The organism is Paenibacillus sp. J31R34 (assembly GCF_059383715.1).
The window spans coordinates 1-57,671 of the sequence record NZ_JBXENU010000005.1; the positions used below are offsets into that span (position 1 = coordinate 1).

56 protein-coding genes and 1 pseudogene (1 of these 57 running past the window's edge) are annotated in these 57,671 nt (G+C 45.1%); 48 read left to right on the forward strand and 9 right to left on the reverse strand.

What is annotated here, in order from left to right; genetic code table 11:
* The first annotated feature begins 659 nt into the window (after positions 1–659).
* The 34 genes from AC50YG_RS15035 to AC50YG_RS15200 all read left to right on the forward strand — a co-directional run bounded on the left by AC50YG_RS15035 (position 660) and on the right by AC50YG_RS15200 (position 29,541).
* On the forward strand, positions 660–1,124 hold the full coding sequence (locus AC50YG_RS15035) for a hypothetical protein (RefSeq protein WP_494827809.1): 465 nt from the start codon (positions 660–662) through the stop codon (positions 1,122–1,124).
* A 24-nt stretch (positions 1,125–1,148) separates the two neighbouring features.
* On the forward strand, positions 1,149–1,502 hold the full coding sequence (locus AC50YG_RS15040) for a pentapeptide repeat-containing protein (RefSeq protein WP_494827810.1): 354 nt from the start codon (positions 1,149–1,151) through the stop codon (positions 1,500–1,502).
* 21 nt (positions 1,503–1,523) lie between these two features.
* Entirely contained in the window at positions 1,524–1,925 is a 402-nt protein-coding gene (locus AC50YG_RS15045; protein ID WP_494827814.1) for a hypothetical protein, read from the forward strand.
* 96 nt (positions 1,926–2,021) lie between these two features.
* Positions 2,022–2,594, forward strand: a complete 573-nt coding sequence (locus AC50YG_RS15050; protein ID WP_494827817.1) for a hypothetical protein — start codon at positions 2,022–2,024, stop codon at positions 2,592–2,594.
* Positions 2,595–2,661: 67 nt separating this feature from the next.
* On the forward strand, positions 2,662–3,168 hold the full coding sequence (locus AC50YG_RS15055) for a hypothetical protein (protein WP_494827818.1): 507 nt from the start codon (positions 2,662–2,664) through the stop codon (positions 3,166–3,168).
* 22 nt (positions 3,169–3,190) lie between these two features.
* Positions 3,191–3,556: a hypothetical protein gene (locus tag AC50YG_RS15060; protein WP_494827820.1), complete on the forward strand. Its 366-nt coding sequence runs from the start codon at positions 3,191–3,193 to the stop codon at positions 3,554–3,556.
* Positions 3,557–4,059: 503 nt separating this feature from the next.
* Positions 4,060–4,926 carry a helix-turn-helix domain-containing protein gene (locus tag AC50YG_RS15065; protein ID WP_494828185.1) on the forward strand — a complete coding sequence of 289 codons (867 nt, stop codon included), beginning with the start codon at positions 4,060–4,062 and terminating at the stop codon, positions 4,924–4,926.
* Between the two features lie 37 nt (positions 4,927–4,963).
* Positions 4,964–6,256: an ABC transporter substrate-binding protein gene (locus AC50YG_RS15070; RefSeq protein ID WP_494827822.1), complete on the forward strand. Its 1,293-nt coding sequence runs from the start codon at positions 4,964–4,966 to the stop codon at positions 6,254–6,256.
* A 96-nt stretch (positions 6,257–6,352) separates the two neighbouring features.
* On the forward strand, positions 6,353–7,258 hold the full coding sequence (locus AC50YG_RS15075) for a carbohydrate ABC transporter permease (RefSeq protein ID WP_494827824.1): 906 nt from the start codon (positions 6,353–6,355) through the stop codon (positions 7,256–7,258).
* The gene (locus AC50YG_RS15080) at positions 7,258–8,082 is read left to right on the forward strand and encodes a carbohydrate ABC transporter permease (RefSeq protein WP_494827826.1); all 825 of its coding nucleotides are present in this window, start codon (positions 7,258–7,260) and stop codon (positions 8,080–8,082) included. The genes AC50YG_RS15075 and AC50YG_RS15080 overlap by 1 nt, the downstream gene beginning before the upstream one ends.
* A 5-nt stretch (positions 8,083–8,087) precedes the next feature.
* Entirely contained in the window at positions 8,088–10,637 is a 2,550-nt protein-coding gene (locus tag AC50YG_RS15085) for a hypothetical protein (RefSeq protein WP_494827827.1), read from the forward strand.
* Positions 10,638–10,678: 41 nt separating this feature from the next.
* Positions 10,679–11,749 (forward strand): beta-galactosidase BglB, encoded by a 1,071-nt coding sequence (gene bglB / locus AC50YG_RS15090; protein ID WP_494827828.1) that lies wholly within the window; start codon positions 10,679–10,681, stop codon positions 11,747–11,749.
* 422 nt (positions 11,750–12,171) lie between these two features.
* Positions 12,172–13,071, forward strand: a complete 900-nt coding sequence (locus AC50YG_RS15095; RefSeq protein ID WP_494827829.1) for a hypothetical protein — start codon at positions 12,172–12,174, stop codon at positions 13,069–13,071.
* Between the two features lie 28 nt (positions 13,072–13,099).
* Positions 13,100–13,645, forward strand: a complete 546-nt coding sequence (locus tag AC50YG_RS15100; RefSeq protein WP_494827830.1) for an O-acetyl-ADP-ribose deacetylase — start codon at positions 13,100–13,102, stop codon at positions 13,643–13,645.
* Between the two features lie 108 nt (positions 13,646–13,753).
* Positions 13,754–13,987 (forward strand): DUF7336 domain-containing protein, encoded by a 234-nt coding sequence (locus AC50YG_RS15105; protein ID WP_494827832.1) that lies wholly within the window; start codon positions 13,754–13,756, stop codon positions 13,985–13,987.
* Positions 13,988–14,562: 575 nt separating this feature from the next.
* A complete protein-coding gene (locus AC50YG_RS15110; protein WP_494827833.1) occupies positions 14,563–15,327 on the forward strand; it encodes an ATP-grasp domain-containing protein in 765 nt (254 codons plus the stop codon).
* Positions 15,328–15,525: 198 nt separating this feature from the next.
* Entirely contained in the window at positions 15,526–16,080 is a 555-nt protein-coding gene (locus AC50YG_RS15115) for a GNAT family N-acetyltransferase (protein ID WP_494827835.1), read from the forward strand.
* Positions 16,081–16,425: 345 nt separating this feature from the next.
* Positions 16,426–16,800 carry a GntR family transcriptional regulator gene (locus tag AC50YG_RS15120; protein WP_494827837.1) on the forward strand — a complete coding sequence of 125 codons (375 nt, stop codon included), beginning with the start codon at positions 16,426–16,428 and terminating at the stop codon, positions 16,798–16,800.
* Positions 16,801–16,803: 3 nt separating this feature from the next.
* Positions 16,804–17,667 carry an ABC transporter ATP-binding protein gene (locus AC50YG_RS15125; RefSeq protein WP_494827838.1) on the forward strand — a complete coding sequence of 288 codons (864 nt, stop codon included), beginning with the start codon at positions 16,804–16,806 and terminating at the stop codon, positions 17,665–17,667.
* Positions 17,668–18,309, forward strand: coding sequence for an ABC-2 transporter permease (locus tag AC50YG_RS15130; RefSeq protein ID WP_494827840.1), 642 nt, complete (start codon positions 17,668–17,670; stop codon positions 18,307–18,309). It abuts the gene before it with no gap.
* A gap of 539 nt (positions 18,310–18,848) precedes the next feature.
* On the forward strand, positions 18,849–19,259 hold the full coding sequence (locus AC50YG_RS15135) for a hypothetical protein (RefSeq protein WP_494827841.1): 411 nt from the start codon (positions 18,849–18,851) through the stop codon (positions 19,257–19,259).
* A gap of 698 nt (positions 19,260–19,957) precedes the next feature.
* Entirely contained in the window at positions 19,958–20,293 is a 336-nt protein-coding gene (locus tag AC50YG_RS15140; RefSeq protein WP_494827842.1) for a hypothetical protein, read from the forward strand.
* Positions 20,294–20,329: 36 nt separating this feature from the next.
* Entirely contained in the window at positions 20,330–20,896 is a 567-nt protein-coding gene (locus AC50YG_RS15145; protein ID WP_494827844.1) for a hypothetical protein, read from the forward strand.
* 277 nt (positions 20,897–21,173) lie between these two features.
* On the forward strand, positions 21,174–21,341 hold the full coding sequence (locus AC50YG_RS15150; protein WP_494827845.1) for a hypothetical protein: 168 nt from the start codon (positions 21,174–21,176) through the stop codon (positions 21,339–21,341).
* A gap of 30 nt (positions 21,342–21,371) precedes the next feature.
* Positions 21,372–22,118, forward strand: a complete 747-nt coding sequence (locus AC50YG_RS15155; RefSeq protein WP_494827847.1) for a sulfite exporter TauE/SafE family protein — start codon at positions 21,372–21,374, stop codon at positions 22,116–22,118.
* Positions 22,119–22,207: 89 nt separating this feature from the next.
* Positions 22,208–23,248: a YfiT family bacillithiol transferase gene (locus AC50YG_RS15160; protein ID WP_494827849.1), complete on the forward strand. Its 1,041-nt coding sequence runs from the start codon at positions 22,208–22,210 to the stop codon at positions 23,246–23,248.
* A 44-nt stretch (positions 23,249–23,292) separates the two neighbouring features.
* The gene (locus tag AC50YG_RS15165) at positions 23,293–23,787 is read left to right on the forward strand and encodes an NUDIX hydrolase (RefSeq protein WP_494827850.1); all 495 of its coding nucleotides are present in this window, start codon (positions 23,293–23,295) and stop codon (positions 23,785–23,787) included.
* A gap of 101 nt (positions 23,788–23,888) precedes the next feature.
* Positions 23,889–24,269, forward strand: coding sequence for a VOC family protein (locus tag AC50YG_RS15170; RefSeq protein ID WP_494827851.1), 381 nt, complete (start codon positions 23,889–23,891; stop codon positions 24,267–24,269).
* Between the two features lie 10 nt (positions 24,270–24,279).
* Positions 24,280–24,711: a DUF1801 domain-containing protein gene (locus tag AC50YG_RS15175; protein WP_494827853.1), complete on the forward strand. Its 432-nt coding sequence runs from the start codon at positions 24,280–24,282 to the stop codon at positions 24,709–24,711.
* A 29-nt stretch (positions 24,712–24,740) separates the two neighbouring features.
* Positions 24,741–25,076, forward strand: coding sequence for an SRPBCC family protein (locus tag AC50YG_RS15180; RefSeq protein ID WP_494827855.1), 336 nt, complete (start codon positions 24,741–24,743; stop codon positions 25,074–25,076).
* Between the two features lie 358 nt (positions 25,077–25,434).
* A complete protein-coding gene (locus tag AC50YG_RS15185) occupies positions 25,435–25,806 on the forward strand; it encodes a hypothetical protein (RefSeq protein WP_494827857.1) in 372 nt (123 codons plus the stop codon).
* A 28-nt stretch (positions 25,807–25,834) separates the two neighbouring features.
* Positions 25,835–26,179, forward strand: a complete 345-nt coding sequence (locus tag AC50YG_RS15190; RefSeq protein ID WP_494827859.1) for a hypothetical protein — start codon at positions 25,835–25,837, stop codon at positions 26,177–26,179.
* Between the two features lie 365 nt (positions 26,180–26,544).
* Positions 26,545–27,762 (forward strand): glycoside hydrolase family 5 protein, encoded by a 1,218-nt coding sequence (locus AC50YG_RS15195; RefSeq protein ID WP_494827860.1) that lies wholly within the window; start codon positions 26,545–26,547, stop codon positions 27,760–27,762.
* Between the two features lie 288 nt (positions 27,763–28,050).
* A complete protein-coding gene (locus AC50YG_RS15200) occupies positions 28,051–29,541 on the forward strand; it encodes an RtcB family protein (RefSeq protein ID WP_494827862.1) in 1,491 nt (496 codons plus the stop codon).
* Between the two features lie 120 nt (positions 29,542–29,661).
* On the opposite strand, the gene AC50YG_RS15205 is transcribed toward AC50YG_RS15200, so the two are convergent.
* Positions 29,662–31,671 carry an acyltransferase family protein gene (locus AC50YG_RS15205; RefSeq protein ID WP_494827863.1) on the reverse strand — a complete coding sequence of 670 codons (2,010 nt, stop codon included), beginning with the start codon at positions 31,669–31,671 and terminating at the stop codon, positions 29,662–29,664.
* A gap of 248 nt (positions 31,672–31,919) precedes the next feature.
* Here AC50YG_RS15205 and AC50YG_RS15210 point away from each other — a divergent pair, with 248 nt between their 5' ends.
* From AC50YG_RS15210 to AC50YG_RS15220, 3 genes and pseudogenes are all read left to right on the forward strand, one after another.
* Positions 31,920–33,065 carry a WD40/YVTN/BNR-like repeat-containing protein gene (locus tag AC50YG_RS15210; RefSeq protein ID WP_494827865.1) on the forward strand — a complete coding sequence of 382 codons (1,146 nt, stop codon included), beginning with the start codon at positions 31,920–31,922 and terminating at the stop codon, positions 33,063–33,065.
* Between the two features lie 679 nt (positions 33,066–33,744).
* Positions 33,745–38,015: pseudogene (locus tag AC50YG_RS15215) on the forward strand (LamG-like jellyroll fold domain-containing protein); the annotation flags it as partial.
* Between the two features lie 21 nt (positions 38,016–38,036).
* A complete protein-coding gene (locus AC50YG_RS15220; protein WP_494828186.1) occupies positions 38,037–38,441 on the forward strand; it encodes an S-layer homology domain-containing protein in 405 nt (134 codons plus the stop codon).
* Positions 38,442–38,528: 87 nt separating this feature from the next.
* Here the strand turns inward: AC50YG_RS15220 and AC50YG_RS15225 are convergent, their stop codons facing one another.
* Positions 38,529–38,948 (reverse strand): DUF4395 domain-containing protein, encoded by a 420-nt coding sequence (locus tag AC50YG_RS15225; RefSeq protein WP_494827866.1) that lies wholly within the window; start codon positions 38,946–38,948, stop codon positions 38,529–38,531.
* Positions 38,949–39,115: 167 nt separating this feature from the next.
* Between AC50YG_RS15225 and AC50YG_RS15230 the strand changes: the two genes are divergently transcribed.
* From AC50YG_RS15230 to AC50YG_RS15245, 4 genes are all read left to right on the forward strand, one after another.
* Entirely contained in the window at positions 39,116–39,583 is a 468-nt protein-coding gene (locus AC50YG_RS15230; RefSeq protein ID WP_494827868.1) for an SRPBCC family protein, read from the forward strand.
* Between the two features lie 202 nt (positions 39,584–39,785).
* Positions 39,786–40,370 carry a TetR/AcrR family transcriptional regulator gene (locus AC50YG_RS15235; RefSeq protein ID WP_494827870.1) on the forward strand — a complete coding sequence of 195 codons (585 nt, stop codon included), beginning with the start codon at positions 39,786–39,788 and terminating at the stop codon, positions 40,368–40,370.
* A 126-nt stretch (positions 40,371–40,496) separates the two neighbouring features.
* Positions 40,497–42,599, forward strand: coding sequence for a YhgE/Pip family protein (locus tag AC50YG_RS15240; RefSeq protein ID WP_494827872.1), 2,103 nt, complete (start codon positions 40,497–40,499; stop codon positions 42,597–42,599).
* Between the two features lie 202 nt (positions 42,600–42,801).
* Complete coding sequence (locus AC50YG_RS15245; protein WP_494827874.1) at positions 42,802–44,727, forward strand: LTA synthase family protein; 1,926 nt, start codon at positions 42,802–42,804, stop codon at positions 44,725–44,727.
* 51 nt (positions 44,728–44,778) lie between these two features.
* Here the strand turns inward: AC50YG_RS15245 and AC50YG_RS15250 are convergent, their stop codons facing one another.
* The 4 genes from AC50YG_RS15250 to AC50YG_RS15265 all read right to left on the reverse strand — a co-directional run bounded on the left by AC50YG_RS15250 (position 44,779) and on the right by AC50YG_RS15265 (position 46,233).
* On the reverse strand, positions 44,779–44,967 hold the full coding sequence (locus AC50YG_RS15250; protein ID WP_494827876.1) for a hypothetical protein: 189 nt from the start codon (positions 44,965–44,967) through the stop codon (positions 44,779–44,781).
* A gap of 21 nt (positions 44,968–44,988) precedes the next feature.
* Positions 44,989–45,249 carry a hypothetical protein gene (locus tag AC50YG_RS15255; RefSeq protein WP_494827878.1) on the reverse strand — a complete coding sequence of 87 codons (261 nt, stop codon included), beginning with the start codon at positions 45,247–45,249 and terminating at the stop codon, positions 44,989–44,991.
* Between the two features lie 260 nt (positions 45,250–45,509).
* A complete protein-coding gene (locus tag AC50YG_RS15260; protein WP_473761005.1) occupies positions 45,510–45,995 on the reverse strand; it encodes a hypothetical protein in 486 nt (161 codons plus the stop codon).
* Positions 45,996–46,044: 49 nt separating this feature from the next.
* Positions 46,045–46,233 carry a hypothetical protein gene (locus tag AC50YG_RS15265; protein WP_156182362.1) on the reverse strand — a complete coding sequence of 63 codons (189 nt, stop codon included), beginning with the start codon at positions 46,231–46,233 and terminating at the stop codon, positions 46,045–46,047.
* 175 nt (positions 46,234–46,408) lie between these two features.
* On the opposite strand from AC50YG_RS15265, the gene yunB reads away from it, so the two are divergent.
* Positions 46,409–47,653: a sporulation protein YunB gene (yunB, locus tag AC50YG_RS15270; RefSeq protein WP_494827881.1), complete on the forward strand. Its 1,245-nt coding sequence runs from the start codon at positions 46,409–46,411 to the stop codon at positions 47,651–47,653.
* Positions 47,654–47,748: 95 nt separating this feature from the next.
* On the opposite strand, the gene AC50YG_RS15275 is transcribed toward yunB, so the two are convergent.
* From AC50YG_RS15275 to AC50YG_RS15285, 3 genes are all read right to left on the reverse strand, one after another.
* Entirely contained in the window at positions 47,749–48,237 is a 489-nt protein-coding gene (locus tag AC50YG_RS15275) for a DinB family protein (RefSeq protein ID WP_494828187.1), read from the reverse strand.
* A 30-nt stretch (positions 48,238–48,267) separates the two neighbouring features.
* Complete coding sequence (locus AC50YG_RS15280) at positions 48,268–49,209, reverse strand: helix-turn-helix transcriptional regulator (protein WP_494827883.1); 942 nt, start codon at positions 49,207–49,209, stop codon at positions 48,268–48,270.
* 222 nt (positions 49,210–49,431) lie between these two features.
* Complete coding sequence (locus AC50YG_RS15285) at positions 49,432–50,493, reverse strand: M23 family metallopeptidase (RefSeq protein ID WP_473761001.1); 1,062 nt, start codon at positions 50,491–50,493, stop codon at positions 49,432–49,434.
* Between the two features lie 261 nt (positions 50,494–50,754).
* Between AC50YG_RS15285 and lipA the strand changes: the two genes are divergently transcribed.
* The 6 genes from lipA to sbnB all read left to right on the forward strand — a co-directional run.
* Positions 50,755–51,663 (forward strand): lipoyl synthase, encoded by a 909-nt coding sequence (lipA, locus tag AC50YG_RS15290; protein WP_099519069.1) that lies wholly within the window; start codon positions 50,755–50,757, stop codon positions 51,661–51,663.
* 36 nt (positions 51,664–51,699) lie between these two features.
* Entirely contained in the window at positions 51,700–52,479 is a 780-nt protein-coding gene (locus tag AC50YG_RS15295) for a YutD family protein (RefSeq protein WP_494827886.1), read from the forward strand.
* 291 nt (positions 52,480–52,770) lie between these two features.
* Positions 52,771–54,621, forward strand: coding sequence for an IucA/IucC family protein (locus tag AC50YG_RS15300; RefSeq protein WP_494827887.1), 1,851 nt, complete (start codon positions 52,771–52,773; stop codon positions 54,619–54,621).
* Positions 54,618–56,459, forward strand: coding sequence for an IucA/IucC family protein (locus tag AC50YG_RS15305; protein ID WP_494827889.1), 1,842 nt, complete (start codon positions 54,618–54,620; stop codon positions 56,457–56,459). The genes AC50YG_RS15300 and AC50YG_RS15305 overlap by 4 nt, the downstream gene beginning before the upstream one ends.
* 5 nt (positions 56,460–56,464) lie before the next feature.
* Positions 56,465–57,460, forward strand: coding sequence for a 2,3-diaminopropionate biosynthesis protein SbnA (gene sbnA, locus AC50YG_RS15310; RefSeq protein WP_341279124.1), 996 nt, complete (start codon positions 56,465–56,467; stop codon positions 57,458–57,460).
* Positions 57,457–57,671: the 5' portion of a 2,3-diaminopropionate biosynthesis protein SbnB gene (sbnB, locus tag AC50YG_RS15315; protein ID WP_473760991.1), read on the forward strand. The gene runs 823 nt beyond the window's last position; only the first 215 of its 1,038 coding nucleotides appear in the window; the start codon lies at positions 57,457–57,459; the stop codon falls past the right edge of the window. The genes sbnA and sbnB overlap by 4 nt, the downstream gene beginning before the upstream one ends.

Consider the following 57,671-nt stretch of genomic DNA (forward strand, 5'->3'; position numbering starts at 1 on the left):
TGCCTTCACTTGTTCCTTATTGAATCTCGCCATCGGTGCCATCCTCTCAAACCAGCCTTTCTTCTATTGTAATCGGGTTTGAGAGTTTACACAGAATATTTTACAGACTCTTAATGTCAAACAAACAAGCTCTATTCTGACTAGACTCTTACTATCCACTTACATGTTCTTAGCTTATTATTTTTTTACAGGTGATATAGGTTATGGGGCGTTGTTTATGCTGGTGCCTCTTTTTATTCCTTATACGTATATTTGCACAAACTGTGAAACCTCATTTTTCAGATTACCCAAAGTCAATAATTATAAGAACTTTGGGGTGAGAAGTAAACTTGATAAATACTTTGTAGCACTAGTACCTTCAATACTTACAATTACTTCTCTAATAGTTAACTTCCCAAATACAGGTTTAGGCCGAATTTTGTATTTACCGAGTATTTTTTTCATAAACAGCCTGATAATTATTTTTGGTTTATTTATATATAGTAAACTAAATAAAACTTTTGAAATTATTTTATTGTGGTTAATAATTTTAATAACAACAGTAATACTATCTGTACTGTCTTACCCTCAAGAATCTGGAGATGGAATATTGGAAATAATTTTTACTAAATAAAAACCAATGCACATCATAATGATCAGTTAATTTAGAGAGGAATTATATGAAAAAATTCCGTGGTATACGACGGCATTATCGAAAAATAGAAAAATTAATTTTTAGCCATCAATTTCATTTTGATGATGAATCGTGGTATAACCACTGGCATATGCACCTTGACTGGAAAGGAATAACGGATGAAAGTATTGGGCATAGAAGAAGTCATCTTCAATATTACCTAAATATCTTAGATCGAATTGAAGAGCAATCAAACGGAAGTAGAAATGATTTTCAAACTTGGATATATATTGACCCTGAATTTGGTTCAGGTGATGCAGTATTTATTCATACAAAAAATCCGTATAGTAAGTTTCCTGTCCAAATTTCAGAAATTGAATGGAATATTGGAGTACCTGATTTTCTAAAGGAATTGATCAAGAATAATGATTATGTAATAGGAAGAACGAAGCATGAAGCTTCTTATTGTTTTTATATTTATAAAGTAGGAATTGGAATCCCACTGAAGTAAGTCAGGAAGGCGTTGACTGTTTAAATGGAACTGACTATCGATCAATTTAAAGAATTACTTGAAGCCGGTCAAAAGACTTTTTCAGGGATAGAGGTAGAAGAAGGTAGTCTTCAAAACTATAATCTGAGTGGATGCACATTTGTAGAATGTTTTTTTGCCCTTGATTTTTCAAAAGCAAATTTAAAAGACAGCAAATTTATAAATTCGAATCTGAAGACCTGTAATTTTACGGAAGCGGATTTGACAGAATCGGAATGGATAGGAAATATGTTATGTTCGGCTGTGTTTAATGGGGCACAGAGAGATAACATGCATTTCGTTGGAAATTACTATCATTCCGTAATTCTTGAAATAAAAGATTTAGAAAAAATGATATAGGCTAAATTCGAGGTGGTTATGATGGACAGAGAAGATATTTTATTAGAACGCTTTGGGTTAGAACCAGAGCTAAAATATTTACAAGAAATTCGGTCGTTACTAATCGAAGAAACGAATGCTCCCAATACAGAAGAACATGAGTATTTAAAAACGCTCTGTATCTTGCTATTTACCTTCGGCTATCCCGAGGATACTCTCCTAATCTGGGATGCTAAGATGAAAGATTTTGATGCAGACTGCTATATTGATGGAGAATTGCTAATGGGCGCAGGACTTAATGAGACTATTCATTTTTTGCAAGAATTAAATACGACAAAAGCTAAAGAGATATTGGAATACATAGAGCCATATAAAACAAATGATGATTACATGACTAGAGAAAAGGTGATTGATTTTTACAATAAGTATTACAGATTAACATAAAAGAAAGATGTGTAAGTTGGTGAATCTTAGGAGTGGGTAACATTAAACTGTTTAACAAAGTGATGCCAAAATATATAACCTATTGAGGAGCACGGTATGGAATTTTTTAATAGACCCCCACAAGAGATAAGAACTAAATTTGAAGTGGATTTGTTATATAAAGCACAATCAATGAAACCAACCAAGCCACCGCACCCTTGGGAAACGGAAGTTATCATTCCCGCAGCTGGATGTATCGCTTGTGGATGGAATATGGATGAAGACCTTGTACTAATTAGCAGCTCAGGCTATAGCCTTATTCAAGCTAGAACTGGGGTTTTAATACTTAGAGATCGGGATTCTGATTTAACTTACGAAAGAATGAGTAATAACGATTTAACTTTTCAATTGCCATTAAATAATGAGTATATAAGTATCTTTGGTTTTGAATCAGGGGATGGGATTCATACAACAAACGATGGCTGGATTGTTGATGTTATTTACCCTTGGTGGCCAAGAGCATCTGTAATCATAGATAATGCTTTTAAAGCAGCTTATACATACCTAAACGATGCTACTATGCTAGATATAAACCGATTAGATGGAAACATTAAATGTGGATTTTCACCATCGGGCAAAAAACTAGTCGTTATGGGCTCAGGCGGAGCAGTGATTTATTCAAGAGAGTGATGCCTTATAGTAAACTTGAAAATAGCATCAAACGTAAGAAGAACTTCTATAGAACATGGAGAAAAGCATGAAGACTATAAGGCAAATATGTGGATACCATTATATTGGATTAGTTATCGGATACCTTAGTAAACAAGACATCATAAAATGGGTAGATACTGTGATTGCGGATATGGAAGATTTCCCGTATGAATTAATTGACGTCTCATTATCCAATAATAAGTCGCTTAAAGAAACCATTTCCATGCTGAAAAAAGTCTGTTGTGAGAATACAATTATTGAACCGCTATATAAAATAATAGGTGAATTAGTAACTGAACTTGAAGAGCGGCGGATAACAAACGATGATTTTTTTAGATATATGAATAGTGTCCTTGATCATGGAAGTGCTTTATTAATCGATGATAAGTTATCGAACACACTGGATCGATTGGTTGATGGATATTACTTGGCGACACAAGGAATCTATGGAGATATAGAAACTGTTCGAGAAGAAGCAATAGATGAATTAAAACCGTTTAAAAACGATATGAACATTTTTGATGAAGTAGATTTAGCAGATAACCCTGCATAAGAACTTAAGAAAGGAATTTAATATGGCCATTAATCATGTCATTTTAGAATTGTATTGTGGATTTGATAAAGAAAAGAACGGAAAGACTCCTCTATATTGCAAATATGGATCGTATCATCCTGGTTACCATTGCTTAGAAAACGCTTGTGAATCTTTATTTTATACAAAGGCTCCAAATGAAATTGCTTATTCTAATAGTGAGGGTGAGTCAGAATTCGAAAAGAATGCTTGGATTGGTTTTGGTGGAGATATGAATCCTGAATTATTTGATGATGAAAATAACTATGAAAGCTTAAAAAATATATGGGAAGAAATATGTAAGAGAAAAATTCAAGAATCATATAACGAGTACATGGAAAGAACTGAAGGAAGGCGTAATAATAAATAATTATTGTTTTAAATGTAGGATCTGAAAAAACAATCATTAATAATGGAGGAATACCAGACACAGATTTCATCGAGGAGGATGGGAATATAATTAAAAGGTATTGGATAAAGAATAACTACCTTCATATTTAAATTTAGACGGAACAATTAGCGTATCATTGGATCATTTCTTTATAGACCGCATGATCAGCCTCCAGGCTGTACATGCGGTCTTCTTTTTATTTATGAAGCTAAGTCTGCATCTAGGAATTGGGACTAGCGTAACGTTCAATCCTAGGAAACAGCGCTGCCGACTTCACTATTTAACCAGTGTCTGGAAGGCACACGGAGATTTATGATCTTGTGAGATCAGTTATTATCATTTTCAACAATTTTGATCAACAACACAGCAATATAGTCCTGATTTTATTTGAATTACTATGTTACAATTCATTATAAAGCGCTATCATTTTTAATTGTTGATCAATATTGCTGATTCTATGCATAGAAGGGAGATCGTTATTGGTGCTATCCATCCATACCCCGACGAATGTTGCTTTGGAGGAAAATGAAGTTTATGTGCGATCAGAAGCGGATAATTTTCAGGATGAATGGCCTATTCATACTCATGACGGTTATGAAATTCATTATTTTATACAGGGGGATGCGACCTTCTTAATCGGTGATCGAATCTATAAGCCTTCGCCCGGTGATATGTTTGTATTCAGAGGGGCGGTGCCGCACCGGATTAATCCTTCAAGAGAAATCGTATACAAGCGAAGCTTCGTCAATTTTACAGAATCGTTGCTGTTGGACATGCTCAGCGTTAGCCAACTCGAAAATCTGATGACTATCTTTCGTCATCCTAATGGATTGTTGGTGCATTGGTCCTTGGAGGAGCGTGAACAAATTAAAAGCATATTCAAGGGAATCAAGGAGGAGATGGAAGCCAATCATATAGGATATAAAACGATGGTCAAGATGAGCCTGACTCAATTGCTGCTGCGCATCTACCGGAAAATGAAAATTGAGCAGTCTGTGAATGATCTTTCATCTCCATCCCAGAAGCAAACAAGTGTGAGCCGGGTTCTTAATTATTTGAACCAAAATTACACGGAGAATGTTACTTTGGATGAGTTGTCCAAGATGCTCCATTTGAATAAGTATTACATTTGCCATTCTTTTAAAGAGACGACGGGCTACACCGTGAGTAATTACGTGATACGGAAACGGGTCGCCGAAGCCAAAAAGCTGCTGCTGTCTACGAATGAGCCGATTTTGTCCATATCAGAAACACTGGGCTTCAACACACCTGAATATTTTAGTAGAGCTTTCAAACAATATGTAGGTGCATCGCCACAGCTATTCCGTAAAAATAAAGTGCTTAACTAAAGCGAAATTCATTAATCATTTCAAAGGGGATGTTTGTATGAAAAGAAGAATGAACCTCAAGCTCAGCGTTAGCCTGGTTTTAATTATGGCGCTCATTATGATAACTGCTTGCGGCAATGCGGATACTGGCAAGGGCAATTCCGGCAACACCGGTGGTGCCAAGCAGGCTACTCTAGATTTCTTATGGTTCTCTGATGGGAATGAAGGAGAAGTGATCAAGGGAATTATTAAAGATTACGAGCAGTCCAATGCAAATGTCAAAATCAATCTGATTGAAGTCGGCTTTAAGGATCTCCAAACAAAATTGAAAACGATGATTTCTGGCGGTAAGCCGCCTGCTCTGAGCCGTATCACGGATACAGGATCATTCGCTAATCAGGCAGTGGATCTTACTCCTTACGTTGACAGTGCAGAGCAATTCGAGGGTCAATTTATCGATTCGCTGAAGCCTTATTATGTCATTAATGACAAGCTGGTCGCAGCCCCTATGGATGTAACAGCGAATGGACTGATTTATAACAAAACCTTGTTTGATAAAGCGGGCGTCAAAGTGCCGACTTCACCAGATGATGTGTGGACGTGGGATGAGTATACGGCTGCGCTGAAAGAGGTTATGGCGAAAGGCGGAGCAAGATACGGCATGGTTTGGGATGTCACTCCGCATAGATGGTCTACCCTTCTGTATCAGAACGGTGGAAGCATCTTAACGGAAGACGGCAAAGCAGCAGCGATTAACAGCGAAGCTGGAATCCGCACTATGGATATGTTCAAGCAGCTTCATAAAGATGGAATTATGCCTGAATCCGTATGGCTTGGCGGCGAGAATCCTAATAATCTATTCCGTTCAGGCACAGTAGCTGCTCACTGGGCAGGCAACTGGATGATCAGCAACTACAAGGACATCACTGATTTTGAATGGGGAGTTACCTATATGCCGAAAGGAACACAACGTTCCTCGGTACCAGGTGGAAAATTCCTTATGGCTTTCAAAGATAGCGGCAATGAGAAAGAGGCTGCGGAATTTATTAAATATTTAACGTCCAAAGAAGTGAACTCTAAATATAATCAAGAGTCACTGTTCATGAGTCCGCGCCAGGACAGCGCCGTGCTGGATTATTCATTTGGCAAGGAAATGTATCAGGTCTTCTCGGATGAGCTGAAAAATACTTCGCCGCTTGCAGCAAATGACTGGTCCAGACAGACCATCATTTCTAAAATTTCGACTGATTTGAAAAATAATATCATTGAGGTTCTATCGGATAAGGCGACCTCTCAGGAGGCAATGGACAAGACAGCCAAGCTGATTAACGAGGCTATTGCAAACCAATAGGCCAGCCTAAGAAGGAAATAATTAACAATAAAGAGGCGGCGGACCTATATCTGTCAAGCCGCCTCTTTATTGAATCTATTTGAAAGGGGTAAGCAGATGAGCGGAGGTCAAAGTTTAAACCGTAAAAAACAGACAGGACAAACGAGGAAGCTCGCCATTGCTCCTTATCTGTTCATTCTTCCCAACCTCCTGATATTTGGTGTTTTTATCGTAATTCCCTCTTTATTGGGCTTGTTTTATTCTTTCCATGTTTATGATGGCTTGAATCCAATGAAGTTCAATGGACTCGGCAACTATATCAAGATTATTGGGGATAAGGAATTTTGGTCGACGATTGGACGAACAGTTATTTATGCGGCGATTGTTGTTCCGCTAATTTTTGCAGTAGCATTAGGCATTGCTATGCTGCTTGCACGTGAGATTAAAATGCGGGGCTTTTTCAGGGCCATATTTTACTGGCCGACGATGATTTCTTTTATCATTGTAGGCTTGACCTGGAAGTGGATTTTTGGAGATTCATTTGGCATTTTGAACCACATGCTATCGTTGGTAGGAGTGGAGCCGGTCGGCTTCCTAACCTCGCCATTCTGGGCAAATGCGGCTGTTATTATTGCGACGGTATGGTCACGGGCCGGCTTTTTCATGGTCATTTTTATAGCGGGCTTGCAGGCGATACCTACAGATTACTACGAGGCTGCCCGTTTGGACGGAGCAACGGGAATAAAGGTGTTCCGCCATATTACACTCCCGCTCTTGAAGCCAACCAGCTTGCTCGTATTCATGCTCTCTCTCATTGATGCGTTCAAAGCGTTTCCACTTATGTTTGCGCTTACGGGAGGCGGACCGGGCAAGGAAACGACCTATATTGTGCAATATATTTATGAGATTGGCTTTACGAAGCAGGAGCTTGGCTTGGCCAGTGCGATGTCCGTGATGTTATTTGTCATTATTGGCGGGTTTTCTGCCCTGCAATTCCGTATGTCCAAAGGGGGTGCTGTTTAATGGAGCTTAGGCCGCTAACCAAAGTCGCCATCTACAGTCTGTTAAGTGTAGCAGCATTATTTTGGCTGCTGCCGGTATTATGGGTCGTCATTTCTGCTCTAAAAACGAATAGCGATCTGTACAGCTATCCTCCCAAGCTATGGCCGCAGCCTGTAACCTTCGAGCATTTCAAGGATGCGTTCAGCAAAGGCGATTTTGGCTTGTATTTCAAAAATAGTACAATCGTGACGCTGACTTCCACGGTGCTGCTGCTGCTGATCAATTCCATGGCAGGCTTTGCACTGGCAAAGTATCGCTTTCGCGGGAGCTCAATCATTTTGATCGGTTTTATATCCACACTGATGATTCCGATCGAGGTCATTATGATTCCGATATTCAAGGTGCTGAGCGCACTTGGCATGTATAACAGCATGCTTGCGATCATTATCCCGCCTGCAGCTACTCCGACCGGGGTGTTCCTGATGCGTCAGTATTTGCTGACGGTACCGGATGAGCTGTTGGAGGCTGCAAGGATGGATGGAGCAGGCGAGTGGAAAATTTATTGGAGTATTATTCTTCCCATTGCCAAGCCTATTCTTGCTGTACTGGCGATCTTCTCCTTCATGTGGAGATGGGATGATTTCCTATGGCCATTAATTGCAATTAGTGATCCAGCTAAATATACGATTCAGCTTGCATTGTCTAATTTTATTGGAGAATACAGCGTAGATTGGGGAAGCTTGCTTGCCATGTCCGTAATCACGATGATTCCAGTGCTTATCGTTTTTATCATTTTCCAGCGATATTTTGTTAACGGCATGATTACTTCAGGTATGAAAGGATGACTCGAATGTCTGACACCATAAGTGGCGGAATGGACGCTCTGCATTATAAGCCAATGAAATTAGGCCAAGTTCAAATGATTAATCATTGGATGATTAGCGGAATCTATACGCAGCCTGTTAAATTTGTTCCAACAACGATGGAGGGGGATATTAATGATTGGCTTATTGAGGGTTTTGCCATTCATGAAAATCCCTGCCGCAAAGAATTTGTAGACAATCGGAGAATGCAGCCCCCGGCTCGCTTCTTCGAACAATGGAGTGAGTTTCCAAAGCCAGGAGACAAACCGCAGGGAATAGAGGATGGAATGTCTTGGGAGCTGTATTCGCCCTGGAACAATCCGCGGGTAGAGAAATCAGGATTTTGGTTCGTACCGACCCATCTTCGCAGCTATGCGGCGACACGGCTTGTATCGCCTACTAGCCATACGGCATCATTACGAGTGAGAACCTATGGCAGCTTGGCACTGTGGATTAATGGACAGCAAGTAACAGACTTTGCCCCGCTCACCCGAAACAAGGAGCAGGAAATCGTCATCGAAGCTCAGCTTACAGCCGGATATAATGAAATTTATGCGTGCTGGGAGGATCTTGCCGAACGGGATACGATGTATGCTTTCGCAGTGGAATATTTAGGCGGCGAGGAATTGGAGATTTCATTGCCTATCGCTCCTGATTTGGTTCAGCTCGTGCAAGCGGCAGAGCAGGCACTTGAACAGGCTTATTTTCCTTCGGATCTTTTTAAAGGGGAGGAGATTAAGCTGCGGCTTCCGCTCCCCTTTCCTGACATCGTTACTGAGGCTAATATTCAGTATGGCAATTTTTTTGATGGGACAGAAAATAAAACGATACGCATAGCTGAGGGTGAAGCTGATTTGACCTTGGCACATACCAATGAAATCGGCCATCATTACGTTTATTTCACATTAACCATCTCCGTTTCAAACGTTGTACTGACGAAGAAGTTTGGTTGTCAATCCTATGATACGGCCTATGATGAGGCTGCTCAGAAAGCCGCGGATATAGAAGCTCGCAAATCCCTCGCCCTTCTTTGTATTGCCGAGAAGGGGAGTCCTAATATACACAAGGCCATCGCCATGCTGAAAACAGGAGGCGATCCCCAGGCAGCGGAGAAGATATTGCTTGATGGGGTGGAAGGGATAGAACAACGGAAGGATTGCAGTGACTTCTACCTGGTCGGGCTATTCCGCCTCTGGAGAGATGAGCGAAATAGCGGATTGTTTACGGAATCGTTCTGGGATCGAGTGAAAGCAAGTATTTTGGGCTATCGCTATTGGATTGATGAGCCTGGCGATGATGTAATGTGGTTTTTCAGTGAAAACCATGCCCTGTTGTTTCATACCAATGAGCTGCTGGCTGGCCAGCTGTTCGGGGAAGAAACGTTCGGCAACAGCGGGGAATCCGGTGAAGTACACCTGCAAAAAGCAGAGCAGAGGCTTGCGTTATGGTTCGAGCGCTTTTTTGATGAAGGACTGGCAGAATGGAATTCCAGCGCCTATATCCCTATTGATGCGGTAGGGCTGCTGCATATTTATGAATTTGCCCATAGTGACGAGCTCAGGGAGCAAGCCAAAAAGGCAATGGACCTATTATTTTATTATATTACCGTCCAAATGCATCAAGGAGTCATGACTACGACATTCGGCCGCAGCTATGAGAAGGAATTGTTGGGCCATTATGCAGCGGGAACGACATCAATGTGCTGGATTGGATATGGAGTCGGCAATGTAAACAATTATTCCATAAGCAACGTCGCATTGTGTTTATCAGATTATGCGCCTCCAGCAGCGTACCAGGAGCATTTGCTCCTCGGGGAAAAACAGCAATTATTGTTCATCAATCAGCAGGGCAAGGGAGGTTACGCCCAGCTCTATCATAATCGGACTGCGGAATTCACCTTGTCTTCCATTATTCGGTTCCGCCCAGGCAAGCAAGGCTATCAGGAGCATGTCAATCATTTATCGCTGTCTCCTGAGGCGCAAATTTGGGTGAATCATCCGGCAGAAATATATAAGCATGGAGATGGCAGGCCTTGTTTTTGGGCAGGCAATGGCATATTGCCCGATGTGGTTCAGCATGAGGGGATAGCGTTAATGATTTTTGATATTCCCGCTACTCATAGCTCAGATTGGACACATGCTTATTTTCCTTCCTATTCCTTCACGGAATGGACAAGGGAGGATAACTGGTATTTTGCTCGTCTGGATAAAGGATATGCGGCCATTTATGCGGCCAATGGGGCAGCTATGGAGACAGTTGGGGTGACGAAGGAGCGTGAGCTCATCTCGCACGGCTTACGCAACGCCTGGATCATAAGGGCAGGCAGCGAGCAGCAGTTCGGAAGCTTCGATCAATTCAAAAACCAAATGGTAGCGTCAAGCCCGCAATTCGACAGTCAAGCCTTATCTCTTACTCTAGTAGACCCGATGTATGGTCAAATGCAGTGGGGGATGGATAAGCCTTTCCTTATAAAAGGAGAAGAAATCGTGCACGGCGGTTATGGCGTGAGAGGGCAATTGCAGCTGCTGAACATGTAGCACTGAGCCTGGGGCAACAAAGCAAAGGAGCGAAAACGAACATGCTGAACAGAACGATGCTGCTGGAGAAAATAAGCAAGGTATCCCATGCGATGGAGTCTATGGAAAACACAACAATGGATGAGCAGTTTCCCATTGGACTAATTGATATTCACTTATGGGAATGGCCGCAAGGTGTTGGTCTATATGGCTTGCTTCAGCTTTATGAGGCAACGAAGGATGCCGAGGTGCTGGAATTTCTGGAGTCCTGGTACAATGCCAGACTGTTGGAAGGATTGCCGGAGAAAAATGTGAATACCTGCGCTCCGCTCCTTACGCTGATTTCGTTATGTGAGATTACCAAGAACAAGGAATATGAGCGTGTCTGTGAGGAATGGAGCAGCTGGATTATGGAAGGGCTGCTGCGTACGGGAGATGGCGCGTTTCAGCATATGATAACCGGAGATGCCAATGACGGACAAATTCTAATCGATACCCTTTTTATGACGGTTCTATTTTTGGCGAAGGCTGGGGTGTATTTTAACAAACCTGAGTTTGTGGAAGAAGCCAAGCGCCAGTTCCTTGTGCATATCAAATATTTGTATAATAAGAAAACCGGATTATTCTATCATGGTTGGGATTTTAACGAAAATCATAATTATGGCGCTGTCCATTGGGGCAGAGGCAATGCGTGGTACACAGCGGGAGTAATTGATTTTCTTAATATCGCACCGCTAGAAGAAGGGCTGAAAGCCTATTTGCTGGATACGGCGACTGCTCAAATTAGAGCACTGAGCAAGCTTCAGGAAGAGGATGGCATGTGGCACACTGTGCTGGATGACCCGCACTCTTACAAAGAAGCCTCGGCAACGGCAGCGATTGGCTACGGCATTCTCAAGGGAATTCGGTATGGATACTTGGATGAATCCTATCGTCAGACAGGCTTGAAGGCACTTGAAGCTGTACTGCGGCACATTGATGATAAAGGAGTGGTACAGCAGGTGTCCTACGGAACTCCTGTCGGCCAGGATGCCCAGTTCTATAAGGATATTCCGCTTAGCCCGATGGGCTATGGACAGGCGCTCGCTTTGTTCATCCTGATAGAGGGCTTGAACGCTGCTGCCGCCGAATAATAGCAAGGTTTGCTTGTGGGGAGGATATGGGAATGAAAGTTCCTGTATCCTCCCCTTTTGTGTGATTTTATAGTAATATTATTCCAAGTCATATGGTGTAATTCAGACGGGGGATTAGCAATGAAATGGAATCGTAATAAGACATCTGCCTATATTGGAAAAGCAGGACTAGTTTTAAGTTGAGAATATTAAAAGCGAATTACGAAGATAACGAAATGAATGAGGAATTCTTCATCTACAACAAAAAGTTGCTAAGAACAGGGATACGAATGAATACCCTATTTTTAGTAATGGTGGTAATTGGATTCTTTTTTTTCGTAAAGCTTTTTATAAAAGTCACAAGCTCAATTTGATAAAAGTTAATAAGCAGAGAGCTGCGGCATATTTTAAGCATTTTGAGGAATTCGAATGAGGTGAACTCAATGAAAAATTTATCAAAAGAACAATTTGCAAAATCAAGAGAATTTATGATGAGCCAAGGAAGAGAACTTGAGAAAGCGTTATTTAAATTTGAATTTGAGAGCGGTTCTATAGATAACGTCGTTATGGAGTTAACCAGGTATCAGAATCATGATGGTGGCTTTGGCAAAGGACTTGAGCCGGATTTACGTTGTGATGTTTCATCAGTGCTTGCAACAACTACAGCTTTACAAATCCTATCTGGAATGAAAGTTTCGAGAGATCATGAATCCATTGCTAAAGCAATGAATTACCTAGCTAATCAATATTCAAGAGAGCATTTGGGATGGGAGATCATCCCTGTGGAAGCAGATGAAGCCCCGCGGGCAATATGGTGGAATTATAAAGGGCATAGGCCGCAATGGGGAAATCCGAATGCAGAAGTATTAGGCTATTTGTATCAATATAATAAAACCTTGCCTGATCATATAGTGAAAGAAATTACTGTGAAAGCAGAGCAATATCTAGACAATTGTGAAGAACTAGAAATGCATGAAATTTACTGTTATCTGAGATTAGCTGAGCGAATGTCGGGAGAACGATTAAATCATTTTATGAAAAAACTAGAGCATTTATTGGATTTATGTGTAGTTGTTAAACAGGAGGATAGAAAGGGCTATTGTGCTACTCCCCTGCAAGTCGTTGATTCACCGGAGTCTCTCTTTTGTCATAAGTATTCCGAGGTTATTCCAGCAGACCTTGACGAGATTATAACTAATCAAACTGGTGAAGGTTCTTGGCAACCCAACTGGAACTGGGGAAGATTTGAGGAAGAGTGGAAGTTAGCTGAAAAAGAATGGGCAGGTATTATTACTTTAAATACTTTAAAAACGTTGAGAGCATTTAATAGAATAAGTGATTGATCTGGAAGCACGAAAGGCAGGTTGAAAAATGAGGACAGAATTCAATTCGACAAAAATTGAATTGATAAATGGGGATATTACAAAATCAGAAGTGGATTGTATTGTCAATGCTGCAAACACTAGTTTACTAGGTGGTGGAGGTGTAGATGGTGCCATTCATCGTGCCGGTGGAAGTGAAATACTTGAACAATGCAAAGAAATACGAGCCAGACAAGGTGGTTGTGCTGTAGGAGATGCAGTTATAACGACTGCTGGTAAGTTGAGTGCGAAGTATGTCATACACACAGTGGGTCCGGTATGGAATGACAGGAAAAATAATGAGGAGGAAAAACTGCAGAGCTGCTACATAAATAGCTTAGAACTTGCATGTAAGCATAAAATAAGAAGCATAGCTTTTCCTAACATAAGCACAGGGATATATCGATTTCCCAAAATCGTTGCAGCTCAAATTGCGCTGACATCAATCAAACATTATATTGAACTGCATCCAGCCATAGATAAAATCCAATTCGTTTGTTTTGATGAAGAAAACTATCAGATCTATCAGAAGATGCTTGAAGAATTGTATAAGTAGGTTCAAGAAGGCGGCTACTTCGTGAATACAGTAACGTTAGGCGAAATTGCTGGAACTTATTAAAAAAATGATAATATAATCCTTATTCAATCCAAGGAGGATAGACTGATGAAATACGTTTACTTACTTCAACATAGTTACGAAGTTGGTGAATATGATGAAACAAAAATAATCGGAATTTACTCCTCAAAGGCTACTGCAGAAGATGCAATTGAGAATTTTGGAAGTCTATCTGGATTTAAAGACTATCCAAAAGAATGTTTTCAAATCGATAAATATGAACTTGATCAAGATAACTGGTTGGAAGGGTTTGTATCAAAGGAAAAGTCAACGCGCACCTAAGATTAACGTTATGAAAAACCGCCGCTAAATAAGAAAATTAGAAGTGAGTGAAATCATGGAAGATAGATATGTTACTTGCAGTAGCATAGGTAATTACGGCCATGCGATAAGCAAAGGGAAAACCTATAAAATCATAAAGGAAGATGAGGAAAAGTATAGAGTAAAAGGAAATCATGGAAGAGCAGTATGAATTTCAAAATATTATTTTATAGAAGGTATTGTTTCAATACCGTTATTAGAATGCTGGAAATTTGATGATGATATTAATGATTTTGATTTAGTCGAAATTACGCTTACTTTTACTGATGGAAGCAAACGATGGTGTCTTGTAACAACTCCCCAAAAACTAGTAAAACATTTTAGCAGGGATAACCTTGATCCGCCAGGCTTTAATATACAACATTTAATAGTTAACAAGACATTAGATTTAAGTGACGTTGACAAGATTTTGAAACATTTGGATGAACAAGATAAATTAATAATTTCCAGTAAACCCTTATTTGAGTGCTGATATTAAAAAAGAAAAGGCATTGCATAGTATCGTATTCAAGCTGTGGATTTAGGAGTTTGGTTTAATGGATAAAGGAGAGCTGTACAGGATGAAAGCATATTTACAGGCAAATAAAAACGGAGAATTCTATAATGTGAATGCTTTTATTGCAAACGAAGGTTTTACGTCATTAGGGTGGGAGACCATTAAGTTTAGTGATATAGCAGAAATCAAAGAAAATAATCCCGAAGATTTAGTAGTTGGCGGAATTGGCAATGTGAGAAAGCGTCTTGAAATTTTAGGTGTAGAAAGGAATCAAGGAGAAATCGATTATCCGAATTCCTTGTCTCATTATTTTGGCAGAAAAATATGGACGACAACTACTCAAGAGCTTTTTGAAAATAAACAGAACTGGAACGTTTTTATAAAGCCAAAAGACATTACAAAAAAGTTTGCTGGAACCGTTGTAAGAGAATATAAAGATTTTATCGGATTAGTTGAAGAAAATGAGGATACGAATATTTGGTGCTCAGAAGTTATTGATTTTACAACGGAATGGCGTTGTTTTATACGATACGGACAAATACTTGATATTAGATATTATAAAGGTGCTTGGGATTCGAAATTAGATTTAAATATTATAAAAAGTGCGGTTAGGGATTTTATTGATGCGCCAGCTGCATATGGGATGGATTTTGGAATAGATCAAGAAGGAAATATGAAGCTGGTAGAAATAAACGATGGTCATTCGCTAGGGAGTTATGGCATCAGTCCTCTGAACTATGCGAAATTTCTCTCTGCTAGATGGTCAGAATTAACCGGGACTACGGATTATTTAAGAAGATTATAGGTTAAGGGGCATCTTATCTGGCTCTGGGCTACAAAGACGTACAACTTTACTATCAGATATACTAGCGGAGAAGAATATTCAGACAACACGCGACCCGACCTAAGATAATAGTTATCTAGGGCCGGGTTATGTTGTAGATGGGGAACGATAAGTCAAATCACATGCAAATCCAAAAGTCAGTTTCTTAGGGGGCAAAATATGTTCAAATCAATCATAGATCAGGATTCCTACGTTTCATTTTTAGAAAATCGACACGCGGAGGAATTATATGAGCTAATTGATAATAGTCGAGATTCTATAGGAGAATGGCTTGATTTTCCCAATCACACACACGAAATAAACGATACAAGGAAATTTATCGAACGAACATTAAGTTCATTTGCAGTTAATAACGGTTATTGGGTTGGGATTTGGCATAAAGGAAAACTCGCAGGATCAATTGGCTATATATATTTTGATTGGCAAAGCAAGAAGACGGAAATCGGATATTGGTTATCTCAGGATTTTGAAGGAATAGGTTTAGCAACTAAGGCATGTTCCGTATTTATGAAACATGCTTTTGAAGAACTTAAATTAAACAAAGTTGAAATATGCATGGCTACCAGCAATATTAGAAGTAGAGCCGTTCCAGAGCGCCTAGGGTTTAAGGAAGAGGGAACCGTTCGATGCTTCGAATTTCTAAACGGCAAATATTTAGATCGAGTAACTTACGGGATGATTGGTGAAGAGTGGAGTGGTAATTCCAAAGTTTAATTGATTGAAAGTGACGATGTAAGCTTCCTTTTCCTATATTTTCTAATATGCAGATATCATTCATGCTTAAGGCATGGTAAACCCCTATACGAAAACATTATTCCAGCCTTCTCCATAATCAATTGTTTTGTCACTCCGCGAAATAAACGCATTTTGTTCCTCGCTTACCCTTCTCGAAACCCGACCGGTCGATCCAATTAAGCTATAATTTCACTTAAATTTCAATGTAATAAAAATGAGGGACAGGGTGCACGGGAAGTTCACTAGGATGTTCTATTGAAAATTGTACTGTAGTGATATATAATGTACTGCAATGATAAGTACATTGTTGGGAAGTGAGCTTGATTGGAAATTATTATCAGCAGCAACTCGAGTAAGCCTATCTATGAACAAATTACAACACAAATCAAAGCAATGGTAATGCAGGGAGAATTAAAAACAGGCGACCCGATTCCGTCTATGCGCTCGCTCGCCAAGACGATTCATGTAAGTGTAATTACAGTGCAAAAGGCATATGAAGATTTGCAACGAGATGGGTTTATTGAAACGACAGTTGGACGAGGCAGTTTTATATCTGCACAGAATCGGGATTTTATACAAGAAGAGCAGCAGAAAAAAATTGAAGAGTATTTAATGCTGGCTGCGGAAACCGCACGAACAAGCGGCATAAAATTAGAACAGCTTACGGAGCTACTAAACATGTTCTACAAGGGGGACTAGCCGATGAATTATTGTTTGGAAGTTAAAAATCTGTCGACGGCCTATGCCGGGTCTAATTTTCGTTTGGATAATGTCTCTTTTTCAATTCCTCAAGGAAGTATCATGGGATTTGTGGGGGAGAATGGAGCGGGCAAGACAACGACGTTTAGTTCAATTTTGAATACAATCAGGAGAGACAGCGGAAAGATCGAAATTTTTGGGGAGGAGATGACAGATGAGCAACCGGATATTCGCAACCATATCGGGGTTGTGTTTGATGCCATTAATTTTCCGGGGGATCTCACTGCTGATAAGTTAGCTGCAGTGTTCAAAGATATTTATCAAAAATGGGACGATGATCTCTTTCAGAGTCTAATTCGCAGACTTCAGGTGCCTGCTCACATTAAAGTAAAAGACTTGTCGCGTGGCATGACGATGAAGTTGGCCACGGCAGTGGCTATGTCACATGGAGCAAAACTGTTGCTGTTGGACGAGGCGACTTCTGGACTTGACCCTGTTGTCAGAGAAGAGATGCTGGATTTATTTTTAGAGTTTGTGGAAGATGAAGAACATTCCATTCTCATGTCTTCCCACATCACCAGCGACTTGGAAAAAATTGCAGACTATATCACATTTATTCACAATGGAAAAATCATTTTAACAGAGAAAAAAGATACGCTTTTATACAATTACGGAATTGCTCGTTGCAAATCGGAGCAGTTTCAGATTATTGACAAGTTGGAGTATCTCGCATACAGGAAAAGAGGACTGCAGATCGAATTGTTGATCTCTGACAAAGCTATGTTTGCCAAAAAGCATCGTGAAATCATCATTGATGATATAACCATTGATGAAATTATGTTGTTATTAGTCAAGGGGGATCAATAAATGAGGGGACTGCTCCGCAACAATTTTTATTCCATGGCAAGCAATATCCGACTTTCCTTAATAATGGCTGGATTTTTATCATTGGTTCCTTTGGTTCTTAAGGAGTCGGCCGTGATTCCCATGATTTTGTCCATACAAATATTCCTGTTTGTTGTCAATACCGGTACCTCGCTGCGAGTGGATGAAACTTCTAAATGGAACAAGTTTGAACTGACGCTGCCGATCAGGCGTCGTACCATTATTGGGGCGAAGTATGTGTCATTTACCTTACTAATCCTCCTTGGTGTGATGATGAGTTTGCTTACGCTTGGCATTGTGTACGTTGCAGGTTTTGAACTCGATCCTAAGATTGTGATACATAGTTATGGATTCGGGTTGACGTTGTCGATCACATTAGTGTCTTTGATGTATCCGATCATGTTGAAGATCGGCACGGGAAAAAATGAACTTGTCGTATTTTTCTCGGGCTTTGCTGCGATAGGGATGATGTTGGTACTTGCCGCATTACTGGCCCCTGTTACAGGAGGCATGCAGCTTCGTCACCCGCTGGTTGGTATGATTTCTTCGTGTATGGCAACAATCCTGTTTGTCATATCCTATTTTGTGTCAGTCCACATTCATCGGAAGAAAGAGTTCAAGTAATGTAAGAGTAGCGCCGCCACTACTTCACGCGGAATCGTAGTCGCTATAAGCAGGCATTCTTATTGAATGCAACCTACATCGGATGTTGGTAATTAGGGAGGGAAATAATGAAGCCATTATCTACAATCGTAATTATTTTAACCGTAGGAGTATTCATTTTTTTAAAGATTTTTCAAGATTCAATTCCTAAAATTAATGAGCCAATAACTAATCTATTCGTATTTGTAGGCTTCGTAATTTTTGCTGTTATATATGGCATTTCACGAATTAGAAAAAAATAGGCTCTTCACCGTTAGCAATGCAACGAGCAGGATAGCATCTTATGCAAGTCAGGTTTAGATGTTAGACGCTGATTTAAAGATGGCTGCAACGATATAATAACTCGAAGGAAGTTGATTCATATATTTGAAAAGATGTATGCAAAAAACGTAATGAATTCGCTGCACTATCTTTTTATCTACATTAGGTCTGAACCATTAAATCCTGTATTGAATCAAATACTGTATACCTATCAAGACTGGTTAGAGAAGGAGGTGAAAATGAACTATCGTTCAATCCAAAAACTTATAAACAATTTAAGAGCATTCAAAGAAGCTAATCCCTATAAAGAATCGATAATTTCTATACTGGAGAGATTTAGACCTTTTGCAAGAGCAAAAAATATCGAACGCGTCTATTTAAGCATTGCACCTATTCAGTACATAATAAGCAGCTTAATAGAATTAATTCGTTTGAATGAGATGGAGAAAATAAGTATGATGGCAAGTTCAATTCATAATTATCCGTCATTCATCCTTGGAGAATACAATTGTAACTCCATTGATTTTTGGAATGAGCATATTGAGTTCTACAATAGGACTTTTAAAAGTGATTTTATGAGTAATTGGAAGCATTTATTTATTGAAATTTATCCAAAAACAGGTATTGAAATTAAAGGAGGATGTTTTTAATGACTCTAGAACTCGTTTCATTAAAAATTCCCGATGATTGGCATGTATATTGGAATCATTTCTATGATCTAAAATCGAAGAATGTATAAATTAGAACCTTCCATATTTGATGGAGTTAGTCCAAAAGGAAAATATTTCGCTGGAGAGGCTTTCATGATTGCTTTCTAGTAGAAGCGGCAGCGGCGGAGAGCGCACTCATTCTTGGGCTAGAGCCGGGAACGCCTGTACTCAAACGGCTGTGCTTTTTTATAATGAGCGGTTTAGGGGAGAATGATACCATATGGCTAGTAATTGAATCTTTCAAAAAGGAGCTGCCTCTCATATGTCTAATCATGAAACGCTGCCAATTGGCACCTCTCACCGTTGTATTGCGGTAGACTTGATCGGGATGGGACGCTCCGAAAAGCCGGACATTGGCTAGACATTTCTGGAGCACGTCAATTATGTAACTCGATTTATTGAGCAGTTGGAGCTGGATAGCATGCAGTTGGATTTTTAATCAATGGGCTATTGAGAGCAATACGGTAAGTTGTAATAATGATCGAGTAGGTACGGGATCCGAAGCCGATTTGAAGCAGGCAACGGCTCCTTTTTTTACTGTAAAATTCTAAATTTGGTATACTGAAATAGACTGAAAGATTATTCATGTATGCATCGGTTTTGTAGATTGTACAGATGAGACATTTGAGGGTGATGATATGTATGACTATGTAAGTGTATATTCGGATCAGCATTATAGCAAAAAGATTAGAACAGAAATTATTGAAGCTTTTTTTGTTGAAACCTTACATTTTGAACTAACCAGTCGATTAAATTTCTCTAAAATGATTTGTGGTGAGCTAGTTACTGCACAAGGTATTTCTGCCAATCAGAATGGAAACTATGCTTTTGATACTTTAGATGATGTTAAGGAAATAAATCTAATTGAAATAGATATCCCCCAAGCAAGCACCGGGCAAATGGAAGACGAAATTAAAGAAATCGTGTATGCAATAGCCACAGAATTTTCATGGATCGTGGATTTACGGGAATGATTAGGGAGTGGAGCAGCACTGTGGAGGGGAAAATAAATGGGGATGGATTTTACAGCTTATCAGGCTCATTACTTGAATGAAGCAGGTATAAATCAGTTTTTTGAAGATTTGACTCAGACGGAGTCGCATTTTCCTGCAATTCATACCTTTATTCAAGAAATTATACGACAAAATCCAACAGACAATAGAGAGTGGCGACTCTTCTTTGATGATTCAACTGCGACCCACGTTATTAGCGGGCCAGGAGGATTTGGTTTAACTTTATCAGAGAAAGTATGTCTATTTGATCATTTTATAAGATGGGGAGCATTCATAGTAAATCCTAAAGCGCAATTCGTTTTACGAAATGTTTGCTATGAGCTTAAAGCCTATTTTAAATCGTCATTTGTTATTTATGTACCAGACAATGCTGCTATGGAATCTGTCATTATGGATTTCATATGGAAAGATCAAAACCGGGATATTGAATACATGAAAGATTGGCTATTGGAGAACTGCGGAAAACCTAAGGATAAAATTAGAGATATTTATAAAAAACAAGGACAGTCTTGGGTGTATGATGGATACTATATCGATTATTTTCAAGATTTTAAAAGCTTATAGAAGATGAGCTTAGGCATGATTTAACGAACTGTTTCCCAGTGACGGGACATCTTTCTTTGGATTGCTGGTGGATGAAGGCATTGAAGAGCTTCAAAAGAGATGGCAAGCGATATAACGGTTTTATTTTCAGAGTGCAAGAGCAGGATTTGCCGACCTATTTTAATCATTTTATAGGGGCTACAACAGGGGATAAATTTGAGAAGCCTATAGCAACGCTAGCCCAGCTAGGGGAACAAATGAAAAACACAATTATTTGGCGAATTGGCGAGAGATCCGTATGGCATACATACTTGAGGACTACCAAATCGTATTAACGAAATCAATCGAGGCGAACCGAATCATTCGGGTTATACCGCCAACGGAGCAATTCGGTACAAGATTATATAAAAACAAGAAACAGAAATATGATAAGGGCCAATGGAAGGAAGCCCAGCGCTTCGACTAAAGGCTCATTTTTGGAGTATAAGGAGCTTTTATGGACATTGAAATCAATATGTTTCTCATCATAGGCATATTTATTGTGCTGGCAGCGGGGTTTGTTCAAGGATTAACGAGCTTTGGCTTCGCGTTAGTTACCATGCCTTTTTTGGTGAAAATGATTCCGCTGCAAGAGGTCGTTCCGATCGTTGTCATCCTCAGTCTATGTACAAATATTATCGTACTCCTAAATAGTTGGCGGCATGTAGCCATTCAGAAAATATGGATATTAATCCTTTCCAGCCTATTGGCTGCCCCGCTGGGAACCTTATTGCTGGTCTATCTCCGTGCAGATCTTTTAAAAGGCTTTACGGGAATATTAATTATTGCTTTTGCTGGCATACTTTTATCAGGGAAATCCTTCCCTGTTCGTAATGATAAAATCGCTTTTATACCTATCGGCATGACAAGTGGGTTATTAAATGGAAGCATCTCGCTCAGCGGTCCTCCGGTTGCTTTGTTTTTGTCCAATCAGGGATACAGCAAAAATGAATTTAGAGCCAACATCACGGTTTACGGCGTTATTTTAAACATGATCACAATCGGTACATTTTATTATAGCGGCCTGCTGACTCCAAAAGTGATGATGTACACATCGCTATTTGTCCCAAGCATGTTAATCGGTGTTTTCATTGGCATTATAGCGATCAAAAAGCTAGATGACCAGCTATTTAAAAAGCTGACCTTGTGGCTCATCATCCTCTCGGGGTTGTGGACGATTCTGGGTTCGTTGAAGCTTGTGTAGAGTAACTTGCATGTGAATTTTAAAGTGACGAGGGTAGAATTAGCCTAAGTATAATTACTGAAAATCTTGCTAGGGGAGTTGATTGAGAAGTGGATCATATTCGGTATCCTATAGGTCAGTTTAAACCAGTAATCAATTTAACAAATGAAGAACGTGTTTTCTTCATCAATCAAATACCAAAAATTACAAAGACATTAAGGACTATTTTGAATGATTTGGAGCCTGCTCAAATTAATATTCCATACCGCAAAGATGGCTGGACAATAAAGCAAATCGTTCATCATCTTGCTGATAATGATATGAATGCTTACTTAAGATTTAAGAGGGCGCTAACGGAAGATGGACCGATGGGAAACTCTTATCGGGAAGACTTATGGGCACAATTAAGCGACTATGAAAATATACCTATTGAAGACTCTTTATTACTAATTGAAATATTGCATAGACGATTTCTGATCTTGCTTAACCATTTAAAAACGGAAGATTTCAGGCGAATCTTGAAGACTCAAGTTTTAGGAGATATAACATTGGATATAGCACTTCAAAGATTTGTATGGCATAACCAGCATCACATAGCTCAAATCCAATCTTCTGTTCAAGCGAATAACTGGCCAGTTTGGGCCACAGAACCAGTTGAAATTAAAACCCCTGATCCCGCTTGGTTAATAAAGGGGACACAAGAAGTTAAGCGATTAAGAGAAACTCTTTATCCTTTCGGAGTGAGAGATATAGAACATATTGGTAGTACTTCAATTCCCAATCTTCCAGCCAAACCAATTATTGATATGATGGCAAAAATCAAGTCCTATAATGATTTAGAGGAGATCATTGAAAGTTTGAAAGCTAATAATTGGAGTTATGTTCCATATGAACTGGATGGACATGAGTGGAGAAGATTTTTTGTCAAAGTTAAAAATGATAGAAGAGAATGTCATCTTCATTTGATGCTAGAGGACGAAGAGCATTGGGGACAACAAATTAAATTCAGAAATAAACTTCGTGAACAGCCTAATTTGGCTGAGCAATATGCCGAACTAAAAAGAAAGTTAGCAGAAGAAAACAGAGAAGACAGAGAAGCTTATACGGAGGCAAAAACCGACTTTATAAAAAGTATATTAGAATCGGAATAATAGTTTGGTGTTTGGGAGAATCATATTTATGAGGTGACAACGGTATGTTCTATGTTAATGCAAGAGCATTTATTGAGAGAAAACGTAATAATGGTACTGAAATTATTGTCCAAGTTCGTAATAAGAAAAATGAAGAAGCTATAGAACTGCCTGGCGGAAGATTGGAACCCTATGAATCTATATTAGATGGATTAAAACGAGAGGTACTTGAAGAAACAGGTTTGATCGTTACAGAAGTAGAAGGCAGTGAAAAGCGTATTGACACGGTTGGCATTAATTCTGAATTTGAAGTGGAATGCTTAGAGCCCTATTGTGTGTATCAGACCATTAAGGGACCCGTTGACTCAATAGGAATGTACTTTATTTGTAGAGCAGAGGGGCAATTATTAGCTGAAGGAGATGAAACCTTACATATTCGATGGGAAGCTATTGATGATATTTATCAACTAATGAAAAATGACCCGCGACAATTTTCAGATGTTGATCGAGCAGGACTGAAATACTATTTAAAACATAAGTTTGGAAAGCCATTTGAATAAGACTGCATAGGGGCCAAATCAGAATGATTAGAAAAAGATACAGAAGTCTAATATTAAGTTACTGATTGAACCGAAAAGATTTCAGGAGAGGATGAAAATATATGTCGGCTAAGGGATTTACGCACTGTCTTCAAATTTTTCCAAGCTCTGATATGAACAAGACAGCAGCCTTTTATGAATTACTTGGATTTAGAGCCGTTCGTTATCTTGATTCAGAGGAACCACATATTTGTTTATATAGGGATCAAATAGAGATTGTTTTAACAAAATCGACTAAAGAAGTTATCGCACCTAATCGAGAAATTCATGGTTATGGATATGATGCTTATTTTATAACAAATAACCAGGAGGAAATGGAGAATGAGTTTAGGAAATTAGGAGTTAAGATTGTACGACCTTTGTCAACGACGGACTATAGCAACAAGGAATTTGTATTTGAAGATATAGATAGAAGATGGATTGCTGTTGGCAACAAACAGTAAGGGGTGGGAAATGGATAACAATATTCGAGCTAGTCAATCGAAAAAGCTTTCTGACAATGAACAAGTATCAGAATATCTTGGGCAACTGGAGCACCCCTTGAAAACAGAGATTGAAGAGGCTCGCCAAATCATTTTAGGTATTAATGATCAAATAACAGAGCGTATTAAATGGAATGCGCCGAGTTTTTGCATGAACAATCAAGATAGAATAACCTTCAACTTCCGGGTGAAAGAAGGGTTTCGCCTTGTTTTTCATTGTGGTTCCAAGAAAACAGCATACGAGAATAAAGGTCCCCTTTTTAAAGATGAGACCGAACTATTGGATTGGGTTACGGGTGATAGAGCAACCATACATATTACATCTGCCAGTGATTTTGAAGATAAACGAAATAAATTAATCGAAGTGGCAACCAATTGGATAGAAGCGACAAAAAATATTTGAAAACGCAGCGGGCATGAAGGGCGGAAATCATGGGAGCTGCCTCAGAACCGATCGGATTAGGTCAAACCGTAACTTTTGAAGCCACTCATTTCTTAGTAAGACAAAGGCTGACCTCGAAAATGACGGAATATCAGGAGCCTTTTTTATTTGTCGATGACATGCAACAGGGAGCGTTTAAAAGCTTAAGGCATGTACACGAATTCAAGCAACTAGGTGATAAGACTATAATGACGGATACGCTGTATTTTGAAGCCCCATTTGGATTGATTGGAAAAGCAGTTGAAAGACTTATACTTAAAAAATATATGAAAAAGTTTTTAGAGCATCGAAATCAACAATTAAAAATATGGATCGAAGAACGTTAGGTGAAATCTTTGTCAGTAACAAGGAGAAAACATGAAGGTATTTAGAAAAAAGTTAATACCTATTATTGTACGTCATCGTTTGTTCATAGGTGTAGTTAACGAAAGATCATATGATGTCGTTTTTCGAGCTTACTCTGGCAAACATCGTAATTCATTCATTGAGATCATTTTTGATTGGAAAGAGTGCTATTATATTAATCTTTATAAGCCATTAATTAGATCTGTCTTAATTGATTATGGTTTGAAGGCGGGTTGGAATCCTAATCGGCCCAATCAAACTTTAGTCATAAAGGACAGTAAACAGTTAATAGATGAATTAACACTGAGGGATTTATAATTTAGAAGGAAGGTGATTGCTATGTGCAGATACGCCATGTATGGTCCCTATAAAGATATCTATGCCTGTTTCAGCTGTAGAAAAGTATTCAAGCAAACATCTGATCAAGAACTAAGCAAAGCCGAAATAGGGAATAGGGATTATAAATGTCCGCAATGCAGTGAAATCATGAAGGATATGGGGCATGACTTCCAGGCTCCTAAAAAAGATGATATTAAACAGTGGATGAAAGTAGAGATTTTATATCGTAATGGATTTACTTATCATTCTTGTGGTTGTGGCGTAGGTTATAGACCAGCAGCTGTATCCGAAGTGGAACAATTTTTTGGGAAAAATAGAGTGTTTAAGTCCGCTGGAGAAGCGTTATTAAACCGTCTAACGATGAAGCAATAATTTATATGGAGATGAGGTAGGGACACTATTGATCAACGAATTAAAACAATGGGCGATTCAATATGACATTGAAAAGACAACTCTTGCTAGCTTTTGGATATGCTTTAACAACTATATTGAAGAAGAGCCAGTTGAATTTCATGAAGTATTTGGCGATGATTTCGATAATATATTTTTAACCGTTAAAATGGAAAGTGTAGCTTTATTCCTTGATAAGTGGGATGAATCAACAGATAACGAACTGATTTCATATGGCTTTGATTATGTTGTATCCTATATTCCAATTGTATATAAAGCCAAAAAGATCGGATTATATAAGCTGCTTTTCACGCTGGAAGGCGAAGCTTTTGACGATTTCTTTATTCTTGAATAAGGGTAGTTTTATGCGTCTACCAGATTTAATCAAAATAATATATTCAAAAAGCAGAAGGTCCTATTCATACAGGGGTTTCTGCTTTTTGGTTTATATGAGGACTTTACTTGCGTTATCACGAGTCGCATATGCTATTAAAATGATTGAGAATATATTGCCTTATTTTCCAATAATATGTTATTGTGTTGAGGGGGAGACGGATGATTCCTTTGGTTGATTATGCTTGCAAATGTCGATCCTTGATTACAACGCAAGCTAGATTGGTGAAGAAGGGAGGCGTGGGATTCTTGTATCGTTGACTATGAGTAATCATGGTAACGGTTCTGTTTGTTGCACAACCAAATAACCTTAGCGGAGGTTTAGACATGCTCGCAAAAATGAAGAAATACGGCGTTTGCAGTTTAGCTTTTATCTTGCTGACTACCATAGTTTTTACGGGATGGAGCGCTCAGGCATCGGCAGCAACACCAATTACATCCGATTTCAGGTCATTGCAGGCTTCGCAAATCGTTTCCGAAATGGGTGCAGGATGGAACTTGGGCAATCAGCTTGAGGCGACGGTGAATGGTACACCAAGCGAGACAGCCTGGGGCAATCCGGTCATTACAGCAGCGCTGATAAAAAAGGTGAAGGCAGCAGGCTTTAAAACGATTCGCATCCCCGTCTCCTACTTGAATCATATTGGAAGCGCTCCCAACTATACGATTAATTCCGCCTGGCTGGACCGAGTGAAAACGGTCGTTGACTATGCCTACAATGAAGGTCTATATGTTGTTATTAATATTCATGGCGATGGCTATAATTCCATCCAAGGTGGATGGTTGCTGGTCAATAGCGGAAATCAGGCTGCCATCAAGGAGAAATACCAGCGTGTTTGGCAGCAAATCGCCAACAAGTTTATCAACTATGACGAGCGGCTTATTTTGGAATCGATGAATGAAGTGTTTGACGGTACTTACGGAAATCCAAATTCGGCCTACTACGCTAATCTTAATGCATACAATCAAATCTTCGTGGATACGGTCAGGAAGACCGGGGGCAATAACAGTGCCAGATGGTTGCTGATTCCAGGCTGGAATACGAATATTGACCATACCGTTGGCAATTATGGCTTCGTCCTCCCAACGGACACGTATAGGTCCTCTACAATCCCTATCTCGGAGAAAAGAATCATGATTTCCGTACACTATTATTCCCCTTGGGATTTTGCAGGCGAGGAAAACGGAAATATTACGCAATGGGGAGCCACTGCCACGAATCCTTCCAAAAGGTCTACTTGGGGACAGGAGGATTACCTGAACGCACAGCTAAGTTCCGTGTATAATAAGTTTGTGACTCAAGGCTACCCTGCTGTAATTGGCGAATTTGGCGCGATTGACAAAACTGCAAATGATTCCACAAACAATTTGTACCGCGCAGCATTCGCCAAAGCCGTTACATCAACCGCCAAGAGATACAAAATGGTTCCTGTATACTGGGATAACGGCCACAATGGCCAGCACGGATTTGCGCTGTTCAATCGTTCCAACAACACCGTAACACAGCAAGGCATTATTAATGCAATTATGCAAGGCATCCAATAATTGCTCATTTAACTGAATCGGTGAAATCGGCGTGCTCCTTGCAAAAAGGAGCGCGTCGTTTTTTTTAGAAATTGTTAGGATGGACGATATAACCTTTTAGCCGTTAAAATGGAAAATGTACCTATCATACGGCTTTAATTATGCTGTATCCCATACACCAATTGTATATCGAGCAAATCAAATAGATCAACAACGAAAGGGTGAGCAGCCATGTTATGCATTTCTGTCGAAAACATTCAAACGCTCAATCATAAAAATAAACGAACAGAAGAAAAGGATGGTTCTTGATTGGAAACTAAAAATAGCAGTAATGTACCTATACGATTTTTCATTAATGACGAAATTAAGCTTGAAAAAAATGCGTTGGCAGAGCTGGACCAGCTCCTGACGGTGAATGAATCGGTCGAAACACTGAAGCGGCACCAGACCGGCTATTTTTCAAATGCGGATGCCAAGATCGAAGAGGTTTCAATTACGCCGGACTTCCATAAAGGAAGCGGTATCCCGATTGGCACGACGATTCTTACAAAAGGCTTCGTCATACCCCAAGCTGTAGGCAATGACATTAACTGCGGCATGCGGCTGTACACGACTTCGCTTCAGGAGGACGACATTCGTTCCAATCTCAAAAAATTGGAAGCCGACATTCGCCACATTTTCTTCGAAGGCGGACGCAATATCCCGATGACAAGGTCGCAGCGCGAAGCGATTTTCAAAGAAGGTTTAATGGGTGTTTTGGCATCGCATCAAGGGAGCAAAAGCGAAGGGCTATGGGATTTTTATAACGCGAGTCAGCAAGAGCGGGACCTTTCCAGAGTAAACCGCTCTGGCTCGTTTATTGCAGGCGAAGTAGACGGACTCGACAGCTTTCTAGGCAGCCCGGGGCTTTCCTATGACAGCCAGATTGGCTCGATTGGCGGAGGGAACCATTTTGTAGAGATACAAAAGGTAGTTAATATACGCAACCATGCCTTGGCTAACGAGTGGAATATTAAGAAGGGCCAAGTGGTTGTGATGATTCATACGGGTTCCGTATCGATTGGACATCATGCAGGCCTCCATATAAAAGAAATGCTGAAAGACATTTATCCAGCATCATTAAAGCATCCAAGCAATGGCATCTATGTGCTGCCGCAATCTGAGCAGTATGCGCTGCAATGGAAGCGTTACTGGAATCTCCTTCACAATGCGGCTAATTTTGCTTTTGCGAATCGCTTGTTTTTGGGACTTATGCTGCAAAAAGCATTGCATCAAAGCTTGAAATCGTTCGATTATCAATTGCTGTACGATGCGCCGCATAATTTTGTTTGGGAAGAAACGATCGATGGCAGTGCGGGTTTTATCCACCGCAAAGGGGCCTGCACAGCGAAGTCGGCAGAACAAATGATGAATACGCCTTTTCAATATACGGGGGAGCCTGTATTCATCCCGGGATCGATGGGTGCAAAAAGCTATATTCTTGCAGGACTCGGCAATCGGGAGAGCCTGTTCAGTGCCAGCCACGGCGCGGGCAGAAGTCTTTCCCGAGGCGACTCCATCAAGGTGGATGATGCTTTATTCCGGGAGTTTATTGCCAAGTTTAATGTGGTCACGCCGATTGATCCGAATCGCAACGATATTAAATCGCGGCCGGATATTTTAAAGAAATGGGAAGAGGAATTAAAGAAGGAAGCTCCCTATGCCTACAAGGATATCAATGCCATTATTGAATCCCATGAGGAGCACGGCATGGCCCAAGTCGTAGCGGAAGTAGAACCGATTTTAACGATTAAAGGCTAACCAACCGTGTATAGCTTTAAACCCCAAAAAACCGCCTGTCGAATGTCGAAAGACAATGACAAGCGGTTTCTTGATGTTACAAGATGTTGCGCGATGTTGCACGTGCCGCAAACCCAAGCTTTAAATAGCCCGGGCAATCAGTGCCGCCAGCGCTTTCGCTCCTTTAGCTGTTAGATGGACACCATCCTGTGAAAAATAGTCGTCTTTGCCAGAGCTGGCAGTGTGCCAGTCAACGAGAACCATATTTTTGCCCGCTCTGGCTGCTTTGGCTAGAGCATCGTTGACGATTTGCTCCCACGGCCGAGGGACCCTCGTGTTCACCAATATAATTTTTTTATTATTCTTAAGTAGATCAGAAATTCGCGAAAGCTGCTTGCTTGCAAAAGCGCCGTTCGTTCCGAGCTCAATAATAACGGTGTCGCCAAGCGTGCCTTGCTGCTGAAGCTGTTCAAGAATAGGTGGAGCCTCAGACATTTGCCTGCCGATTTGACCGTCTACCGCTATGCTGGGAACGAGCTTTTCCAGCTCGCTCTGAATGTCGAGCATAACGGAATCTCCAATTGCGGTCACCTTTGTTTCGGAATGAGAAGGCTGTTCTGCCCCATGCTCTGGCGCCTTCTTGCCCCCGCCCCCACCCGACTCGGTCGGTTTCACTGACGAAATCGGCTCGTTACTTGCTTCGGGGCTTGCCCATGCACTTGCCTCCCCGCTCGGTGCCGGCGTCTGCTCTGGTGCGGCCGACTCCAGCTCGCCCGATTCTGATCCCGTCCCAGCACCAGAGCTTCCTTCAACACTGGGCTCCGTCCCCGGAGCTTCGGCATTTCCAGCGGCGTAATTACCCGACGCCTGCACATGTGAGAGCGGCTTATTGCCCCAGATCGAATCTAACCAGTCCATTCGAAGGGCAAATGAAAACGTGACGAATAAGCACACGCTGAAGAAGGCGATAAAGGCTCTTCGATAGGAATGGGCGGCTATCCAGGCGGGGAATTGCCTGCACAGCTTTCTAATGCTTCCGTGACGAAGGGGTTGTTCAACATATTTATAGGATACGGTGGCAAGCACAAGCATCAACACAAGCTGCAAACTTAGGCGCATCATCGAAATTTCACCCGTATCCACAGCCGGACTCGTCAAAATTATGACCGGATAATGCCACAAATAAAGTCCATAGGAACGAACACCGATAAAACGAAGCGGCTGAATCGATAATAAACGACCGATTCGGCTGGCTGGATGCGCCGCTGTCATAATGAGCAGCATCGATACAAAGGACAGCAGCAGCATGCCTCCAAGATATAAGAAGGGCTGATACTCATTCGTATACCAAAAAGCAAGCAGCGAGATAAGCAGCGCGGTTCCGCCGATTATATCAAGCGTAAGCTTCGCTTCATTGGAAACGCGTGGTTTGAGCTTATGAAACGGCCATATAAGAGCAAGCGCTGCCCCGATGAGCAGGCCGAACATGCGCGTATCTGTTCCATAATAAACACGGCTCGGATCACTGTCAGGCTGGTATAGCCATGCCATAGCAGCGGCCGACAATAGGGCCAGTGCGAGTATGCCCAGCAGCAGCGCACGGCGCCGTTTCAAAAAACGAAGACCCGCTAAGAGCATAAGCGGCCACACCAAATAAAACTGTTCTTCTACAGCAAGTGACCATAGATGGCCGAGCGGCGAGGCGGGGCCAAAGCTTTCGAAATAAGAAACATTATGTAAAATAAGCCACCAATTGCTCACATATAGCAGCACACCAGGTAAGTCGGTTAAAAAGGGAGACCAATGCGGAAAAGAAAACAGCAGGGTCGCTGCCCCGGTGACCGTAATCATAAACAGCATGCCGGGAAGCAATCTTTTTGCCCGACGGATCCAAAAAGCTTTCAAATCTATTTTTCCATGTCGTTCTAGCTCATGCATTAATATACTAGTGATCAAATAGCCGGATAGGACAAAAAAGATGCCTACACCGAGCAGTCCGCCCGGCATCCATCCGGGATGAAGATGGTACAAAATAACCGCAATTACAGCGATTGCCCTAATTCCGTCAAGCCCAGCCCTGTACGTTTTGTTTCCCTGTTGCTCATGTGCACTTCGCGCGATATGTCCTTGTGACTGCTTGCCGTTGTCCATTCTGCCTCTTACCTGCCTATGTCTAATTTTGTTGCACAACATTAAAATTGAATGAGGGCTGTAACCTTTATTATCATAATGATTATAGAAAAATGCAAAGGATAAATAGTTACAAATCAGTTATTAAAATTGTGTTCTTTTACCATGCAACTATTTAGGGATAAGATTCGTTTTGGTGGATGAAGGGTATTAAGAAGGCAGAGTCAAAATGTTTATTAAACCACCTACGAAGCAGGAGGACATTCATAATGAAAACATCCACACGATCGATCTCCAAAGGGAAAAGCATGATGGCAGCAGCGGCTATTGCGATTGGCTTGGCAACGATATTGCCGACAGCTGGGGCAGCGGACGCTACAGCTGAGCAGGGTTTGTTCAGCGGAAAGCCGGCAGGCGACAGCGCCTACCATTTTAGCGATATTCAATTTTTAAATGCAACGACAGGACGGGCTGCCGGCAATGGCTTTCTCATCGGGACATCTGATTCTGGCTCCCATTGGCAGTCGATATATAAAGGGACATGGCAGTTCACACAGCTCGATTTCATCTCCAATACAACAGGCTGGGCGCTAGCAAAATCTGCGAGCAATGGTCCGAACGCTTTGCTGTATACGACGGATGGCGGAAGCAAGTTTACGAAGCTGCCTACAGGCACTCTTCAACTGCAGCGCATTCATTTTATAGATAAAAATAATGGCTTTGGTTATACGAATGCCTTTGCCTATAAAACGAAGGATGGCGGGAAAAGCTGGGCGAAAATCGCAACCCCGGCAAACACGCGCTATGCGGAGTTTGTAAATGACAAGCAGGGCTGGGCACTAGTCATCCTGCCGGGTCTCGGCTATAACCTGTCGAGAACGACGGACGGAGGCGTGACCTGGACGACTTCCCTTCATGTGAAGGCGGACGAGCTGAGCGGTGGTAAAATCGTTGCAGATGGCACTGGGGTATGGGCGCAATTTAATGGTGGAGCGGGCATGTCGCAGCAATCTTATTCGGTATACGCTTCGGCTAACAACGGTGCAAGCTGGCGCAAGGTCATTAGCCAGAGCACAGCGGGCGGTGGCAGCGCGCCTGGAGAAGCAAAGGGACTTGTTTCACAAGGGCCGGCATCACCGGGCGGACATCCGAGCGACCTTGAGCTGGTGGGGGGCACAGCGATTTTGAGCGCGTATTCCCCAGCGGCGCAGCGCATCGGCATTGGACGCTCCTCCAATGGCGGACAAACCTGGTTTGCGCCGTCGGATACGGTCGGTTATGCCAACACGATTTCGTTCACGAGCACCTATGTCGGGTATATGGCGGATACGAGCCTGAATTCCCCAGCAATCTACAGCACAGTGGACGGGGGGAAAACCTGGTATACCAAACTTGAAATTCCGACTAAGCCATAGGCAGCTTTAGACTATATGCAGCATGAGCAAACTGACAATCTTTCTAACATAGCCGCCTTCAGCACGGGCTAAACGGTCGGCTGCTGTCTGGACAAAAAAACCTCTTGGCAAATGGCCAAGAGGTTTTTTTGGTGTGCTTCTCTTTTTGATAAAGTTCCAATTCAAACATAAATTTACACATTTCCACCATAAATCTGTATTCAACAACTTATGTAAACGCTTTATCATTTGTGAAGAACGTGAACACGCATGCCAATAAAAACAAGGAGGTTCAACTTTCATGGTTTTTTTGCGCAATAAGCTTTTACGAGATGTCATAGCAAGCACGATGGTGCTGTTGCTGTGCTTCTCTGTTGTGTCCCCGGTGTTTGCAAATGATGAGCATACGATTTATACAAATGCGGAGGATGTTGTAACAGAAGCTGCTGTATCAGAAACGGCTGACCCAACTGCTGAAGAAATGGTCACTGAAGATATAACTCTTGATGAAACAGCTCATGAAGAAGCAACAGCTTCAGCAGTCTCTGCTGGTCTGCTGCTTCATTACAACTTTGATGAAACAGCAGGCAGCACGGTGAAAGACCGCTCTCCGAACGGGCATGACGGCCTATTATCAGGAGGAGTGGCCTTCACGGCAGATGGCAAAATAAACGGAGCCGTTGATTTAAATGGAACGGATGGTTATGTTAAACTGCCCGATGGTGTGCTTTCGTCCACCCATGATATGACCATTGCCACTTGGGTGAAGGTGGACAGCTTGGGAACGTGGGCGCGAGTGTTTGATTTTGGCACCAGTACGACAAATTGGATGTTTCTGACTTTGAAAAATCATTCGGGCGTTGCCCATTTCGCGGCGCTTCCCCAAGGCAACGGTGAAAATGCTTTGGCTGGCCCGGTTTTTACGGCCTCCAGCTCATGGCAGCATGTAGCGGTTGTCATTTCCGGCAACACGTATACGATGTTTATCAATGGCATTCAAGTGGCCACCGTAAGCAATATGCAAAATGATCCCTCCGAGCTTGGCTTTACGACGAACAATTATATTGGCAAATCCCAGTTTGCGGCTGATCCTTATTATGATGGCAAAATAGACGATTTCCGCATCTATGACCGCGCTTTGTCTGCAAGTGAGCTTGTCTCACTGGTCGGAGAGGCGTTAAGCGATATCGAAATCATTGCGTATGATAAAAACTGGCTGGAGCTGGGCGATACGACGCAGCAGACGAAGGATCTGTCACTACCGGCGGCGGGCCCTGGAGGAACGGTCATTTCTTGGGCTTCTTCTGACCCGGCAACGGTAAGTGCAGAAGGGAAGGTAACGCGTCCGGAAGCGGGACTTGGCGATAAGACGGTCATCCTTACAGCGACGATTGCCAAAGGGGCCGAGCAGGATACAAAGTCCTTTACCATCGTAGTATGGGAGCTGAATTCGGCATCCTATACCTTGAATATTAATGGCAGAGAGGCGGCTCATGAGGTGAGCCCTACGCTATACGGCATTTTCTATGAGGATATCAACTATGCGGCGGATGGCGGGTTATATGGTGAATTGGTGCAAAATCGCTCCTTCGAATTCGGCACCTCTTTGTTTGCTTGGAGCAAAGTCGCATATGGCGGTGCTGTGGGCGAGCTCGCCACCGCGACCGACGAGCCGCTGAACGCCAGCAATCCGCGATTTGCGCGCCTGACGATTACGAATGCGGGCAGTGATACGGGAGCAGCGGTTGAGCTAGCGAATGCAGGCTACTCGGGCATAGCTGTTGCCAGCGGCGAAACATATAATTTCAGCGTTTATGCACGGAGCGCAAGCCCTTTGACGAAGCCGCTAGTTGCCCAGCTTAGAGGACAAGACGACGTGGTTTATGGCTCCTGTGAGGTGAAGGACCTTACAGCTGATTGGCAGAAGGTTGGCTGTGCCATTCAAACGAATGCCGCCAGCACGAACGCAAAGCTCGTCGTTATCGGAACGGAGCTGGCGGTTATCGATTTGGATATGGTGTCGCTGTTCCCGGAGAAGACGTGGCAAAACCGCACAAACGGGCTGCGCTACGATCTAGCCGAAATGCTTGACGATTTAAATCCGGGATTTCTTCGTTTTCCAGGCGGCTGTATCGTGGAGGGCGGCTCTCTTGAAAATCGCTACAGATGGAAAAATACAATCGGCGACGTAGCAGAGCGCCAAATCCAGCGGAATCAATGGGCGGCCAATTATTATCAATCGTTCGGCCTCGGCTTTCAGGAATATTTCCAGCTATTGGCGCCGAGCCTTTGCCGATTATTTTTATCGGCCAAGTGTCCTGTCACGGCAATCCGCCGAAAGTGCCAATGAACGAGCTTGGCCCCTATATTCAAGATGCGCTCGATCTCATAGAATACGCGAATGGACCAGTTGATTCTACTTGGGGGGCAGTGCGCGCTGCGAGTGGTCATCCGGAACCATTTAATATGAAATATCTTGGCGTTGGCAATGAATTGTGGGGCCAGGATTATTTGGACCGGTATGAAGTTTTTTATGATGCGATAAAAGCAAAATATCCCGACATTCAGCTGGTGCTGAGTGCGGGCGCTTTTCCAGAAGATTCGATGTTCCATTATGCTTATGATTGGCTTGGAAGCAATGGCAATAAAGCGGATTTGGTCGATGAGCATATGTATCAGAGCCCGCAGTGGTTTTACAATAATGTCAATCGGTATGACCATTACAGCCGCAGCGGGCCGAAGGTTTTTGTAGGCGAATATGCAGCGCACGGAACGGGCAAAAAAAACAATATGGAAAGCGCCCTCGCCGAAGCGGCATTTATGACGGGGCTTGAACGCAATTCGGATGTTGTGGCAATGTCTTCGTTCGCGCCATTATTTGCAAGGCAAGGCAACACGCAGTGGACGACCGATTTAATCTGGTTTGACAACAGCCAGGCGTATGGGACACCGAACTATTACGTGCAGCAGCTGTTCAGCCGCCATGTCGGTCAGCAGCTTATGCCGTCCCAGCTTCAGAAAAATAAAAGCTATAGCAGCAGCACCGTCCAAGGCTCGATTGCACTCGGCTCTTGGAACACAGCTGTAGAGTATGATGAGGTAACGGTTACGGCTAACGACGGTACGATTTTGCTGCAAAATGATTTCAGCGATCCGTTGACGCTTTCGCAGTGGAGCAGCTTCAAGGGCGCTTGGTCGATTGACAGCGGCGTGCTCAAGCAAACCTCGTCCAGTACAACGGATGCGCGGCTTCTATTGAAGGAAGGCCAGCAATGGAGCAATTACACGATGCATTTGAAAGCGAAGAAGGCGGCGGGCTCCGAAGGCTTCCTGATCGGATTTGGCGCTAAGGATACCGACAATTATTATTGGTGGAACCTTGGCGGCTGGAACAATACGTTGACCGTCATTGAGCAGGCGGTTGGCGGCACCAAGTCGAACCTCAGCAATTCCTTGAACAGCGGAGTTGAAGCCAATCGTTGGTATGATATTAAAATCGAATTGCAGGGCTCGCTCATCCGCTGTTATTTGGATGGTGTTTTGGTGCATGAGGTCGATCGGGACCCCGGCCCGCTGTACAGCGTGACTACGAAGGATGACAAGACAGGTGATCTGATCGTCAAGGTCGTGAATATTGGCGGCAGCGAGCAAACCTCAATCGTAAATGTGGATGCTGATTATATCGACGGCAGCGCTACCGTGCTGGAGCTGAAAGCGGCATCGGCGGCGGAGGAAAACTCGTTTGCCACACCGGAAAACGTATTGCCGGAGGTGAAGGAGGTTGCCGGATTAGGCCAATCCTTTACGTACGATTTCCCCGCCTATTCGGTCACTGTTTTAAGACTGAGAACGGCGCCTGGAGCGGTCATAACAGCAATAAATCCTATACAGGTCAGAGCGGCTGTAGGAGCAGTAACATTGCTTCCAGCTTCCGTTTCCGTCAGCAAGAGCGATGGCAGCGAGCAAAATGCAAATGTGCAATGGGGAAAAATAGATGAGGAGCAAGTGAGCAAAACAGGCCTTTTCAAGGTGAAAGGCGAGGTGGCCGGCACCTACTTGACGGCGGAGGCAACCGTCATTGTTTCGAAGGTGGATGGGGGTCCAACACCGACTCCTACGCCGACACCGACGCCTGAGCCGTCTGCAAGTGCGACACCAGAGCCGACGCCAAGCAGTACAACGCCGCAGCCGACCGCGAGTGCGACACCGAATCCGACATCTAGCCCTTCGGGCGGTTCGAGTTCATCGCAGCCTACTGCTACGCCTAAGGGAACGGAAGGCGGCAAGCAGTTGGTGGAGTTGGATGAAAATACGGTGAAGGCCGCGCTGGAAAGCGCCATTGATGGGAAAATCAAGCTGAAAATCAATTCAAATGCAGAGGCAAAGGAATGGCTAGTAAAAATCCCACTCACGCGATTATTGGAAGCTGGAAGCACAGAGAAAGCTGAGTGGCTCGAAATCGATACGGGCTTTGCCATCGTAACGCTATCCTTGAAATGGCTTGAAAATAATAAAGCCACAGCTCTAAAAAGCTTGAGCCTTACGATTACGAAAGCGGATATTTCCAAGCTGCCTGCTGAGACGCAGCAGCAATTGACTGGCGCAGTCGTTTATGACTTTCAGCTGGAAGTGGATGGGGTGAAGGTCAGCGATTTTGACGGGCGAGAGGATATTGTTGTAGCTATTCCATATTCATTGCAGCCTGGTGAAAATCCGTATCAAATCATTATTTGCTATATTACGGATAGTGGAGCGCTGGAAGCTGTGAAAAATAGCAAATATGATTCATTAAGCGGCAGCGTGGTGTTTAAGTCCAAGCATTTCAGCAAATATGCTGTCGTGTACAAGAAAGTCGGCTTCAAGGATGTAACGAAAGCATGGCAGCAGCAAGCGGTTGGTGCGTTGGCTGCCCGCGATATCCTCAGCGGGACTGGCGAAAGACAATTTAAACCGGAAGCTGCGGTGACGAGAGCGGAGTTTATCTCCATGCTGATGAATGGACTGGATTTGACGGAGGCGAATGCTCTAACACCGCTGAGTGATGTCCGACAAGGGACATGGTATTATGACGCCGTGGCCACAGCCTATAAGCTCGGAATTGTTAAAGGAAAATCAGACGGCAGCTTTGGTGTGTATGACAAAATCACGAGACAAGATATGGCGGTCATGGCCTATCAGGCTGCAAAATATGCGGAGCTCGAGTTAGCTAAGGAAGCAGCAGCACCATTTTCAGACGAGAATGCTATTTCGGTATACGCCAAAAAAGGTATTGCTGCCATGCAAGCGGCTGGAATGGTGAGCGGCATGGGCCAAAATGAATTTGCCCCTCTAGCCCAAGCAACACGGGCACAGGCTGCTGTAATGATCTACAAGCTTCTGGGCTTGCAAGTCGAATAACGAAAAAAGGATTTCCGTCCCCTGCTGGAATGCAGTTGGAATGGAGATCCTTTTTTTGCTGCTCTATAGTGCTGCTTGCAGCAGCTGCTAAATGCCGCCTATTTTCCGGCCTGCGCGGAATTGCTTGTACCAAAAATAAACGGTGCAGCCAACGCAATAGCCGAGCAAGGCGGCGCTAGCGGCTGCCAGCAGCATAATGGAGAACGCATAGCTGGCAATTTCCCAGCCAAACACTGCGGATGCCAGCGCTAGAGTAAGAAACAGCACAGCCAGCACATTGTTGAAACGCTGCAGCTCAGCCGCTTGCGTCTCCGTGCCGGTCTCTTTTATAAACAGCTTCGCAATCCGTACAAAAAGGTTGAGCTTCCCCGCAGAAGCAAGGCCAGCCACTTGAATGATCCATAATATCCCCAATAGCAAGGGCTGATTGAAGATAAAGGAGAGAAGAACAAAAGTAACGATTCCAACCTGGTTCGCTTTAACATAGCGCATAGGAACTTCACGCATTACCGTTCACCTCTAATTCCAATTTATTTACTTGGTATTATTGTATGCCGTAGTTGAAATTTGAGCAACATAAATATTTTGTATCGTCGTCTAAAGGAAAGAAGCTTTAAACCGGGCTATAAAGGTGCTATATTTTAGCTATTATAAAGCGAGCGCAGAGGTGACGTATGCCGATTATTAGGACTGAGCTTTACATCAAGGCGCCCGCCCAGCTATGCTTTGATCTGGCCCGCAGCATTGATATCCATGCGGAATCGACTTCACAGACGAGAGAACGCGCGATTGGCGGCGTGACGCAGGGGTTAATTGAGCTAGGACAGTCTGTGACGTGGGAGGCTGTGCATTTTGGCATTAAGCAGCGGCTGACAGCGCGCATTTCCGTCATGGAGGCTCCGCATTATTTTGTGGACGAGCAGGTTAGCGGGGCGTTTAAGCATTTTACACATTCCCATGAATTTATCATCTCCGGAGACGGAACCTTAATGATTGATACGTTTGATTATGCCTCGCCCTTGGGAGTGCTGGGAAAGCTTGCAGATTTGCTGTTTCTGGAGCGCTATATGCGGGTATTTTTGACAAGACGCAACCTTTATATTAAAAATGTCGCCGAGCAGCGCGCAGTAGCGGTGAAATGAATATAGAAATAACACTCGAAATAATGCTTGCAAAACAGATGCAAAACGCTTGAAAAAACATATGAAAAAAAGATTTTACTTTTGCATTGCTGTGTGTTAAATTAACTTATGACCAATTGACTGAAAATGAAATATGGTCATTTTTGATCATTAAGCTGAACAATGAACGTTTGAAACGCTTTTTGCAAGGGAGGTAATGGGGATGGCGGTTGATCGCAAAACATTGATTTTAGAAGCGGCGGCGCAGTCGTTTGCACAGTATGGCTATAAAGCGACGACGATGGATCTCGTATCCAAAATCGCAAATGTAGGCAAAGGGACGATTTACACCTTTTTCAAGACGAAGGAAGAGCTGTTTGAGGAAATTCTCGGCAAAGCCTTTGCAGAGCTGCAAAGCATTATGAACGAGGGAACGGAGCAGGACGCGGCGTTCGCCGACAATTTGTTTAATGTGCTTGATTCGATTCTCGATTTCCGCTCTGACCATGAGCTGGCTGTGAAGCTCTCCCAGGAGGTTCGAGACATTGGAACGGTGCAGGCGCTGGAGGGTATTCGCCGAATGGAGCAGTTCGCGCTGGACTTTCTTAAGCAGCAGCTGGAGCGGGCGATTGACAATGGCGAGGTGAAGCCTTGCAATCCTGAGATTGCCGCGTTTATGATTTTTCGGCTGTACATCGGATTGACGTCCGATTGGAATAAGCTGAGCGCGCCGCTGAGCAAGGATGAGATTAAACAAAATATGCTTTCCTTTATCACATATGGCATTGTAGCCGATCCGGTAAAGTAATGGGCAAAGTCAAAGCAAGACGGCGATGCCTATTTTTTTGAGAAAAACTGACCAATATACCGAAATGGTCATTAGTTCAACATATAAGCAGCATAGATCAGCATATTGAAAAAGGACGTGTTCTCGATGGGTGTATTTCAAGTGTTTTGGAAGGAAATAAAGCTGCTTGGCAAGAAGCCGATGGTGCTGCTGACGTTAGCGGGTGTTGCCCTGCTTCCGATGCTGTACAGCAGTTTTCTAGTAGAAGGCTCATGGGACCCTTACGGACAGACGAGCAAGCTGCCGGTAGCGGTTGTTAATCTTGACCAAGGGGCAGACTATGAAGGCAAGAAGCTGCATATTGGCGAGGATTTCGTCGATGAGCTGGGGAAAAATACTGACTTTAGCTGGTCTTTCGTTACGCAGGATCAGGCAAAGACCGGCATGAGCAATAATCATTATTATATGACGATTACGATTCCTGAGCATTTTTCGCAGGATGCATCGACGCTGACGGAGGCTGAGCCGAAGCAAGCGGAAATTATTTTTGAACCGAATAGCGATTATAACTTTGTAGGCGCACAAATCGGCAGCAGCGCAATGAAAGAGCTGAAGTCGAAGCTGTCCGTGCAAATAACAGAAGCCTATACGCGCAGCATGTTTGAGCAAATCGATAAAATTTCCGATGGGCTTGGTAAAGCAGGCTCCGGTGCAACGGAGCTTCAAGATGGGGCAGGCAAGCTAGAGGGCGGCATTACGACGCTGAAAAAGAATCTGAACAAGCTGGCAAGCGGCACAGCGGACGTTCAGGTAGGTGTGAAGCAGCTCGCGATTGGCGCGGGCGACCTTGCCAAAGGCGCAGGTGCGCTGAAGTCGGGAACCGCGACTTTGTCGAGCGGGCTCAGTGAGCTGTCTGCGGCGGCTGCCAAGCTCGGCGCTGGGGCAAGCAGCGCGCAGGATGGCGCTGCTAAGCTTGAAGCTGGCTTGCAAGCGGCAAGCGCTGGAAGCGGGAAGCTGTCCGCTGGCTTGACGGCTTCGGAGAAGGCCAGCGCGCAGGTTGCGGCCGGCGCAAGCCAGGTCGCTGACGGTTTGGCGCAGCTCGTAGCGAGCAGCCCGGAGCTGCAAAGCAATGAGCAGCTGGCAAAGCTGCTGGCAAAGCTGCTGGCGGCTAGCCGCCAAGTGGCGTCCGGCAGCGAGCAGTTGCATGACGGACAGAAGCAATTGCTAACCGGCAGCACAGAGCTTGCGAAAGGACAGAAGCAGCTGCTGGATGGAGCAGCTAAGCTTAGCAGCGGACAGCAGGAGCTGGCTAAAGGGCTGCATACCTTCAGCACCAAAATGAAGGAAGCTGCGGCAGGCGGCGAGAAAACAGCAGAAGGTGCCTCAAGCCTTCAAGCAGGCGCTGCAAAGCTGCAAACGGGACTTGGAAAGCTGAACGGCGGCGTTAGTGAACTGGCCGACGGCTCGAAAAAACTTGACGATGGCGCAGGCCAACTGGCCGATGGCTCCGTGAAGCTGGTTGACGGATCGGGCGAGCTTGCGAGCCAATTAAATGAAGCGGCTAGTAAATCGTCAGACGTGCAATCAGGAGACAGCACGGTTAGCATGTTCGCTGCTCCAGTCAAAGTGACAGAAAACACCGATCATAAGCTAAGCCATTATGGACTGGGTATTACGCCATATTTCCTGTCACTGGCGCTATTTATGGGAGCGCTCGTGTTTACTACGGTGTTCTCTTTGAGAGAGTCTGGCATTGCCAGTGCTACACCTATGCAGCGTTTTGTCAGCCGGACGCTGACGTTTACGATGGTCAGTCTCGTGCAGTCGGTCATTGCCGACACGGTTCTGCTATACGTCCTCAAGCTTGAAGTTCACAGCAAGCCATTATTTTTCTTATTCACAATTATAACAAGCCTGACCTTCACTTGGATCGTACAAATGCTCGTCACATGGCTTGATAACCCGGGCCGCTTTGCGGTCATCGTGCTGATGATTTTGCAGCTTACTTCAAGCGCAGGAACGTTTCCGCTGGAGATGCTGCCGGACTGGATGCAGAAGGTAAATCCTTGGCTGCCGATGACACACAGCATTATCGGCTTCAAAGCGATTGTAGCAAGCGGTGATTATGGGGTAATGCGCGAGCAAATGTTGATTTTAGGCATCTTTGCGATTATTGCGCTCGCCTTGACCTTCCTGTATTTCTTTCGCCAGACTGGAAAAAATGAACAATTACAAGCCATTACCGCATAATGAAGCAGCAGGATAAATGAAGAAGAATAATCGGAAGGAACCTCCTCTTTCATTCAACTCGCAAATGCGTTAATATAATCTTAACAATTATCGTTAAGGAAGCGGCCATCACGTGTTGATGGCTTCTTTTTTTTAAATATAAGCATTTATAAGTTACACATTTATCATATTAACGTGGAATGCGAGAGAGTGAGTGAGGCTTATGCAGCAACTGATGTTTGGAGAAAATAAGCAGCGGTCGCCTTTTTTGCTTGTTTATGCAGCGCTGCTGCTCAAGCTGGCGTTATTTCGCTATTTTATTTTTGATACGATTGCAATGAGAGATGTGGCGATGGACGGCCTAGGCTTGCTAGGCGTGTTATTGCTGTTCGAGCTGGTTGCCCCCGGCAAACGCAAAGGTGCTCTTTTTTTACTCGTTAATGCGGTACTGTCGCTGCTGCTGTTTGCCTCGACGGTTTATTTTGATTATTATGGCTCGGTGCCGACGTACAATGTGCTTAAGTCGATTAATCAAGTCGGTCAAGTGCGGGCAAGTGTTCAGTCGTTAATTCAACCTGTCTATTTCGCTTATTTTCTTGATGTGGCGATTTGGCTGGCGGTGTATGCAGTAAGGCGTTTTCGTACACGGAAAGTATATGAATACAAACGTATGGGAAGAGTGTCGGTGCTGCTTGTCGTGCTAATCGTCAGTACATCGTTTTTCAGCCGCCAGGTTTATATGGATCAAACGATTGTAAATGAGCTGGAGAGGGCGAAAAATCTCGGGTTTATCGGCTTTCAGGCATCTGCGGCTTGGCAGGCTGGCAGTGAAGCCATCGAGACCGAAACCGGCAGCTTGCCAGAAACGATTGCTGAAATTAATGAGCTGCAAGCAAGCTATCCTTATGCTGATACGGGAGCTAATAAGGATGTACAAGCCAAGCAAGCGGAGAAACAACCTGTTCAATTTGGTAAGGCAGCAGGTAAAAATTTAATTGTCCTGCAAATGGAGGCCTTCCAAAACTTTCCGATCCACCTTAAGGTGGACGGCCAGGAAATTACGCCGACCATTAATCAGCTGGCGGATGAGGGGTATTATTTTCCTCATGTGTATCAGCAAATTGGCCAGGGCAACACATCGGATGCCGAATTTATGTCGAATACGTCGATTTATCCGGTCGGTAGCGAAGCGATGTCAAAAGGGTACGGGGACCGTGCGTTCCCAAGCCTTCCGAAGCTATTGCAGGAGCAAGGCTATGATACCGCCACCTTCCATATTAATAACGTGACGTTCTGGGATCGCGACAAGCTATACCCGGCGCTTGGTTTTAATGCTTATTACGATAAGCCTTATTATACGAATGACCAATTTAATGATTTTGGCGCCTCGGATGAGGAGCTTTACCGGGTCGGAGTCCAAAAGCTTACCGAGATGAAGCAGCCTTTTTACGCGCAGTTCGTTACAACGTCCAGCCACTTTCCCTTTAAGGTGCCGGCTGACCGCGTAACACTAACGCTGCCGGATTCGCTTGCAGGCACTCAGCTGGGCGACTATTTGACGGCAATCCATTATACCGATTACGCCATTGGCACATTGATCAGCAAGCTTAAGGAGCAGGGATTGTGGGACAATACGGTGCTGGTTATGTACGGCGACCACTTCGGCCTGCAGCCTGACAAAATCGATCCAGAGCAATTTAAGACGGAGCTTGGCATGACGTATGATGCACGGCTAAGCCGCTTCAATATTCCGTTTATCGTTCATATGCCGGGCGGTGTCAAAGGCGGCAAAGGGCAGGTAGTGGAGCAGGTCGGCGGACAGCTGGATATGATGCCGACGATTGCTAATTTGCTTGGTCTTAAGCCGGAGCAGTCGGGCGCTACGCTGTTTGGCCATGATCTGCTGAACATCGATCGGAATGTGCTGGGGATGCGTTATTATTTGCCGAGCGGATCATTTTTCAATAATGATATTTTGTTCGTTCCCGGCAAAGGCTTTGATGACGGCACCGCTGTATCGCTTGATACGATGGAGCCAGTTCCCAATTTTGAGCAGTACCGCAGCGACTATGATTATATGATGAAGCTCATGAGCTTATCCGATAAATACGTGCGTTTGCTGCCAAAGCGCGAGCTTGAGGCGTATTAATGATAATAGATGAGTGAGATAATTACTGTTTTTATTGTAAAAAAGCTCCGCCTATTGGCGGAGCTTTTCACAATTACTATTCGAATTTTTCCACTTTTCAATGGCTTCGCTAACTTCTTTATCGCGTTGCTCGTCTTTCGGTCCAGGTATAGTCGGGGAGACTTCATAAACATTGAAACGAGTGTCTGCTATATCTATGCGTCCGCTGCCGGAGCTTCTTACAAAGTTGCTGCCGTTCATTTGAAATCCACCACCTTTAATTTAAGTATAACCTAAATTATGTGGTGCCTTTTCAATTAAGTGTATCCATTCATGATCGCCACGATTTTCTAGTGCGATGGCTCCCTCTATTTGATCCGAATCGATGACACAAATTTTATACACTTTGACATTACCCATCTGAAAGTACAATCGCCAGTTAAAACCTGGAGTCCAATTTGGTCGCATTCCTTTTACATCATCTATACTCATTTTTGTTATGTATATTGGAATACGGTAGCCTGTCTCGTTTTCTATAAGCATAAAACCACCTCAAGAACTATCATACCATCAAAAATAGTGGGATTTCAGGAAGAATTATCTGAATTACATCATGAAAAGCACCTCCAGCGCTGCGCTGTATTGCCGCAGCTGGAGGTGCTTTTTTCAAAATATAGGAAAGCATATGATTTCGCCATACTTTCTCTATTTCTCTGACTGAAACGCGCCGCGCCGCCAGAGGACGGCGGAAGCCGTTTCACCTTAGCTTTTTTGAAAAAGAATACAGCAGAACAGGCAGGATGCTACTCACGCGAAAAGCCTTCCTCTTCCAAATATTCGACAGCCTCTTCGTAAGTTTCGAAGGCCATCTCCAAATTAACTCCCTCGTAGATCATCCAAGTATCTTCCTCAAATCGTACTTGAAGCGTCTGCGAATCCTCGTTAACCCATTGCTGATCGGAATTAGCCCGTTGTCTTCTGCGCTGTGCTCTCGTCAGGGGCACTTCAGGCTTGAACGATAGCGATTTGATTGCTTCGGCAATCAACGTGCGAAGCGCAGGCTCATCCAGGCTGCGAATGTTGACGAGGCCCTTGTCGTCGATGTCATAGCCTTCCAGCAGGGCGGCATAAACGAAGCCATTGCCGTTCGGATGCAGGTGGTAAACGACATTTTTGCGGTCGTACACGCTGTCTGCATATTGAAAATTAACGCGTCCAAGCGATACATCGCTGCGCTCCAGCTCGGGAAAGGACGTAATGATTTCAAGCTTTTGTTCAAAGGTTAGCATAATTTCCTCCATCATTGAATCCAGTTTACTTTAGCGTAAAGGGCGCTGGCTACAGATGCGCCTTGTTGACCTGTTCGTTGCGTACCATTTGCTCTAGCTTGTCGACGAGAGCTTGATGCTCAGGCGGCAGCTTCCGCAAGCCGAATAACCGTTTGGCTTTGTTTTGCTTCAGCGTCTTCAGCATATACAGCTTCTCCCGATAGGTGAACATGGGTACCAGCCTCCAATCCAATTGCACCGTAAGTTCCTCCATTATATAGGCTTCACCGTCAGGATGAAAGCTATAACCTGAACAATGGAGCTTTTTTGCGAGGGGCAAGGCGGCGCGGGCGGCTTTTCTTCTTTTTTATCCGAGCCAAGCATAAGCTTGAATACAGAGTGGGACGATCCTTAGGGCGGGAGGCGATAGAAGCATGGCAAGATGGGGGAGAAAATGGGGACTGCTTCAGCTGTTGAACCGCAATCGAAAGCTATCCTGGCCTGGACTGCCGCTGCGGCGGGTGAAGACGGTCAATTGGAGCAGCCGTGGAAACGCAAGCGGAAATGCAGGCAGCCGCAGCGGCACAAGCTGGGGCAATGGCAAGCGATCTGGCGCAAGTGTTAGCCGGCCCAAGAGCTGGGGCAGTGGCAAGCTTGCCAGCGCAAGCATGAGCTGGCCTAAAAGCTGGGGCAGAGGGAGCCGTTCTAGCCCCACCGCTAGTCGCCCCAAAAGCTGGGGAGTGAGCAAGCCGCTGTTCGGTAAGGGCAGCAGCCAAAGCGGTTTTGTGGCAAAATCGCAGTCTGGGAGCGCTGCAGCCCGCCAAGCGACCTATGATGCTTTTCAGCCTGGACAGTCACAGTCTTCTGGCGGAGGAAGCTGGGGCTCGCGGCCAAAGTCGCCAAGGCGGAAGCTGAAAATATGGACTGCCATTATTGTGCTGACATTGCTCATTGGCGGCATTCAGTCTTTTTTATACGTAGATAAGCATTTACGCGAGCCGCTTACAAAGGTTGCCCAATTGCGAATCAAGCAGGTAGCAACGCAGGCGATTAATAAAGCGACGACGGAGCAGGTGGCGAGCCAATCCGAGTTTGAGAAGCTGGTAGATTGGAAAATGAACAGCAACGGAAAAGTGTCGGGATTCATGCTGAACTACAATGAGCATACGAAAATTAGGGCGCAGACCATTGAAACGGTGCAATCGACGCTTGCGGATCTCAAGGAAATACCCGAGCATATCCCGATTGGCAATGCGCTGGGCAGTCCGCTTATCGCGTCGTATGGTCCCCGTGTTCCCGTGAAATTTGAGCCGGTCGGCGCTGTTAAAGTAGATCTCAGCACACGGCAGCAAAATGCGGGCATCAATATGATTTTGATTGAGGTGTACATTCATATTGTCGCTGAGGTTGCGATTATTATTCCTTTCGAAACGGAGCCGCAAATGGTGGAGACGGAAATTCCAATTTCCTATTTGCTCGTCGTTGGCGACGTCCCGATGTATTATTACGACAACAAAGGCAATCCAGTAGGCAACTCTGCCCCTGGCGCCCCTAATATTGCACTGCCTTTATCAAAAGGAACCGGGGTGACGCAGCCATCGGATGGCAGCATGCTGGAAGAGCAACTTGAAGCGCCGACACTGCCTGCGCCGAGCGCGGAGAATGAGAGCGAGCATTAGTAATAAGGAAAGCCACTGATGCAATCACCAGCATCAGTGGCTCATTAGTGATTCATTAGTGATTCATTGTTGTTTCATTTAAGCGTAAGCGAAAATTACATGTACAGCATGAAGAAATTCACGTCATGTCCGTTCTGCTTCAAGTAGTTGTAAAGCTGCGAGCGATGGTGGAACGTATGGGTAACGACCTCAATAAGCCATTTGATCTGAACCATGCCATGCTCCAAATAATAAGCTTTAGATGATTGATTCAGCAGCTCCTCCTCGCTTAAGGAAAGGATATACTTCTTGAACGTTCCAAGATTGGCTTGAAAACGCTGAATCAGCTCATCGGGGCTAGTGATGCCAGCGGCTCCATTTTCAACTGCCGCCACTTCATGCTCTGTCTTTTCCTGCAAAATGGCAAGATCGCTCGCCGGAATAGCTACCAAATGATGAACGAGCTCCAGCAGCGAGCGCATATTGTCCTGCGGACGAAAGTCCCACTCGGATGGCTGAATTTGGGCAATGAAGGAGCAGCTTGTCCGAATGGACAGCTCCAATTCCTCCAGTAAATGATCTCTAACGGTAAATGTTCCTGACATCATGTATCGTCTCCTTGTGTGGTTGATTATTTATTCATGTTGTTCATAGCGGGCAGCGAGCTGGCATACTCGTTGATAGATCGCTTTTCGCAGTGCAGGCGGCTGCGTCACTTCGGCATCCATGCCAATATAGGTGAAAAATTGAACAGCCCAATCCCATTCGGACATGGGCAAATCCATTTCAAGCTGCCACAGCTGGCTATCGACCTGCTTGACCAGTTGCCCGAAATGAGGGTCCTGCTCGGCGAGTAATGCTCCCCGATACGTTAATTGAGCAGCGATGTGAACGAGCTTCATTGCACCGGGCTCCGCCGATATAGCCTTGTCCATGTAGGCTGAGGCCGCTGGCGGCGACTCGATGGGCTCCAATTCCACAAAACGGTCAACGCGGAATGTGCGCTGCTCTTCATGCAGCACGGAATAAGCCTCACAATACCAGAAGCCATGCGCTGTGTAGAGCCGGAGGGGCAGCAGCTCAAGCGATCTTTGATGCTGCTCGGAGCGATAGAAGGCGCGAATCCAGATCGATGTTCCTGCATATTGCAGTAGCTTCTCTAGTAGCGGCGTTTTGTAGCTCCGATCGGGAATCGAAATTTCTAAACGATCCAAGATCGGCTCTATATGCTGCAAAATATGCTCCGGCATGGTGGCCCGAATTTTATCAATAGCTGTAAAACGTGCTTGGTTAAAAGGGGTGTCGGCCATTTTGGTCATGGCATTCAGGGAAAATAACACAGCGAGTGCTTCCTGCGAATCGAAATGCAGCGGCGGCAGCTTATAGCCATCCATTAGTCGGAAGCCTCCCGCAGGTCCCGATAGGGCATACAACGGTATTCCCATCTCGGCTAGCGCCTGCATATCGCGAAGAATCGTTCGTTTGGATACCTCCAGCTTGCTGGCCAAAGCCTGCGCTGTCTCGGGCCGCTGCTGCAAGGCCATCATAATGGCAATGAGGCGATCATTCCTTTTCAAACGGAGCCTCCCTCCCTTTTTAACCCAGTATAGCATGCCATTAGTGACAACATGTTTGTCATCATTAAATCAGGCTGCCAATAAAAAATAAAGCGAAAATTATGCTGCCGCCTATGAAAAAAACCGCTAGCTGCCGGCCAGCGGCCAGCAATTAACGGTACGGATTTTCTCGGAATGAAACGCGCTGCGCCGCCAAGGAAGGCGCCAGCCGTTTCACCTTGTTCACCTTGCTCGTCGCAGTTCTTCGCGCTCCCATGCCTTCAGCAGCGGATACGGATCGAAGGACCATTCGATGAGTCCGCGGTCGCGGTATATGCCGTAGTGAAGATGGGGCGGGAATTTGCCTTGGGTTCCCGGCTTGCCATAGCCTGAGCTTCCGACCCAGCCAATCACTTGTCCCGGCTTGACTACCGTTCCGGCGGTCAGCGATTTGTCGAAACCGGATAGGTGCGCGTAATAATGGTAATAATTGTTGAGATCACGGATGCCAATGCGCCAGCCGCCGAACGGGTTCCAGCCCTTCACCTCGATAATGCCGTAGCAGGTGCTTTTGACCGAGAGGCCGTAGCCGGCGAACAGATCGGTGCCTTCGTGGCTGCGTCTGCCGCCCCAGCTGCGGGCGTTTCCCCAAGTGCTTTTATACGAATAGTTATGCCCGACAGGCAGCGGAAAAGCATGCTCAAACAGATCCAGCCGCCCAAACGCTTCATAAATACGCGCAAACTGCTGAATGCGCTGGACAGAGCGGCTGTTATGATAATATTCCCATAGCCCGATGGCCAAATCATCCGCGGTCGTTCCATGCTGCAAAATTTTGCTTGCTATCGCATACAGCAAATCGGAATCGTTGGTGCGTTCCGCTTGCCCGTCGCCATCACCGTCCCGGCCAATGCCGTTGAACCAGCGAATGGAAAGCGGTGATATGTCGGCTTTATTCGGATTCAGCAGGCCGCTCCATTGATCCTGCTCAATAAAGACGCCAACGGTTTGGCCTAGAAGCGGCCGCGATTTCGGGCGTGCGCTGGACAGGGTGCGCTCATATTGATCGATAGCGGCAAGCTGCGGCCAGGGAATGCCCGTCATCAAGCTTAACTTGTCATATAACGTTTGCCTGTTGGCGAACACTTCGGCAGCTTGGGGTGTGGACTGGGCTGGCAAAAGGCTTTCATCCTTATGCTCAGCAGGCCGGGATGCCGAATGGGCATGCCCCAAGTGCCCGGTTATGAGGCAGGCGGAAAGTGTGAGTGCTGCTGCAAATCGCACGGTCTGTTTCAAGCTGTCCATCCTTTCTGTAGCTGTATCGCTTGATGGTTAGGTTTTGCAAATCATTGGTTTTTATGCGAAGCATGCACACTCGTTATCCATCGTAAATCTGTATAGCTTTTATCTGAATTTCGAATGAATCTAATATGTGATAACGTGCTACATAGGGAAGAAACATGCTATAATAGCGAAAGTGATACGGCCAGGACTTATTTTGAAATGCAGCCATTGTTGCGTTTAAGGGTAGGGCCTTGTTAAATGGAGTGAAAGCAGGGATGCCGGATGAAACCAACCAAACAAACAGAAAAACTGCCGAAGCCGGATTGGCTTCGCATTAAATTAACGACTGACGGCAATTATGCCGAAATTAAAGACATGATGCGCACCAAGACGCTGCATACGGTATGCGAGGAAGCGCGCTGTCCAAATATTTATGAATGCTGGGCGAATCGTACAGCAACCTTTATGATATTAGGTGACATTTGTACGCGGGCTTGCCGCTTCTGTGCGGTGAAGACGGGTATGCCGACGGAGCTTGATACACAGGAACCGGAACGCGTTGCTGAAGCAGCGGAGCAGATGGGTTTGCGCCACTGCGTCGTAACGTCCGTTGCACGCGATGATTTGAAGGATGGCGGCGCATCTATTTTCGCCGGAACGATTCAAGCGATTCGCGAGCGCGTTATGTTTTGCCGCGTCGAAGTGCTCATTCCGGATTTCCTAGGCAATGAAGCCGCGCTTCAAGTGGTAATGGATGCGAAGCCTGATATTTTGAACCATAATATTGAAACGGTAGAGCGCCTTTCTGACCGCGTGCGTGCCCGGGCTAAATATGCCCGTTCACTGGAGCTGCTTAAACGCGCGAAAGCGATGAATCCGAAAATTCCGACGAAGTCGAGCATTATGCTAGGCCTTGGCGAGACGTTTGAAGAAATTTTGAAAACGATGGATGATTTGCGTGCGGTGGATTGCAATATTTTGACTTTAGGCCAATACTTGCAGCCAACGCCAAACCATCTGCCGCTAGTTCGTTACGTGCATCCCGATGAATTTGCCGCTTTGAAGGAAGAAGGATTGAAGCGTGGATTCCGGCATGTTGAGTCCGGCCCGCTCGTTCGCAGCTCCTATCATGCGCACGAGCAGACGGATTCCGCTGTTGCCGCTGAAGAGCGCGAGCTGAGCAGCGTATAAGGCTTGAACTGAAGCTTCGAGAGGTGGGAAGTCGTCTTGATTCAAATCGGTGGTAAAATATATGAGCTTGTTCATGAGAACAGAAATGGCTGGAATCAAGAGGCCTTTCGTGCCCGCTACAGCGAGGTGCTGGAGCGGTATGATTATATCGTTGGCGACTGGGGCTATAGTCAGCTGCGCCTGAAAGGTTTTTTCAAAGACAATCATATGAAGTCAACTCGTGATACGATGTTCTCCTATGCGTCGGATTACATTAATGAATATTGCAACTTCGGCTGCCCTTACTTTGTGCTGGAGAAGACCGGAAGCGTGAAGCAGTCTCCCGAGCTTGAGGAAGTGGACGAGGAGGATGCACTGACGGCTGATCTCAACGACAAGCTGTTCATGGCGCTGGAGGAAGCTTTTCAGACGGCTGGGCAGGAGGAGGATGGCCTCGTGCAGACGAATGCTCCGGCAGCCAAGTCTCCTAGTGAACCACGTGCTCTGAATCAGGGTCAGAAGCAAAGCCAGCAAGGTCAAAGCCATACTTCGCGCGGCAGCTCCGGCAATCGCAGCGAGGATTCTGCGCAGCGCAGCGGTGGCAAGCAGCGTGAGCGCCGCAGCTACCGGCCGAATGGCGGCAGTAGCGGGGGCGTAGAGCGTGCAGATCGCAGCGGCGGCAAGAAGCCGCCAAGAGGACTTGCGGCAAGCAAGGAAATCGCCGCTTCCGCTGAAAGCAATGAAGGGGCGCCGGCTCAGCCGCAGCGCCAGAAATCGCCTTATCGCGGCAAAAACCGCCCGCCGAAACCGAATCATTCCGAGCCAACAACGGAATAAGCAGGCCCATATACAGGTGTAGGTTTAATAAAGCAGGAATGCTGGAGTTCATCCAGATTCCTGCTTTTTTTTTTGCAAATATAAGAATTTATAAGTTGTAGCTTATAAATAGGACTTATATTTCTCGGAATGAAACGCGCTGCGCCGCCAAAGGACGGCGACAGCCGTTTCACCTTGGAGGGGCAGCAATTGGTAAAATCGGACAAAATGCTACATGGACGGTCGCAGGCGTTGTCGATATCATTGATAATGAAAATCAATTAAAAATTCCAGGAGGTGCTTCAAACGGGAATGGCTTACGCGAATAAGGCAGCAATAGGCGAACTGGCAAGCTCACAGGCTTTTCAGAGGGCGAGAAGGCGGGTGTTCACCCAACTGATTGAAGCGCTCGTATTTGAAAGGCTCCCCGTTTTCACATGCACAGAGCAGCGGGATGGCCAGCTAGAAATACTTATTTTCGGTCGCGATGATCAAGAGCGGCCTGTCCATTATAGCTGCCAAGGCAGAAAAATGCTAAGTTTTGGGAAAATAAAGCTGACGAACAGCATCATAATTCGCCTACAGGATGGAAGGCAGGAAGAGGCGCAGGATATTGCCCTCTTTCTGGAGGAAATGGCTCGCTCCCTAGCTGAAGCACCAAGCCAGATTAGCACCTTTGCCGCAGAGCTTGAGCAGACGCTGCTGAAGGAAGCCGCTGCCTTGCAGTGGGTAAGCGAGGAGGAGAGCAATAAGCGGGGCGGCAGCCGCAGCTACGACGAGCTTGAGGGAGATGTGCTGGAAGGGCACCCGTACCATCCATGCTTCAAGTCGAGAATCGGTTTTTCGATGGCTGATAACGAGGCGTACAGTCCGGAATTTCATCCGCAGTTTCGGCTGCTCTGGCTCGCCGTCTGGCAGGAGGATGTGGAAATGACGTCGTCCGAAGGGATAGATGGACGCGGGCTTATCCTTGCAGACGTTGGCGCGGAGCTGCTCACGCAGTGGGATCAGCGATTGGAGCAGAAAGGCAGCGAGCCAAAGGATTATGTATATATGCCTGTACATCCATGGCAGTGGCGGGAGGTGCTCTCCGGTTTATTTTTCAAGGAGATCGCTTCAGGAAAAATCGTCGTATTAGGCGAAAGCCGTCACCTCTACTCGCCCCAACAGTCCATTCGTACTTTAGCTAACCGCACAGAGCTTAAGGGGCTGTCGATTAAATTGCCGCTAAGCATTCGCAATACATCATCGATGCGGACAATTAGTCCGCGGCATGCGAGGAATGGTCCGAGATCTTCGGCCCGTCTTGCGGCTATGGTGGCGGGGGATCGGTATTTGAGCGAAACGCTGCGGCTGATTTTATTGCAGGAGCGGCTCGGTGTTTCTTATCGTTATGAACGGCTTCCACAGTCCGTGCGCGGGCGGGCAGAAGGAACCCTTTGCGCCTTATGGCGGGACAGCGTCCATCTTTATGCAGATCAGGGTGAGCAGGCGGTTCCATTTACGGCGCTATGCCATGTTAGGCAGGGCGGGCAGCCCTTTATCGCGCCATGGGTGCAAGCGTCGGGAGTAGAGGTATGGCTTCACCAATTGCTCAGCGTTGTTTTGCGTCCGCTGCTCCACTTGTTGTTCGCTCATGGGGCCGCAGTTGAAGCGCATGCGCAAAATCTCGTGCTGCTGCATCGCAGCGGCGTACCGTCGCGGCTCGCCGTAAAGGACTTTTCCGGCGGCGTATTATTTTATAACGGAGAAAATGCGAACCCTGCGGCTTTGCCGGAAACGGATGTTAAGCATGAGGTTCGGGACGTGGTGCATAACGCTTTGTTTTTTGTGAATTTGGCGGAGCTGGCTTTGTTTTTGAATACGCATTATTCATTCGCGGAGCAGCATTTCTGGCAGGCGGTTGCGGATGCGATCGGCCAGTATGAACGGGATTTTCCGCAGCTGGCAGAGCAGTTTCAGGCCTATAATCTGTTTGAAAATCAAGTTTTCGTCGGGCTGCTTGCTGCCCGCAGGCTGCGAGGAGATGGCGGAGAGCGGGATCACTGGATTGCGAATGCCTTGGCTGGCTACCGTGACAGTAATCGCAAAGCTGACCGTGAAGCTCGCCGTGAAGCTCGCCGTGACCAATCGGACTGCATAGAGGAGGAGAACAAGAAATGAAGGCACTTGAGCTGACGCAGCCCGAGGCGGGGATAGAGGAGATTGTTCATTCGGAGGCTTATCCGCCAGCGCGGCGGCGTGTATTCCGCCAGCTGCTGGAGGCGCTGCTGTATGAGCAGATGATTGCTTACGACAGCGTTATCGCTGCTGATGGAGCAGAGGAGATAACGATTACAGGAATGGATGCCGAGGGACGTCCCGTCTATTATCGCTGTGCATTCAGGCGCAAGCTGAGCTTCGGCAAGCTTCGCTTAACCGATCAGCCGCTGTTTAGGCAGGCAGCGCAGCATCAGGATGGACTCGGGCAGGAAGCCGAGGATATCGCGTTATTTTTGCAGGAAATCGTTTCTGCGATGGTGGAGGAGCCGCGGTACCTAGAGCGCTTCACGCAGGAGATCGAGCAGACGCTGATCAAGGAAGCGGCTGCCCGCAGTCACCGCCTGCTGCATCCGGTTAGGGGCAGCCGGGAGCTGGCGGATTTGGAGGGCGACGTTATTGAGGCGCATCCGTATCATCCGTGCTTCAAATCGCGAATCGGCTTTCAATTGGAGGATAATGCGCAGTATGGCCCGGAATTTCATGGACGGTTCCAGCTGGTGTGGCTAGCGGTTCATAAGGAGGATCTGATTTTCGCCGTATCCCAGAATCGTTCATGGGCGGAGCATATTGCCCGTGAGCTTGGCGAGGAGACTGTTGCAAGGTTTGTACAAAAGCTGGAGCAGCAAGGGCTTGCGGCGGCGGAATTTACGTTCGTCCCGGTTCATCCCTGGCAGTGGCGGGAGAAAATCGCTCCCCTATATTTCCGGTTCATGGCCAGTGGGCGTATCGTTGTGCTCGGCGAAGAAGGAGATCATTATTCTCCGCAGCAGTCGATCCGTTCGTTGTCCAATCGCAATAATCGGCTCAAAAATAATGTCAAAACCGCGATCAGCATCGTCAATACATCCGCTGTACGCCTTCTCGGAACGCATCATGTAACGAATGCGCCGATTTTATCGGATTGGCTTGAAAGCATTGTGGCTGGTGACCGCTATTTGCGCGATGAGCTTAAGCTCGTGCTGCTCAAGGAGCATGCGGGCGTCTCCTTCCGCTACAATTTATTGCCAGGCCCTGTACGGGCCGCCGGCTATGGAACTCTTGGCGCTATATGGCGCGAGAGCGTCTATGTCCACTTGGAGGAGGGCGAGGAAGCAGCACCGTTCACCGTTTTATGCCATATTGGCGCAGACGGCAAGCCGTTTATCGACAGCTGGGTGCAGCGCGAAGGACTTCGAAGCTGGCTGGATAAGCTGCTTTCAATCAGCATGCTGCCGCTCATTCATCTGCTGTTCGAGCATGGCATTGCAATGGAATCGCATGGTCAAAACTTAGTGCTCATTCACAAGCAAGGTGTGCCTTCGCGAATTGCGCTTCGGGATTTGCCTGGCGGTGTGCGTTTCCATACTCGCGATGGCGAGCAGGAATCGAGACCTGAGCATTTACTGGACTCCGATCCGCTGCATCCTAATAGCTACAGCACATCGCCTATGGAAACGAATAATGTTCAGAAGATTCGCAATTTTCTGATGGATTCTTTTTTGCAAATTATGCTGGCTGACCTTTGTCTCGTTCTGGAGGAGCATTACGGGCTTCCGGAAACAGCGTTTTGGCAAGCCGCTGCGGCGCCGATCCAAAGCTATTTGAGCACATTCGGTCTGCATAAGGCAGAGCGCTATGATCTATTTGCTGAAACGATAGAGGTCGGGCAGCTAACGAGGCGCAGGCTGTTCGGCGAGCATGTGATCCGCAATCATGCTGTCGCCAATCCGCTATACCATATGAGAGAAACGGGAGTGTGAACAAGATGAATGTGAAAACGGTGCACAAGCAAGAGGCAGGAGTGACCTCCGTAGTAGATTGTGTGGGCGGAACACCGCTCGTTCGACTGAAAAGAATTTTTCCAGACTCAAGCGTCCGGCTGTTCGCCAAGCTGGAGATGATGAATCCGGGCGGCAGCATGAAGGATCGATCTGCGCTGTATATGATTGAGCAGGGCTTCGAGAGCGGCTTAATCGGGCCGAATACGCATTTAATCGAAAGCACCTCCGGCAATCTCGGCATTGGGCTGGCGATGGTGGCGAAGATCAAGGGGCTGAAGCTGACCTGTGTCGTCGATCCAAAAATATCAAAAACGAATTTGCAAATTATTAAAAGCTTGGGCGCGAGCATTGATATGGTGACCGTCAAGGATGAGCAGGGCGGCTATCTCAAAACGCGGATTCAGCGGGTCAATGAGCTGCTGGGCCAAATTCAGGATTCCTACTGGATCAATCAATACGCCAATGAGTGGAACTGGAAAGCCTACTATTCTACTGCGGCGAGTGAAATTATAGAGCAAATCGATGAAAAAATAGACTATTTGGTTTGTGCGGTCAGCACGACTGGCAGTATTTTGGGCTTTGCTCGGCGGCTGCGCGAGACAAATCCGCATATGAAAGTAATTGCAGTGGATGCGGCAGGCTCCGTTATATTCGGCGGTCCGCCGGGAACGAGAGAAATTCCTGGCATTGGCGCAAGCCGCGTGCCGGAGCTGCTCAGCAGGGATGAAATCGATGAGGTCATCTATGTGCGCGATTTGGAATCGGTAGCCGGCTGCCAGCAGCTGCTTGGACAAGAGGGGATTTTTGCAGGAGGCTCTACGGGGTCGATTATTGCTGCCTTGGGCAAGCTGCTGCCGTCTATTTCTCCGTCCTCGACGATTGTTACCGTATTCCCCGATCGTGGGGACCGTTACATGGATACGATTTACAACGATGATTGGGTCAGTATGCTCGAACAAACAGGAGGAGCACTAGTATGAACAAAATGCTGTATTTGAACCGCGAGGATATTCGCCGGGCGGGAGGCGATTCGTCAGAGCTGTATGTGCAGGCGGTCAGCCATGCACTTGCGCTGCATGCGGAAGGGGATTTCGTACAGCCGCTGAAGCCGTATCTGCGCGTCAATGAACAGAGCGGCCATATTGCCGACCGAATTATCGCCATGCCCGCACATTTGGGTGGAAACGAGCC

Coding starts and splice junctions, on each gene's coding strand:
- AC50YG_RS15255 (WP_494827878.1), bottom strand. CDS start 45,249: ATGCTTATAGAAAACGAGACAGGCTACCGTATTCCAATATACATAACA.
- AC50YG_RS15125 (WP_494827838.1), top strand. CDS start 16,804: ATGAATTATTGTTTGGAAGTTAAAAATCTGTCGACGGCCTATGCCGGG.
- AC50YG_RS15165 (WP_494827850.1), top strand. CDS start 23,293: ATGTTCTATGTTAATGCAAGAGCATTTATTGAGAGAAAACGTAATAAT.
- AC50YG_RS15045 (WP_494827814.1), top strand. CDS start 1,524: ATGGACAGAGAAGATATTTTATTAGAACGCTTTGGGTTAGAACCAGAG.
- AC50YG_RS15105 (WP_494827832.1), top strand. CDS start 13,754: ATGAAATACGTTTACTTACTTCAACATAGTTACGAAGTTGGTGAATAT.
- AC50YG_RS15145 (WP_494827844.1), top strand. CDS start 20,330: ATGGGGATGGATTTTACAGCTTATCAGGCTCATTACTTGAATGAAGCA.
- AC50YG_RS15235 (WP_494827870.1), top strand. CDS start 39,786: ATGGCGGTTGATCGCAAAACATTGATTTTAGAAGCGGCGGCGCAGTCG.
- AC50YG_RS15060 (WP_494827820.1), top strand. CDS start 3,191: ATGGCCATTAATCATGTCATTTTAGAATTGTATTGTGGATTTGATAAA.
- AC50YG_RS15185 (WP_494827857.1), top strand. CDS start 25,435: ATGTGCAGATACGCCATGTATGGTCCCTATAAAGATATCTATGCCTGT.
- AC50YG_RS15055 (WP_494827818.1), top strand. CDS start 2,662: ATGAAGACTATAAGGCAAATATGTGGATACCATTATATTGGATTAGTT.
- AC50YG_RS15180 (WP_494827855.1), top strand. CDS start 24,741: ATGGGAGCTGCCTCAGAACCGATCGGATTAGGTCAAACCGTAACTTTT.
- AC50YG_RS15080 (WP_494827826.1), top strand. CDS start 7,258: ATGGAGCTTAGGCCGCTAACCAAAGTCGCCATCTACAGTCTGTTAAGT.
- AC50YG_RS15155 (WP_494827847.1), top strand. CDS start 21,372: ATGGACATTGAAATCAATATGTTTCTCATCATAGGCATATTTATTGTG.
- lipA (WP_099519069.1), top strand. CDS start 50,755: ATGAAACCAACCAAACAAACAGAAAAACTGCCGAAGCCGGATTGGCTT.
- AC50YG_RS15135 (WP_494827841.1), top strand. CDS start 18,849: ATGAACTATCGTTCAATCCAAAAACTTATAAACAATTTAAGAGCATTC.
- AC50YG_RS15245 (WP_494827874.1), top strand. CDS start 42,802: ATGCAGCAACTGATGTTTGGAGAAAATAAGCAGCGGTCGCCTTTTTTG.
- AC50YG_RS15250 (WP_494827876.1), bottom strand. CDS start 44,967: ATGAACGGCAGCAACTTTGTAAGAAGCTCCGGCAGCGGACGCATAGAT.
- AC50YG_RS15100 (WP_494827830.1), top strand. CDS start 13,100: ATGAGGACAGAATTCAATTCGACAAAAATTGAATTGATAAATGGGGAT.
- AC50YG_RS15095 (WP_494827829.1), top strand. CDS start 12,172: ATGAAAAATTTATCAAAAGAACAATTTGCAAAATCAAGAGAATTTATG.
- AC50YG_RS15040 (WP_494827810.1), top strand. CDS start 1,149: ATGGAACTGACTATCGATCAATTTAAAGAATTACTTGAAGCCGGTCAA.
- AC50YG_RS15240 (WP_494827872.1), top strand. CDS start 40,497: ATGGGTGTATTTCAAGTGTTTTGGAAGGAAATAAAGCTGCTTGGCAAG.
- AC50YG_RS15150 (WP_494827845.1), top strand. CDS start 21,174: ATGGCATACATACTTGAGGACTACCAAATCGTATTAACGAAATCAATC.
- AC50YG_RS15195 (WP_494827860.1), top strand. CDS start 26,545: ATGCTCGCAAAAATGAAGAAATACGGCGTTTGCAGTTTAGCTTTTATC.
- AC50YG_RS15220 (WP_494828186.1), top strand. CDS start 38,037: ATGAATGGACTGGATTTGACGGAGGCGAATGCTCTAACACCGCTGAGT.
- AC50YG_RS15305 (WP_494827889.1), top strand. CDS start 54,618: ATGAAGGCACTTGAGCTGACGCAGCCCGAGGCGGGGATAGAGGAGATT.
- AC50YG_RS15070 (WP_494827822.1), top strand. CDS start 4,964: ATGAAAAGAAGAATGAACCTCAAGCTCAGCGTTAGCCTGGTTTTAATT.
- AC50YG_RS15170 (WP_494827851.1), top strand. CDS start 23,889: ATGTCGGCTAAGGGATTTACGCACTGTCTTCAAATTTTTCCAAGCTCT.
- AC50YG_RS15130 (WP_494827840.1), top strand. CDS start 17,668: ATGAGGGGACTGCTCCGCAACAATTTTTATTCCATGGCAAGCAATATC.
- AC50YG_RS15225 (WP_494827866.1), bottom strand. CDS start 38,948: ATGCGTGAAGTTCCTATGCGCTATGTTAAAGCGAACCAGGTTGGAATC.
- yunB (WP_494827881.1), top strand. CDS start 46,409: ATGGCAAGATGGGGGAGAAAATGGGGACTGCTTCAGCTGTTGAACCGC.
- AC50YG_RS15075 (WP_494827824.1), top strand. CDS start 6,353: ATGAGCGGAGGTCAAAGTTTAAACCGTAAAAAACAGACAGGACAAACG.
- AC50YG_RS15035 (WP_494827809.1), top strand. CDS start 660: ATGAAAAAATTCCGTGGTATACGACGGCATTATCGAAAAATAGAAAAA.
- AC50YG_RS15260 (WP_473761005.1), bottom strand. CDS start 45,995: ATGCTAACCTTTGAACAAAAGCTTGAAATCATTACGTCCTTTCCCGAG.
- AC50YG_RS15210 (WP_494827865.1), top strand. CDS start 31,920: ATGAAAACATCCACACGATCGATCTCCAAAGGGAAAAGCATGATGGCA.
- AC50YG_RS15230 (WP_494827868.1), top strand. CDS start 39,116: ATGCCGATTATTAGGACTGAGCTTTACATCAAGGCGCCCGCCCAGCTA.
- AC50YG_RS15275 (WP_494828187.1), bottom strand. CDS start 48,237: ATGTCAGGAACATTTACCGTTAGAGATCATTTACTGGAGGAATTGGAG.
- AC50YG_RS15115 (WP_494827835.1), top strand. CDS start 15,526: ATGTTCAAATCAATCATAGATCAGGATTCCTACGTTTCATTTTTAGAA.
- AC50YG_RS15110 (WP_494827833.1), top strand. CDS start 14,563: ATGGATAAAGGAGAGCTGTACAGGATGAAAGCATATTTACAGGCAAAT.
- AC50YG_RS15050 (WP_494827817.1), top strand. CDS start 2,022: ATGGAATTTTTTAATAGACCCCCACAAGAGATAAGAACTAAATTTGAA.
- AC50YG_RS15140 (WP_494827842.1), top strand. CDS start 19,958: ATGTATGACTATGTAAGTGTATATTCGGATCAGCATTATAGCAAAAAG.
- AC50YG_RS15300 (WP_494827887.1), top strand. CDS start 52,771: ATGGCTTACGCGAATAAGGCAGCAATAGGCGAACTGGCAAGCTCACAG.
- AC50YG_RS15205 (WP_494827863.1), bottom strand. CDS start 31,671: ATGGACAACGGCAAGCAGTCACAAGGACATATCGCGCGAAGTGCACAT.
- sbnA (WP_341279124.1), top strand. CDS start 56,465: ATGAATGTGAAAACGGTGCACAAGCAAGAGGCAGGAGTGACCTCCGTA.
- AC50YG_RS15285 (WP_473761001.1), bottom strand. CDS start 50,493: ATGGACAGCTTGAAACAGACCGTGCGATTTGCAGCAGCACTCACACTT.
- AC50YG_RS15175 (WP_494827853.1), top strand. CDS start 24,280: ATGGATAACAATATTCGAGCTAGTCAATCGAAAAAGCTTTCTGACAAT.
- AC50YG_RS15085 (WP_494827827.1), top strand. CDS start 8,088: ATGTCTGACACCATAAGTGGCGGAATGGACGCTCTGCATTATAAGCCA.
- bglB (WP_494827828.1), top strand. CDS start 10,679: ATGCTGAACAGAACGATGCTGCTGGAGAAAATAAGCAAGGTATCCCAT.